General features: G+C 59.8%; 47 protein-coding genes (1 of these 47 running past the window's edge). 23 read left to right on the top strand and 24 right to left on the bottom strand.

Features of this window, described 5'->3' with window-relative positions; translation table 11 throughout:
- Positions 1-609: the beginning of an AAA family ATPase gene (locus AB5Z02_RS15950; RefSeq protein WP_368216440.1), read on the bottom strand. Its footprint begins 2,766 nt before the window's first position; only the first 609 of its 3,375 coding nucleotides appear in the window; it begins with the start codon at positions 607-609; the stop codon falls past the left edge of the window.
- Between the two features lie 214 nt (positions 610-823).
- On the opposite strand from AB5Z02_RS15950, the gene cysZ reads away from it, so the two are divergent.
- Positions 824-1,588 carry a sulfate transporter CysZ gene (gene cysZ, locus AB5Z02_RS15945; protein WP_005338455.1) on the top strand — a complete coding sequence of 255 codons (765 nt, stop codon included), beginning with the start codon at positions 824-826 and terminating at the stop codon, positions 1,586-1,588.
- A gap of 146 nt (positions 1,589-1,734) precedes the next feature.
- Entirely contained in the window at positions 1,735-2,349 is a 615-nt protein-coding gene (locus AB5Z02_RS15940; RefSeq protein WP_005338456.1) for a trimeric intracellular cation channel family protein, read from the top strand.
- Between the two features lie 85 nt (positions 2,350-2,434).
- Here the strand turns inward: AB5Z02_RS15940 and AB5Z02_RS15935 are convergent, their stop codons facing one another.
- The 4 genes from AB5Z02_RS15935 to AB5Z02_RS15920 form a co-directional block, all read right to left on the bottom strand.
- The gene (locus AB5Z02_RS15935; RefSeq protein ID WP_005338457.1) at positions 2,435-2,686 is read right to left on the bottom strand and encodes a hypothetical protein; all 252 of its coding nucleotides are present in this window, start codon (positions 2,684-2,686) and stop codon (positions 2,435-2,437) included.
- Between the two features lie 47 nt (positions 2,687-2,733).
- Entirely contained in the window at positions 2,734-3,279 is a 546-nt protein-coding gene (locus tag AB5Z02_RS15930; protein ID WP_005338458.1) for a DUF882 domain-containing protein, read from the bottom strand.
- A 165-nt stretch (positions 3,280-3,444) separates the two neighbouring features.
- Positions 3,445-4,929, bottom strand: a complete 1,485-nt coding sequence (locus AB5Z02_RS15925; RefSeq protein WP_330124076.1) for a L,D-transpeptidase family protein — start codon at positions 4,927-4,929, stop codon at positions 3,445-3,447.
- A gap of 92 nt (positions 4,930-5,021) precedes the next feature.
- Positions 5,022-5,786, bottom strand: coding sequence for an ABC transporter substrate-binding protein (locus tag AB5Z02_RS15920; protein ID WP_159143240.1), 765 nt, complete (start codon positions 5,784-5,786; stop codon positions 5,022-5,024).
- 316 nt (positions 5,787-6,102) lie between these two features.
- Here AB5Z02_RS15920 and AB5Z02_RS15915 point away from each other — a divergent pair, with 316 nt between their 5' ends.
- The 5 genes from AB5Z02_RS15915 (at position 6,103) to AB5Z02_RS15895 (ending at position 11,597) form a co-directional block, all read left to right on the top strand.
- Positions 6,103-6,648: a hypothetical protein gene (locus AB5Z02_RS15915; protein ID WP_041202288.1), complete on the top strand. Its 546-nt coding sequence runs from the start codon at positions 6,103-6,105 to the stop codon at positions 6,646-6,648.
- A gap of 55 nt (positions 6,649-6,703) precedes the next feature.
- Positions 6,704-7,723, top strand: coding sequence for a glycosyltransferase family 2 protein (locus AB5Z02_RS15910; RefSeq protein ID WP_005338462.1), 1,020 nt, complete (start codon positions 6,704-6,706; stop codon positions 7,721-7,723).
- On the top strand, positions 7,720-8,091 hold the full coding sequence (locus AB5Z02_RS15905) for a GtrA family protein (protein WP_005338463.1): 372 nt from the start codon (positions 7,720-7,722) through the stop codon (positions 8,089-8,091). Before AB5Z02_RS15910 ends, AB5Z02_RS15905 begins: the two co-directional genes overlap by 4 nt.
- Complete coding sequence (locus tag AB5Z02_RS15900; RefSeq protein WP_005338464.1) at positions 8,091-9,257, top strand: hypothetical protein; 1,167 nt, start codon at positions 8,091-8,093, stop codon at positions 9,255-9,257. Before AB5Z02_RS15905 ends, AB5Z02_RS15900 begins: the two co-directional genes overlap by 1 nt.
- 228 nt (positions 9,258-9,485) lie before the next feature.
- Positions 9,486-11,597 (top strand): alpha-amylase, encoded by a 2,112-nt coding sequence (locus AB5Z02_RS15895; RefSeq protein ID WP_368216438.1) that lies wholly within the window; start codon positions 9,486-9,488, stop codon positions 11,595-11,597.
- A 75-nt stretch (positions 11,598-11,672) separates the two neighbouring features.
- On the opposite strand, the gene AB5Z02_RS15890 is transcribed toward AB5Z02_RS15895, so the two are convergent.
- Positions 11,673-12,299 (bottom strand): glutathione S-transferase, encoded by a 627-nt coding sequence (locus AB5Z02_RS15890; RefSeq protein ID WP_368216436.1) that lies wholly within the window; start codon positions 12,297-12,299, stop codon positions 11,673-11,675.
- A 170-nt stretch (positions 12,300-12,469) separates the two neighbouring features.
- On the opposite strand from AB5Z02_RS15890, the gene AB5Z02_RS15885 reads away from it, so the two are divergent.
- From AB5Z02_RS15885 to AB5Z02_RS15870, 4 genes are all read left to right on the top strand, one after another.
- Positions 12,470-13,114: a response regulator transcription factor gene (locus tag AB5Z02_RS15885; protein WP_100654298.1), complete on the top strand. Its 645-nt coding sequence runs from the start codon at positions 12,470-12,472 to the stop codon at positions 13,112-13,114.
- 113 nt (positions 13,115-13,227) lie between these two features.
- Complete coding sequence (locus AB5Z02_RS15880) at positions 13,228-13,824, top strand: TetR/AcrR family transcriptional regulator (protein ID WP_368216434.1); 597 nt, start codon at positions 13,228-13,230, stop codon at positions 13,822-13,824.
- A gap of 82 nt (positions 13,825-13,906) precedes the next feature.
- On the top strand, positions 13,907-14,785 hold the full coding sequence (locus AB5Z02_RS15875; RefSeq protein ID WP_368216432.1) for an alpha/beta hydrolase: 879 nt from the start codon (positions 13,907-13,909) through the stop codon (positions 14,783-14,785).
- 112 nt (positions 14,786-14,897) lie between these two features.
- Positions 14,898-16,043 (top strand): patatin-like phospholipase family protein, encoded by a 1,146-nt coding sequence (locus AB5Z02_RS15870; protein WP_005347843.1) that lies wholly within the window; start codon positions 14,898-14,900, stop codon positions 16,041-16,043.
- A gap of 28 nt (positions 16,044-16,071) precedes the next feature.
- Here AB5Z02_RS15870 and AB5Z02_RS15865 read toward each other — a convergent pair whose 3' ends face one another.
- Positions 16,072-18,024, bottom strand: a complete 1,953-nt coding sequence (locus tag AB5Z02_RS15865; RefSeq protein ID WP_162518402.1) for a monovalent cation:proton antiporter family protein — start codon at positions 18,022-18,024, stop codon at positions 16,072-16,074.
- A 118-nt stretch (positions 18,025-18,142) separates the two neighbouring features.
- Between AB5Z02_RS15865 and AB5Z02_RS15860 the strand changes: the two genes are divergently transcribed.
- Complete coding sequence (locus AB5Z02_RS15860; protein ID WP_368216430.1) at positions 18,143-19,045, top strand: GGDEF domain-containing protein; 903 nt, start codon at positions 18,143-18,145, stop codon at positions 19,043-19,045.
- Between the two features lie 89 nt (positions 19,046-19,134).
- Here the strand turns inward: AB5Z02_RS15860 and tilS are convergent, their stop codons facing one another.
- Positions 19,135-20,493: a tRNA lysidine(34) synthetase TilS gene (tilS, locus tag AB5Z02_RS15855; protein WP_368216429.1), complete on the bottom strand. Its 1,359-nt coding sequence runs from the start codon at positions 20,491-20,493 to the stop codon at positions 19,135-19,137.
- Positions 20,494-20,673: 180 nt separating this feature from the next.
- Here tilS and AB5Z02_RS15850 point away from each other — a divergent pair, with 180 nt between their 5' ends.
- Together AB5Z02_RS15850 and AB5Z02_RS15845 are read left to right on the top strand one after the other, a co-directional pair.
- Positions 20,674-22,707 (top strand): M13 family metallopeptidase, encoded by a 2,034-nt coding sequence (locus tag AB5Z02_RS15850; RefSeq protein WP_368216427.1) that lies wholly within the window; start codon positions 20,674-20,676, stop codon positions 22,705-22,707.
- A gap of 58 nt (positions 22,708-22,765) precedes the next feature.
- Complete coding sequence (locus AB5Z02_RS15845) at positions 22,766-23,203, top strand: PliI family lysozyme inhibitor of I-type lysozyme (protein WP_040066645.1); 438 nt, start codon at positions 22,766-22,768, stop codon at positions 23,201-23,203.
- A 76-nt stretch (positions 23,204-23,279) separates the two neighbouring features.
- Here AB5Z02_RS15845 and pdxY read toward each other — a convergent pair whose 3' ends face one another.
- The 6 genes from pdxY to AB5Z02_RS15815 form a co-directional block, all read right to left on the bottom strand.
- Positions 23,280-24,140, bottom strand: a complete 861-nt coding sequence (gene pdxY / locus AB5Z02_RS15840; protein WP_368216426.1) for a pyridoxal kinase PdxY — start codon at positions 24,138-24,140, stop codon at positions 23,280-23,282.
- A 93-nt stretch (positions 24,141-24,233) separates the two neighbouring features.
- The gene (locus AB5Z02_RS15835; protein WP_368216425.1) at positions 24,234-26,366 is read right to left on the bottom strand and encodes a lysine decarboxylase CadA; all 2,133 of its coding nucleotides are present in this window, start codon (positions 26,364-26,366) and stop codon (positions 24,234-24,236) included.
- Positions 26,367-26,443: 77 nt separating this feature from the next.
- On the bottom strand, positions 26,444-27,778 hold the full coding sequence (cadB, locus tag AB5Z02_RS15830; protein ID WP_042079861.1) for a cadaverine/lysine antiporter: 1,335 nt from the start codon (positions 27,776-27,778) through the stop codon (positions 26,444-26,446).
- Between the two features lie 746 nt (positions 27,779-28,524).
- Positions 28,525-30,072 carry a lysine decarboxylation/transport transcriptional activator CadC gene (cadC, locus tag AB5Z02_RS15825; protein WP_368216424.1) on the bottom strand — a complete coding sequence of 516 codons (1,548 nt, stop codon included), beginning with the start codon at positions 30,070-30,072 and terminating at the stop codon, positions 28,525-28,527.
- 392 nt (positions 30,073-30,464) lie between these two features.
- Positions 30,465-31,745: an L-methionine/branched-chain amino acid transporter gene (yjeH, locus tag AB5Z02_RS15820; protein WP_368216422.1), complete on the bottom strand. Its 1,281-nt coding sequence runs from the start codon at positions 31,743-31,745 to the stop codon at positions 30,465-30,467.
- Positions 31,746-31,846: 101 nt separating this feature from the next.
- Positions 31,847-32,746, bottom strand: a complete 900-nt coding sequence (locus AB5Z02_RS15815) for a LysR family transcriptional regulator (RefSeq protein ID WP_368216421.1) — start codon at positions 32,744-32,746, stop codon at positions 31,847-31,849.
- 155 nt (positions 32,747-32,901) lie between these two features.
- Between AB5Z02_RS15815 and AB5Z02_RS15810 the strand changes: the two genes are divergently transcribed.
- Together AB5Z02_RS15810 and AB5Z02_RS15805 are read left to right on the top strand one after the other, a co-directional pair.
- Positions 32,902-33,924 (top strand): MBL fold metallo-hydrolase, encoded by a 1,023-nt coding sequence (locus tag AB5Z02_RS15810; RefSeq protein ID WP_368216419.1) that lies wholly within the window; start codon positions 32,902-32,904, stop codon positions 33,922-33,924.
- A gap of 91 nt (positions 33,925-34,015) precedes the next feature.
- Positions 34,016-34,735, top strand: a complete 720-nt coding sequence (locus tag AB5Z02_RS15805; protein WP_236301706.1) for an ABC transporter substrate-binding protein — start codon at positions 34,016-34,018, stop codon at positions 34,733-34,735.
- A gap of 91 nt (positions 34,736-34,826) precedes the next feature.
- Here the strand turns inward: AB5Z02_RS15805 and AB5Z02_RS15800 are convergent, their stop codons facing one another.
- Complete coding sequence (locus AB5Z02_RS15800) at positions 34,827-36,119, bottom strand: HAAAP family serine/threonine permease (RefSeq protein ID WP_368216417.1); 1,293 nt, start codon at positions 36,117-36,119, stop codon at positions 34,827-34,829.
- A gap of 498 nt (positions 36,120-36,617) precedes the next feature.
- On the opposite strand from AB5Z02_RS15800, the gene AB5Z02_RS15795 reads away from it, so the two are divergent.
- Entirely contained in the window at positions 36,618-37,556 is a 939-nt protein-coding gene (locus AB5Z02_RS15795; RefSeq protein WP_042055187.1) for a LysR family transcriptional regulator, read from the top strand.
- A gap of 73 nt (positions 37,557-37,629) precedes the next feature.
- The gene (locus AB5Z02_RS15790; protein ID WP_368216416.1) at positions 37,630-39,042 is read left to right on the top strand and encodes an MATE family efflux transporter; all 1,413 of its coding nucleotides are present in this window, start codon (positions 37,630-37,632) and stop codon (positions 39,040-39,042) included.
- Between the two features lie 115 nt (positions 39,043-39,157).
- Here the strand turns inward: AB5Z02_RS15790 and alsS are convergent, their stop codons facing one another.
- Both alsS and budA read right to left on the bottom strand, forming a co-directional pair.
- Entirely contained in the window at positions 39,158-40,828 is a 1,671-nt protein-coding gene (alsS, locus tag AB5Z02_RS15785; RefSeq protein ID WP_005338504.1) for an acetolactate synthase AlsS, read from the bottom strand.
- An 18-nt stretch (positions 40,829-40,846) separates the two neighbouring features.
- On the bottom strand, positions 40,847-41,641 hold the full coding sequence (gene budA / locus AB5Z02_RS15780) for an acetolactate decarboxylase (protein ID WP_368216414.1): 795 nt from the start codon (positions 41,639-41,641) through the stop codon (positions 40,847-40,849).
- A gap of 108 nt (positions 41,642-41,749) precedes the next feature.
- On the opposite strand from budA, the gene AB5Z02_RS15775 reads away from it, so the two are divergent.
- Positions 41,750-42,685, top strand: coding sequence for a LysR family transcriptional regulator (locus AB5Z02_RS15775; RefSeq protein ID WP_368216413.1), 936 nt, complete (start codon positions 41,750-41,752; stop codon positions 42,683-42,685).
- A 42-nt stretch (positions 42,686-42,727) separates the two neighbouring features.
- Here AB5Z02_RS15775 and tyrS read toward each other — a convergent pair whose 3' ends face one another.
- Entirely contained in the window at positions 42,728-43,927 is a 1,200-nt protein-coding gene (tyrS, locus tag AB5Z02_RS15770; protein ID WP_005347884.1) for a tyrosine--tRNA ligase, read from the bottom strand.
- Positions 43,928-44,036: 109 nt separating this feature from the next.
- On the opposite strand from tyrS, the gene AB5Z02_RS15765 reads away from it, so the two are divergent.
- Together AB5Z02_RS15765 and AB5Z02_RS15760 are read left to right on the top strand one after the other, a co-directional pair.
- Positions 44,037-45,362, top strand: coding sequence for a peptidoglycan DD-metalloendopeptidase family protein (locus AB5Z02_RS15765; RefSeq protein ID WP_013724009.1), 1,326 nt, complete (start codon positions 44,037-44,039; stop codon positions 45,360-45,362).
- A 313-nt stretch (positions 45,363-45,675) separates the two neighbouring features.
- Complete coding sequence (locus AB5Z02_RS15760; protein ID WP_368216411.1) at positions 45,676-46,797, top strand: anhydro-N-acetylmuramic acid kinase; 1,122 nt, start codon at positions 45,676-45,678, stop codon at positions 46,795-46,797.
- 22 nt (positions 46,798-46,819) lie between these two features.
- Here the strand turns inward: AB5Z02_RS15760 and AB5Z02_RS15755 are convergent, their stop codons facing one another.
- Complete coding sequence (locus AB5Z02_RS15755) at positions 46,820-47,566, bottom strand: hypothetical protein (RefSeq protein ID WP_368216410.1); 747 nt, start codon at positions 47,564-47,566, stop codon at positions 46,820-46,822.
- 1,289 nt (positions 47,567-48,855) lie between these two features.
- Between AB5Z02_RS15755 and AB5Z02_RS15750 the strand changes: the two genes are divergently transcribed.
- Complete coding sequence (locus tag AB5Z02_RS15750) at positions 48,856-50,121, top strand: RidA family protein (protein ID WP_368216408.1); 1,266 nt, start codon at positions 48,856-48,858, stop codon at positions 50,119-50,121.
- A gap of 72 nt (positions 50,122-50,193) precedes the next feature.
- Here AB5Z02_RS15750 and AB5Z02_RS15745 read toward each other — a convergent pair whose 3' ends face one another.
- The 3 genes from AB5Z02_RS15745 to AB5Z02_RS15735 form a co-directional block, all read right to left on the bottom strand.
- Positions 50,194-50,916 (bottom strand): PA1136 family autoinducer-binding transcriptional regulator, encoded by a 723-nt coding sequence (locus AB5Z02_RS15745; RefSeq protein WP_368216407.1) that lies wholly within the window; start codon positions 50,914-50,916, stop codon positions 50,194-50,196.
- Positions 50,913-51,776, bottom strand: a complete 864-nt coding sequence (gene hchA / locus AB5Z02_RS15740; protein WP_201991773.1) for a glyoxalase III HchA — start codon at positions 51,774-51,776, stop codon at positions 50,913-50,915. The genes AB5Z02_RS15745 and hchA overlap by 4 nt, the downstream gene beginning before the upstream one ends.
- 145 nt (positions 51,777-51,921) lie before the next feature.
- On the bottom strand, positions 51,922-52,794 hold the full coding sequence (locus AB5Z02_RS15735) for a LysR family transcriptional regulator (protein WP_042055160.1): 873 nt from the start codon (positions 52,792-52,794) through the stop codon (positions 51,922-51,924).
- A 135-nt stretch (positions 52,795-52,929) separates the two neighbouring features.
- On the opposite strand from AB5Z02_RS15735, the gene AB5Z02_RS15730 reads away from it, so the two are divergent.
- Positions 52,930-53,949 (top strand): NAD(P)H-quinone oxidoreductase, encoded by a 1,020-nt coding sequence (locus AB5Z02_RS15730; RefSeq protein ID WP_368216405.1) that lies wholly within the window; start codon positions 52,930-52,932, stop codon positions 53,947-53,949.
- A 233-nt stretch (positions 53,950-54,182) separates the two neighbouring features.
- Here AB5Z02_RS15730 and AB5Z02_RS15725 read toward each other — a convergent pair whose 3' ends face one another.
- Positions 54,183-55,304, bottom strand: a complete 1,122-nt coding sequence (locus tag AB5Z02_RS15725; protein ID WP_368216404.1) for a hypothetical protein — start codon at positions 55,302-55,304, stop codon at positions 54,183-54,185.
- 216 nt (positions 55,305-55,520) lie between these two features.
- On the bottom strand, positions 55,521-57,512 hold the full coding sequence (gene tkt / locus AB5Z02_RS15720) for a transketolase (RefSeq protein WP_368216403.1): 1,992 nt from the start codon (positions 57,510-57,512) through the stop codon (positions 55,521-55,523).
- Between the last annotated feature and the right edge of the window lie 159 nt (positions 57,513-57,671).

Raw genomic sequence — 57,671 nt, 5'->3', positions numbered from 1 at the left:
CGAACCCAGCTCGCCGCGAATATCGCCGAGGCGCTCCAGATTCTCCTGAGTGTGGCGAATGCGCTGCTCGGTCTCGCGGCGCCGCTCCTTGTAGCGGGAAACCCCGGCAGCCTCTTCCATAAAGAGCTTGAGATCGGCCGGACGTGACTCCACCAGTCGGCTGACAGTGCCCTGCTCAATGATGGCGTAGCTGCGGGGGCCAAGACCGGTGCCGAGGAAGAGGTCGGTCACATCCTTGCGGCGGCACTTCTGGCCGTTGATCTGATAGTGGTTGGAGCCATCGCGCAGCACTTCGCGGCGCACCGAGATCTCGGTAAAGCGGCCGAACTCGCCGGGCACCCGGTTATGGGGATTGTCGAACACCAGCTCCACCGAGGCGCGCCCGTGCGCACTGCGATTGATGGAGCCGTTGAAGATGACATCGGTCATGTTCTCACCGCGCAGATGGCGGGCGGAGCTCTCCCCCAGCACCCAGCGCACCGCGTCGATGACGTTGGATTTGCCACAACCGTTAGGGCCCACCACGGCGGTCATGTCAGCCGACAGTTCGATGCGGGTCGGCTCGACGAACGACTTGAAGCCGGCGAGTTTGATCAGTTTCAGACGCATGGCGACCTGTATCAGTGGCTAAATAAAGAGGAGGCGGGCAGGTGACTTTACCAAATCCAGACCCGGCTTTGTTTGTAATATGCAGGCATCATCCCCATTCAATGCCCGATTTTCAGTCGCCACGGCACGAAATAAGGAATAGTCGGCGACTTTACCAAATCAAAGGCTTGTTTGTAATATGCTGGCAGTTCTCCCATGCATAGATGGAGCTCACATGAGCCAATCACCCCATATGGTCAAAGATTCAATCAGCGGTGCAGACTATTTCCTGCGCGGGTTTTCCCTCATTCGCCAACCGGGCATCCGCACCTTTGTGCTGATCCCCCTGCTGGTCAACTTCGTGCTGTTTGCCGGGGCCTTCTATGCCCTGCTGCTGCAACTGGACGGCCTGTTCGCATGGCTCCATCAGCAGATCCCCGCCTGGCTCGACTGGCTGGACTATCTGCTGTGGCCCATCGCCCTCATCACCATACTGGTGGTCTTCTCCTTTATCTTCAGCTCGGTTGCCAACTGGGTAGCCGCTCCCTTCAACGGCCTGCTGGCGGAGAAAGTAGAGCAGATCCTCACCGGTCAGCCCGCCAATGACAGCGGTATGCTGGATATCGTCAAGGATGTGCCACGCACCTTCGGCCGCGAATGGACCAAGCTGAAGTATTACCTGCCCAAGGCCATCGGCTGCCTGATCCTGTTTCTGATCCCTGTGGTGGGCCAGACCCTGGCGCCTGTGCTCTGGTTCCTGTTCAGCGCCTGGATGATGGCGATCCAGTATGTGGATTATCCGTTCGACAACCACAAGATCGACTTCATCACCATGCGTGACGCCTTGAAGCAACGCCGTGGCAAGTGCCTCAGCTTCGGCGCTTTGGTGACCCTCTTCTCCGCCATTCCGGTGGTGAACCTCTTCGTGATGCCGGTCGCCATCTGTGGTGCCACCGCCATGTGGGTCGATCACTACCGGCAGGAACAGCTGGGGCGCTAACCCTTGAACATTGATTAGGAAAAGGCACCCGAAACGGTGCCTTTTTCGCATTTAGCATGAATTAAATTAATGCATGCATTCGATAGCTTGTCCCATATGACACGAGTTGGTAGGATTCTGGCCTTTCTCGTTCCCTGGGATATCTCATGTTACATGCACTCTTCTTGGTTGGCCTGGTGGCCGAAGGGATGACCGGCGCGCTGGCCGCGGGTCGGCGACGGATGGACCTGTTTGGTGTGGTGATCATCGCCTCGGCGACGGCCATCGGTGGTGGCACCATTCGTGATGTGCTGCTCGGCCACTATCCGCTGCTCTGGATTGAACATCCGGAATATGTGCTGCTGGTTGCCGCAGCTGCGATGGCGGGTGTGGTCTCCGCCCCCCTGATGCGCTATCTCGGCAAGCTGTTCATGGCCCTTGATGCCCTGGGACTGGTGGTCTTCTCCATCTTCGGTGCGGCCCGGGCGCTGGATATGGGCCACGGCGCCGGTATTGCCTGCATCATGGCGGTAGTGACCGGGGTCTTTGGCGGGGTGCTGCGGGATCTGCTCTGCCAGCGGATTCCACTGGTATTTCGTCGCGAGCTCTATGCAGCCATTTCGCTGATCACCGCAGCGCTTTACTGTCTGGCGCTGGATCAGGGCTTGCCGACCAACTGGGCCGCGTTCGGTTCCATCGGGATCGGCTTTGTACTACGACTGCTGGCGGTTCGCTTCAAGTGGGGTCTGCCTACCTTCAACTACCAGTACGCGACCCACTGAGTACGCCAGCTTCTGGCGAGGCGGGTTGGATTGCGAGCAACAAAAAAGCGCCCGAGCGGCGCTTTTTTCATGGACGTTTTGCGACTCAGTTAATCCCTTCCGAGCTGAAGAAGGTCGCCTTGTCGGCAATAAAACGGATCTTGATGTTCTTCCCTTCCCCGCCCCAGAGGCAGCTGGTAGTGCCCAAGGCATCATCACAGCGCTCCGCCTTGCCCAGAATGGTGCTAGCCTCGGCGTAACTCATCCCCATCTTCAACTGGTCGTAATTTTCACGGTTGAGCTTGCTGCAACCGGTCAACAACAGGGCGATCAGGCCGCCAATCACTATCTTTTTCATCGCAATCTCCTCTCTGGTGGGAAGAGCTTGGCAGCTTGCCATCCCCTTTACCAGCTGCGCACCGGGCCGGTATCAAGGTGAACGAAGTTATCACGAGGATAGTAACCGACCCCACCCACCTTGAGCTGGAGCGCCGCCTTGCGCAGATGGGCCAGCTGTACGCCGGGGATCCGCACATCCACCGCCTGCCCAAGGGTGTGGTAGCTGTGTTTGGCCACACCGCGGCTCTTGTGGCGCTTTTGGCGATTGGTCGCTGGGGCGCGATAGCCGGAGATCAGCTGGATTTCGCTGCGCCGACCCAGCTTGTGCTGCAACAGGAACAGCTGATCAAACAGCTTCTTGTCGATGTTGAACACTTCATTGCGCCGGTAATCGCGGAAGATGTGGTTGAGCTCGGCCAACCCGTCGCTCAGATAGTGGCCATTTTCCCAATAGCTGGCACGCACCCGCTCGCCGGTATTGAGATTGAAAAAACTGAGTTCACGCCCGGTGGTACTGCGGCTGGCCAGTGCAGGGAAGGAGATCAGCGAGCTGCCCAGCAGGCAACCGGCTCCCAACAACAGGCGACGTCGACTTATCTCTTGTTCCAGCATAAGGGGTTCGTCCATCGCAGATTCAAGCGAAAAATAGTTGAATAAGATCACTGATTGAATGTGATACAGGCGCTTGAAACTACCCTCCGGCGGGGGGAGCTGTCAAACCACAATCGCCCATAGAAAAGCCCGGCACAGGCCGGGCTTTTCACTCTGTGGCAGGGATCACAGCAGGCGGCTCTGGAAGCTGACCCGATCAAATCCGTAGATATCGTTGCGCAGTTGCTGGCGACCATTTTCGTCGATCCAGCTGCTCCAGTAGACGGTAAAGACCGGGATCGGCGTGGTGAGCGGCAACCATTTGGTCTGGCTCTCCTTGAGGATATTGGCCACCTTGTCCGGTTGATAGCGGGAATCTGCCAGCAACAGCTCGGCCAGATCGTCCGCATGTTCCACCCGGATGCAGCCCGAACTGAAGGCGCGTGCCCCCTGCTCGAACAGCGCCTTGCGCGGGGTGGAGTGCAGATAGATGGCGTCATTGTTGGGCAGGTAGAACTTGTAGCGCCCCAGGGCATTGTGATCACCCGGCTTTTGCCGCAGGCGATAGGGGAAACCGGCGGCCAGCGCCTGATGCCACCCCTCTTCGGTGAACTGCACCGGATTACCCTCGCTGTCGATCACCTCGAACTGCTCGCGACTCAGATAGGCGGGATCGCGACCCAGCTTGGGCAGGATGTCCTTGCTCAGGATGGAGCGCGGCACATGCCAGGAGGGATTGAGCACGATGGAGCGAATTTCGCTGGCGAGGATGGGCGTGGCGCGCTGCTCCTTGCCGACGATGACCCGGCTGGTAAAGACCTCGTTGCCGGACTCCACCACGCTCAGACGGTAGTCGGGAATATTGACCAGCACGTAGCGGCCACCGGCGAGTTGATCCACCAGATCGCGACGCCACAGGTTACGCAGCAGCAGGCTGGCGCGCACTTGCGGGCCGGTATTGAGCCAGGAGCGGGTCTGACGGCCGATAATGCCGTCCGCGGTGAGACCGTGACGACGTTGAAACTGCTTGATGGCCTTCTCGGTATCACCATCGTAAATCTGATCACCATGGCTCGGGGCGCTGTCGCCCAGCTCGTTGAGCATGGCGCGGATTTGGCCAAGCTCGGCGGAGCTCTCTCCGGCACGCAGGGTCGGCATATCGAGGGTCGGCCACTTGCTGGCCATCGGCATTGCCAGCAGTTTGTGCACTTTAGCCCGCACCGCCTCGTATTCCGCCACCTGAGGGCGCAGGGATTTCACCTGGGTGAGCAGGTCATCATCGCTGGGTTGGGTCACTACAGGGCGGTTCAAATCGAGCTTGAGGGTCTTCATCTGCTCGCGCGAGACCAGATCCATCCCCCGCCAGGCGTGCTGGAAACGACTGAGCTTGGTAAAAATGTCGTCATAGATGGCACCACGCTTGTCTGCAGGGGTGGCCTGCAGGCGCTTCCACAGCGTGAAAAAATCGGGGTGCAGCTGGGCCAGCACAGCCTCTTGCAACTGCTGCTCCAGCTCGACACGGGCCTGTTCGGCCTGACTGCCCTGATACCAGTCGTGTCCGGTTTCACTGGCCGCCACCACGACTTGTGCTTCGGTCGCATGTACCGCGCCAGCGGGCAAACATCCCAGCCACACCAGATTGGCAAGGGCCAGCCAATACTTCATCCCCATGGATACCTCAAAACGGTTTGTTCACTCTGTCAGGCCTGACAAGCAGACCCGATGCTCAGGCCGCTCATGATGCGTGAACGGCCAATACTTTGCTAGCGCCCGGGGGCATAACGCTGCCAGATAATGTCATACGCACCTGTCTCCTTGAACCGCGCCAACGCCTGATTAAATTGTTGCAAGAACTGCGGCGAAAAGCTGCGCTTGCCCAACATAAAGAAGCTCGGCGATTCAGATACCACCATGGGGTGGCTGGTGAACAGACCGCTCATCCCCTCCTTGTTAAGGGCGCTGGGGGTAGCCAGCATGTCACCGAGGAAACCGTCGATCCGCCCGCGGGCCAGCTTCTCAAAATTTTGCTGGTCGCTCACCGCACTCACCTGTTTGGCATAGCGAGCGAGCAGCGACATCACTTCCTCACCATAGAAGTACTCTTTGGTAACGCCGAGGGAGTAACCACTGGCCAGCCAGCTCGCCAGATCCTGTTCGGGATAATGGCTGCCCTTGCGGATCCACAGCAAGGTGCGCCCCGGGTTATAGGAGTCGGAAAACCAGGCATAACGGGCGCGCTCATCATTGATATTCGCCTCCATCGCCATGTCTATCTCACCATGCTCCATTTCGTGCAGTACCCGCTTCCAGGGCAGCTCCACATAGTTGACCTTGCAGTGCATGGAAGTGAGCACAGCCGTCAGTACCTCGGCGGCATAACCGCGCACCTCTTGCGGTGAGTCGGCTTCGTAATAATGGTAGGGGGGCCAGTTATCGTAACCAACCTGAATGGGCTCGGGACACAAGGCCCTGGCCAATGCCATTGGCGCCCATAATCCAAGCAGCAGACAGCAAGAGATCCACTTCATATGTCATCCTTGACGAATAGGTGAGTCATCATAAATCGCCCCCTGCAAAATGGCGATAGAGGCCAGATGACTATCGCATCCGCTAGAAAATGACGCAGCAAAGCGCTTCTATTTACCAATTGCCCTGCCGGAGCGCCACTGGCAACCTGCGCCCCGCCAGACCTGTTTAACCGGGAAACAGCAACGTTTGGAACAGGGGTAAAAAGGGGTTAATATGTGACCAAATATTTTTTTGTGATCCACTATGCTTTTTTTGCAATTGGATTAGCATATGCGCGACATCGGCCTACCCATTCTGTCAGGCATAGAGAGTGATATGACGTACAAAAAGTTCGGTTTTTTGACTGCCATTCTGGCGTTAAGCGGTTTTTATCTTTACACCCTCTATCTGGCTGCTCACCCCAACGTGAGCCTGGCCTACAAACTCTATTATCTGGAAGGCAAAACCCGCTTCTGGGAACACAACTCCAGCATGACCTATCAGCCGGGTAACGAGCTCAATCTGACCAAGCCGAGCCGCTTCCTCTCCAGCGAAGGCTGGGCCAAGAAGCCGAGCGACGAAGGTACCCTGCTCAGCGGTCAGGGCGGTCTCTACTTTGTGCTGCCCAAGCAGGCGGCCAATCCGGATCAGCTTACCGTACAGGCTCGCATCAACAGCCCGGAAGCCGGCGCCCTGTTGAAAGTGGCGCTGGGTCACGACTTCACCACCACGGTGAAACTGGCCAAAGCGGGCATCAACGAAATCCGCCTCAGTCTGCCCGGTGACTCGCTCACGGCAGATCCCAAGCGCCCCAATTTTCTGGCGCTCTCGGCACCTACTCCCATCAATGTGCAGTCGGTACGTTTGACCGTAGCCCAGTGATCCTTGCCCCGAATACCATTTTATAAAAACAACTATCCCAAATAAGGACGTTCTTATGTCGCATCCAGATTTTCGACTCTCTCTGGTCGTTCCCGTTTACAACGAGGAAGAGAGCATCGATGCCTTCATCAACGCGATAGACAACGAACTGGCCCCGCTGAAAGACCAGCTTGAAATTGTATTCGTCAACGATGGCAGCCGTGACCGCACCCGTGAAGTGGTCGAGCAGGCCATCGCGCGTGACCCGCGCGTTACCCTGGTCAATCTGGCACGCAACTTCGGTAAAGAAGCCGCCTTGACCGCCGGTCTGCATCAGGCCAAAGGGGATGCCATCGTGCCGATGGACGTGGATCTGCAAGACCCGCCCGCCCTGATCCTGGAGTTCGTCAAACTGTGGCAGACCGGTGACTATGACACCGTCTACGGCATCCGCGTCGATCGCAGCGCCGATACCCCGATGAAGCGCCTGACTGCCGGTGGCTTCTACCGCTTCTTCAACGCCCTCTCCACCAGCACCAAGCTGCCGGAAAACGCCGGTGACTTCCGCCTGATCGACCGTCGCGTGGTCGAGGCGATCAAGCTGCTGCCGGAGCGCAACCGCTTCATGAAGGGTCTGTTTGCCTGGGCCGGTTTCCGTGCCGTTGGCGTCCCCTACGAGCGCCCGGCCCGTCACGCCGGTGAAACCAAGTTCAACTACTGGAAACTGTGGAACTTCGCGCTCGACGGTCTGCTCAGCTTCTCCAGCTGGCCGCTGCGGGTCTGGAGCTATGTGGGTGTCGGCGTCTCCTTCGTCGCCTTCCTCTACATCCTCAAGATCGTGACCCAGGTGGTTTTCTTCGGCATCGACGTACCCGGTTACGCCTCCCTGATGTCCGTAGTGCTGTTCCTCGGCGGTATCCAGCTGTTGTCGCTCGGCATCATCGGCGAGTACATCGGCCGCATGTTCGTGGAAGTGAAACAGCGCCCGGTCTACCTCATTGAAGGGGTCTATGGCCAGTATGCCAAGCAGGATGCGGCCAAACCGCAGAGCGCTGACAGCAACCCGCAAGAGCAGCAGGAGCAAGCGCCTCAATGATCTCCCGCGAGGAATTCTGGCGGCTGGTACGTTTCGGTTTTGTCGGCGGGGGAGCTACCCTCGTCGACCTTGGCACCTCCATCGCACTGTTTCATACCTGGCCCACCATCTCGGAGCACCTGGTTACCACGCTGGCTTTTGCCATCGCGTTCTGGTTCTCCTTCTTTGGTCACCGCTACATCACCTTCCAGAAGCAGGGAGCCGCCAGCAAGTTTCTGCTGGTCGCCCTCTTCTCGCTGGCGGTGCGTAACCTGATCCTGAGCGGCCTGCTGTTTGCGGGGCTCTCCGGTCTGCTGCCGGTGGTCATCGCCACCCTGACCGTTACCGTCCTCACTTACGTTCTCTCTCGCGTCTGGGTTTTTGCCTGATGAATGATATGACCAATACTGCCCCGCTAACCGGGGCTGCACTCCCCTATCGCCCGTCACTGCGCATCAGCGGTCGTGACTGGCTGATGATCATCGCCGCCTTCATGCTGAGCCGGGTGGCGCTGTATGGCATGGGCTACTTCGGTGTCCAGCTCTATGGCTCCCCCGACATCGGCCCGCTGCAGGCCTATTGTCAGTTCGACTGCGTCTGGTTCCAACGCATCATCGAGAACGGCTACGATCTCTACCCCCGCTGGCTGAGCAAGGGCAATGCGGCCAACTGGGCCTTTATGCCGCTCTATCCGATGGTCTCCGGTGCCATCTCCAACCTGTTCAATGTCGAGAGCCTGATCGGCCTCATCATTGTTACCAATATCTCCTTCTTCGCCAGCCTGCCGCTGATGCTGCTGGTGCTGCGGCAGCTCAAGCTGGGGGATGATACCGCCCGCTTCGGCGTCTGGCTGCTCGCCTTCTCCCCCTTCTCCGCCTACTTCGTCTCCGGTTATACCGAGTCGACCTTTATGGCGCTGATGCTGGGGATGTTCCTGTTCGCCTATCGGGAGCAGTGGCTGATGGTGGCCGTGCTGGGGGTCTGTATCTCCGCCACCCGCAACCTGGGGGTGATGATGGTCTTCCCGGTGCTGATCCTGGCGCTGCAAGCCTACGGCTGGCGGGAATTTTTCCGCTTTACCGAGCGCGCCTTCAAGGTGGTGTTCACCCTCTGGATGATCCCGTTTGGCCTGTTTGCCTACATGGTCTACCTCTATCACCTGACCGGCGATGCTTTCGCCTTCAAGCACATTCAGGTGGCGTGGGGTCGCTACATGGACAGCCCGCTGGACTGGTGGCTGAGCGGTTTCGAGCTGGGCGGCCGCAAGGCTTACCTCTCCATCATGGTGATCTTCGGCTGGTGCCTGAACGGCTACCTGTTCAGCCAGAAACGCTGGGCCGAAGCGACCCTGATGTTCATCTGCTGCACCATCCCGCTGATGACCGGCCTCAACGCCATGCCACGCTACATGTTCGGGCTCTACCCGACCCTGCTGGCCATCATTCTGCTGACCCATCGCTGGCCAGCCATCCGCCCGGCGGTGCTCTGCATCAGCGGCATGGTGGCTTCCTTCATCGCGGTGGCCTTCGTCAACTTCAAGTTTTTCACCGTCTGATGTGACGACAATGCCTGATACACCAAATGCCGGTCACCTGACCGGCATTTTTTATGGCCGCTATTTTTATCGACAGAGCCTCCCATCTCCTCTCCGTCACACTTTCCTCGGCTTGAAAACGTAACCATTCGAACTGAAGTCACAAATCGGCATTTTGCCGATCCAAGGCGCGCTTTGCTGCTCCTAGAATGGGCCCTTGTCCGAACTGCCCTGCTCAAGGAATGGCTTATGCGTCGTGCTCATCACTTATCCCCTCTCTGGCTTGCCCTGCTGGCCGCCCCTCTGTTCATCCAACAGGCGATGGCCGCCCCCGAGGTTCGCCTCTATGTGGATGGTCAACCGGTGGCGACCCCGATCGTGCTGGACAAGGGCACGGTGGAGCTGACCCACACCCTTGCCAAGGGGAGCCACCAGATCCGCATCAGCGACGCAGACAATAGTTGCGGTACCAGCTTTGGCCCGAGCGAGAGCAAGCCGCTCCCCTTCGGCACCGCCCAGCCCATGGACAAATGCAGCAAGGATCAGAGCTTTACCCTTCGGGTGATGCTGGCCGGGGAGTATCAGTTCACCTTCAACCCGGATACCCCCAGCCTCAAGGTGCTGCGGGCGACCAAGAAGAGCGAATTCAAACGCCAGCCACCAGAAGAGCCCTGCATCAGCTGGGATGGCGGCCCGGTCACGATATCCCTGAAAGGGGTTTGGCCCGAGGGTACCCGACTGAGGGATGCCTACTCGAAACAGGAGGCGGTGGTCAAACAGGGCAAACTGACCCTGACCCCGAGCAAAGAGAGCGGCGGCCTGCTGCTGCTCGAGCCGGTCAAGGCAGCCAAGCCAGCACCATTCAGCTGGGATCAGGCGAGCGTCTATTTTCTGCTGACCGATCGCTTCCACAATGGTGACCCCGCCAACGACCACAGCTTCGGCCGCCAGAAGGATGGTCAAGACGAGGTGGCCACCTGGCACGGCGGCGACTTCAAGGGGCTGACCGAGAAGCTCGACTACATCAAGAGCCTCGGCATGAACGCCATCTGGATCACCCCCATGGTGGAGCAGGTTCACGGCTTTATCGGCGGTGGTGAGCAGGGCAACTTCCCCTTCTACGCCTACCACGGCTACTGGGCGCTCGACTTCACCAAGATTGACCCCAACTACGGCGATGAAGAGAGCCTGAAAACCCTGGTGGACGAGGCCCACAAGCGCGGCATGCGGATCATCCTCGACGTGGTGATGAACCACGCCGGTTACGCCACCCTCGCCGACTTGCAGGATTTGGGGCTCACCGAACTGACCCAGTACAGCGGCAAACTGCCGACCGTCTGGAACCAGTGGCGCCCGAGCGGCGGCCTTAACTGGCATGGCTACAACCAGTTCATCGACTATCAATCACCCGCGTGGAACAAGTGGTGGAGTGGTGACTGGGTGCGCGCCGGTCTGCCCGGCTACCCGCAGCCCGGCACCGACGATGTCACCGGCTCGGTGGCGGGGCTGCCGGACTTTCTCACCGAATCGACCAAACCGGTAGGGCTGCCGCCGTTGCTGGCGGCGAAAAAAGATACCCTTGCCAAGGCGCTACCCGACGCTACCGTGAGCGACTACCTGATCGCCTGGCACACCGACTGGGTGCGCCGCTTTGGCATCGACGGCTTCCGCGCCGACACCGTCAAGCATCTGGAGCCCGAGGTGTGGGCCAAGCTCAAACAGGCGGGCACCGCTGCGCTCAAGGAGTGGAAGACTGCGAACCCGGGCAAGGCCCTCGACGATCTGCCCTTCTACATGGTGGGCGAGGTGTGGGATCACGGGGTAGCCAAGGATTTCTGGTATCAGAACGGTTTCGATTCCCTGATCAACTTCGACTATCAGCGCGAGTTCGCACTGTCACAGGCCCAGTGCATGGCCAGCGCCGAGCCCACCTATGCCAGCTACGCCAGCCGTATCAATCAGGATCCCGAGTTCAACGTGTTGAGCTACATCAGCTCCCACGACACCAAGCTGTTCTTTGGCGACTATCAGGATGTGCCGCTACAGCGCCGGGTCGCCAACAGCTTTATGCTGCTGCCGGGCGGCATCCAGCTCTACTATGGCGACGAGTCCGGCCGGGGGCTGGCCAAAGATGGCGGGGTGTTCGATCAGGCGTTGCGCTCGGACATGAACTGGCAGGAGCTGGCCAGCGGTGACAAAGCTGAGCTGGTCAAGCACTGGCAGCAACTGGGCCAGTTCCGCGCCGCCCATCCGGCCATTGCGGCAGGCAGCCACCAGAAACTCTCGGATGCCCCCTACGCCTTCGTGCGGGAGAAGGGGGATGACAAGGTAGTGGTGGTCTTTGCCGGTCGGCAGAAGTAACTCTTGGGCCATATATACCAGCAACAGAGAGGGGAGCCACTGGCTCCCCTCTCTCGTTTATCTATCTGCCAAGGCTCACTGTGACAGGCGCGCCGCCACCGGCCACTGCAACCGCGCCTTGAGCAGGGTCTCCTGCCACAGAGGCCAAGAAAGCAGCGCCTGCTGATAGGCTCCGGCCTGACCGGGCAACAGGATGCCGTAGCTGGCCAGCCGATAGGCCATCACCGCATAGAAGGCATCGACAATGCCCGCCTCGCCAAAGTAGAAGGGGCCCCGCGTCTGCGACCAGATCTCCTGCAAACGGGCCAGCTCACCGACCGCCTCCACCGGGGGATCGATACGGGTTGGCGCCCCAAGAAAGAAGGGGAGCAGAGAACGGATCTGCCGAAATCCCGCGTGCAACTCGGCGCAGAGGCTGCGAGCCAGTGCCCGCTCGGCCAGCGAAACAGGATAGAGCTGGCGGTCGGGACAGAGCTCGTGAACATATTCGGCGATGGCCAGCGAGTCGTGAACCCGCACGCCATCGTGTTCGAGCCAGGGCACCAGACCGGCCGGTGCCAGCCGCTTGAGCCGCGCCAGCGACTTGGCATCCTCCAGATCGAACACCTGCTCCTGCCACGTCAGCCCGCTCATGGCGAGCACTAGTGCCGCCCGCATCGCCCAGGTGGAGCCGGTGCTCACCGCCAATACCAAGGATCCCATCTGTTGCCTCCTGCATGAGTTGCCTGCGACCGGCCGATCTGCCCTGATGGCAAAACATCCGATGGTCGCTTCACATTTGCGCACCGGCGGGTTTGACCCTCTTGGTGAGCGATGCTAGTTTGATTTTTCAAAACAATCAGTTAGCAACAATGTGAGCCATTAACCGAAATATGGACAGCCAATTTACCATCGTCATCGCAGATGACCACCCCCTGTTTCGGGGCGCCCTTTACCAAGCGGTGCACATGGCCATCAACGACGCTCAATTGCTGGAAGCGGACTCCATCGACAGCCTGACCAACCTGCTCGGCGAGCACCCCGAAGTTGACCTGTTGCTGCTCGATCTCAAGATGCCGGGGGCCAATGGCTTCGAGGGGCTGGCCCACCTGCGCGGCCAGTATCCCGACCTGCCCATCGTGGTGGTCTCCGCCTCGGAAGATGCGGCCATCATCCAGCAGGTGTTGCGGCTCGGAGCGCTCGGCTTCATTCCCAAGTCGGTGCCGATGAAGGAGCTGGTCAATGCCCTCAATACGGTGATCGGGGGGGATAACTGGGTGCCGGAAGGCATCTCGCTCCATCCCGAATCGGAAGATGGCCCCGATTTCGCCAGCAAGCTGGCCAGCCTCACCCCCCAGCAGTACAAGGTGCTGATCATGCTGCGCGATGGCAGCCTCAACAAACAGATCGCCTGGGAGCTCAACGTCTCCGAGGCCACCATCAAGGCCCATATCACCGCCATCTTCAGAAAACTTGGGGTCAAGAACCGCACTCAGGCGGTCATCGCCCTGCAACAGCTCGATATCAAGGAGAACTGACCCCCGCGCGCAGTGACACGCGGGAGACGACATAGCCAGCCATGCTGGCTATTTGTTGCTCGACAATTAGCACGATCGTACTTTATGCTGCCAGCGCCAACGAGGAGAGAGTGATGAGCAAGGGGCGCCTGACCCGGGAAAACATTTTGCAGACCGCCTTTGAGCAGGCGAGCCAGCAAGGGCTGGAGAGCCTGACCATAGGCTCGCTGGCCAGCGCCTGCGAGATGTCGAAAAGCGGCCTGTTTGCCCACTTTCAATCCCGCGACAATCTGCAGATCGCCGTGCTGGAGTACGCCGCCGAGGTGTTTCGGCTACGGGTGATCCAGCCGGTACGCCAGCAGGAGCACCAGAGCCAGCACGACAAGCTGATCGCCCTGCTGCGCGCCTGGCAGGCCTGGAACCACTGCTTTGCCGGACGCTGCATGTTTCTCGACGCCTGGACCTCGGCGCAGGATGGCCATGAGCAAGAGAGCCAGGTGCAGCAAGCCGCCCGGCAACTGGTGCGCTTCTGGCTCGACTATCTGGCACGTCAGGTGGTGCAGGGGCAGGCCGCTGGTGAGTGGCGACGGGAGATGGATCCCTGGCGCGCCGTTTATCGCCTCTATGGCCTCTATCTGGCGGATCAGGTGTTCAACGATCTCGAACTGTGTCAGGATCCGGCCCGCCACTTCTGGCCCGAGGTGGACGCTCTGCTGAGCAGCTGGCGCTGATGTTTTGGCATCCGTTCAACACTAATTTTTAAAAACCAACAAAAAAGCACGACCGTTCGCACATAAAAACCACAGGATGACCATGAGCAGCAAGATCTACTTCAACACCCGCCGCTTCAGCCCGAGCAAATGGCTGCTGGGGATCGGCACCCGGTTGCACCACAGACTCGCCCCCACCCATGCCAAGCGCACCGCCAGCAAGTTGCTGCTCACCCCCCAGCGCAACCAGCGGAATGCCCACGAGCCAGCGGGCCTGGTGAAGCAGGCCGTCCATACCAGCGAAGGGGTATTGATGAGCTATCGGCTCGGTCAGGGGCCGCTGTGGCTGCTGATGCACGGCTGGTCCGGCAGCGCCAGCCAGTTCTATCCGCTGATGAGCCAAATCGCCGCGCAGGGTTTCACCGCCATTGCCTACGATCATCCGGCCCACGGCCAGAGCGCAGGCAACACTGGCCACCTGCCCCGCTTCGTACGCGCCTTCGACGAACTGGTGACCAAGCTGGCCAGCGAAGTAGGCCCGCTGCACGGGGTCATCGCCCACAGCATGGGAGGCGCCGTCACCCTCTCCAGCCGTCAGCCGGGTATCGATACCCTGCCGCTGCTGTTGATTTCGCCGGTGCTCGACTATGTGCCCCAGCTCTACGGCATGGTGGCGCGCTCCGGCTACTCCATCCGGTTGTTCGATGCGGTGGTCAAGGAGATTGAGCAGGAGTACCAGCACCCCTTGAGCACGGTCGATCCACTGGGTCGCCTCGCCAGTCGCAGCGGCGCGGCGATAATCGTGCACGACGAGGAGGACAGGTTTGCCCCGCACGGCGATTCCTTGCGGGCCAGTCAGGATGGTCATACCCGGCTGGTGAGCACCCGGGGACTGGGCCACGGTCGCATCCTCGCCAGCGCTCCGGTATTCGCCGCCTTTGATCAGCTGGCACGGCCGGAAAATCCCCAGCGGGCCCTTTGAAAAGCGGCCATGAAAAAAACGGGCGAGCGCCCGTTTTTATATTTGATACAGCGCCTTATAGTTAACTTGTCAGTGGGAACATTCTTGTCAGAACACGATAAGGCGCCAGCATATGGCCAGACCCAATACAGCGTTGTTGCTCACCGGTGGCGGTGCTCGCGCCGCCTATCAGGTCGGCGCCCTCAAGGCGATTGCGGAGCTCTACCCGCGCAATCTCGGCATCCCTTTTCCCATCCTTTGCGGCACCTCGGCGGGGGCTATCAATGTCACCGCGCTCGCCTGCTACGCCTCCTGCTTCCATCTGGGGGTGCGCAAGCTGGAGTGGGTCTGGCGCCGTTTCGAGACTCACCACATCTTCGATTTTCACCCGGGGCGCCTGCTGTGGCGGTTGATGTACGAAGGGTCGGCAGGGCTGATCAATCCCCACACCAACCACGCCTTTCACCTCTTTGACAACGCGCCGCTGCACCGCCTGCTGGATCAGCTCATCGACTATCACCGCATCGATGACAACATCCTCTACGGCAGTCTGGAGGCGCTGGCTATCACGGCATCGGATTACGATGACGGCCTCTCCACCACCTTCTTTCAAGGGCGAGCCGACCACCATCCTTGGGAGCGAGCCAGACGGCGCGGGGTACGCACCGTGCTTACATCGGAGCACCTGCTCGCCTCCTCGGCGCTCCCCTTCGTCTTTCCGGCCACCCGGATCGGCGAGAAGTTCTACGGCGACGGATCCATCCACCAACTGAGCCCGCTCAGCCCCGCCATCCATCTGGGTGCGGAGCGGATCCTGCTGATCACCCTGGATCCGCCAGCCCACTCGGCACCGACCCATCACCACGGCCATCTCACCAGCTCCAATATCGCCAGCCATCTGCTCGATACGGTCTTTACCGACACCCTCAACTCCGATCTGGAGCGGCTATGGCGCATCAACCAGACTCTGGATCTTATCCCTGAGCGGGAGCGCAATCGCCTCAAGCTGAAACGGGTGGAGACCTGCGTGCTAAAACCGAGTCAGGATCTCGACACCATCGCACTGGCCTACCTGCGCAAACTACCGCTAAAGTTGCGCCGCCTGTTGCGGGTGCTGGGCGTGAAGGGGGATGAGACCAGCAGTCTGGCCAGCTTTTTGATGTTCTATCCGGGTTATTGCCAACAGCTGATCAAGCTGGGCTATCAGGACACTCTGAGAGAGCGGGAGAGAGTCGTCGCCTTCCTCGATATCGAAGGGCTACCAAAAGAGCGGGAGTAAAGGGGGCGGCCGATGAGTGCGAGGGGACTCAGCGCCCCTCCAGCAAACGCTGCTCCGCCTGCTCCATCGCCACCACGGTACCAAACAGGATCAGCCGGTCACCGGCCGCCAGCACCAGCTCGGGTCTGGGCTCCAGACTCTGATTCCCGCGCTGCACCTCCTTGATCCGCACCTCATCGAGCGGCAGCTCGCGCACTTCACGGCCTACCGCCCACGCCTGATCGTGCAGCAACAGCGGATGGAGGCGTTCAAGCAGCTGATCCGCCTCCAGATTGCTGGCGCTTTGATCCCCCCAGTAGAAGCCGTGCAGGAAGCGATACTGACTGCTGCGCTCCAGCTCCATCCGGCGGATCACCCGACCGATGGGGATATCGCAATTGAGCAGCAGGTGGGAGACCAGCATCAGGGCCCCCTCCTGGGATTCGGGGATCACCTCGAAGGCCCCCGCCTGCTTGTACTGCTCCAGAAAGCTGTCATCCCGGGTGCGCACCAGCACCTTGAGCTCCCCCGCCAGTTCGCGGATCAGTGCCAGCATCGCCTCCACCCGCTTGCGATCATCAAAGGTGATGATCACCAGCCGTGCCCGCAACAACCCGGCGGCCAGCAGAATATCGCGGCGGCTGGCGTCGCCGAAGGCCACCTGCTCCCCCGCCAGCTTGGCCTCGCTCACCCGCTCGGGGTCGAGGTCTAGGGCCAGAAAGGGGATCTCCTCGATCTTGAGAAAGCGGGCACAGGTCTGCCCCGCCCGGCCAAACCCGGCAATGATGACGTGCTGGTTTTTGCTCAGTCCCGACTGGGCGACTTCGGAGCGGGTCAGCAACGCAGGATCGGTGAGGCTGCGAGCCAGCGAATGGGCCTGGGTCACCAGCCAGGGAGTCATGGCGATGGAGATGATGCCGATGCCGATCAGCAGGGAGACCAGTTGCTGATCCAGCAAGCCGTGGTGCAGTGCCAGTGCCAGCAGCACGAAGCCAAACTCTCCCACCTGACTGAGCATGATGCCGGCGGCCATGCTGTCGCGCTTGCGCTCCCCCATCAGCCGCCCGGCCAGCAGCACCAGAAGAGATTTGCACAGCACCAGCAGCACAACGCAGATCAGTACCTGCCACCAAGCCCGCGCCACCAGCTCCCACTCCATGGCCATGCCGATGGTGATAAAGAAGAGCCCCATCAGCACGTCGCGAAAGGGCTTGATGTCCACCTCCAGCTGATGACGGTAGTGGGACTCCCCCAGCATCATCCCCGCCAGAAACGCCCCCAGCGCCATCGACAGCCCCAGTGAATGGGTCATGTAGGCAGCCAGCAGCGCCACCAGCAGGGCACTCAGCACGAACAACTCGTCGGAGCGGGCTCGCGCCACCTCGTGAAACAGCAGCGGCAGCAACCACTTGCCCACCGCAAGCAGAGTGAAGAGAGCAAACAGCCCCTTGAGGGTGGCCCAGGCGATCTCGGCGGCCAGGGCGCTCCCCTGCACTTCCGGCTGGGCGAGGATAGGGATCATCACCAGCAGGGGCACCACCGCCAGATCCTGAAACAGCAGCACGCTCACCCCCAGCTGGGCGCGGCGGGTATGGAGCTGCTTCTGCTCGCCGAGCTGCTTGATCACCACCGCCGTCGACGACAGAGCAAGCGTCCCCGCCACCACCAGCGACTGGGCCAGACCCAGCCCCCACCACCAGCCGATGGCGAAAAAGAGCAGTGACGTGAGCAGCACCTGCAACATCCCCACCCCCAGCACCAACCGGCGCATCGCCAGCAATTTCGGCAGGGAGAACTCCAGCCCCAGCGAGAACATCAGAAAGACGATCCCGAGCTCGGCAATGGTCTGCATGATCGACTGGCCGGTGATCACCGCCAGCCCGTGGGGGCCGAGCAAGACGCCGGCAATCAGGTAGGCAAGGATGACCGGCAAGCCAAGGCGCCGGAAAGTTGCCACCAGCAGAACGGCGGCGAACAGCAGGATCAACAGGTCGGTGTACAAATTTTCCTCTCCTTTTATCGACTTAAGCTTAGTCAGCCGATCTGGCGGGCAGGAAAGATATATTGGGCATGCCAATTGCAGGGAGGAGACAGTAGTCAGGTGTTACAGGTGGAAGACCATGGAAAATACGTCGTCACTTAATGGCTTTAGCCATGGCATCGAGCAGTGGGTTCGCCAGATGGAGCGGCTCACGCCGTTGCCCAGCGTTGAACGCAACCAGTTGCTCGAGCAGTTGTTGGGGCAGAGCGATCTCGGCGGTCTGCTGACAACTTTTGCCGATCGTGCGGCAAGAATTGTCAGGATCCACGGTCTCTACCTCGATTGTGGCCAGCCCCATGTGCTGATCCAGCACCCGCCGCTGGCCACCCTCAACCTGCACAACTATCCGTTCGAGCTGCGCGGTCAGCATGGCCAGCTGCTCGGCCAGCTTCACTACGAGCTGGAATATCCGCTGAGCGGCAGTCAGCAACGGGTACTGATGCAATACCATCAGCTGCTCTGCCTGCTGCTCCCCCTCTATCTGCGGCTGGAAAAACTGGATCAGCTGGTCCGGCTCGATCACCTGACCGGCCTTGGCAACCGCTCCTACTTTGACGAGGCCATCGGCCGCGCCATCGAGCAGCACAGCCGCGAGCCCCACGGTCTGGTGCTGGTGCTGCTGGATCTCGATCGCTTCAAGCAGATCAATGACACCTGGGGCCATCCGGTGGGGGATCTGGTGCTGAGTCGCTTCGCCCAGTTGCTCAAGGGGTGCATCCGCAGCACGGATCAAGCCTTCCGGCTCGGGGGAGATGAATTTGCCCTGCTGCTGCAACCGGCCGAACCCGAGGCGTGGCGCCCGGTCTGGCTGCGACTGCAGCATATGTTGATGACCAACAAAGAGCTCAGCACCTTCTCGGTCGGATGCAGCCTTGGCGCCGCCAGCTGGCAATCCGGGGTCGATGTGCCGAGCCTCTACGAGGCGGCCGACAGTCACCTCTACGCCCGCAAGAAAGCAGGCAAGGCCAGCCCTAACGAATAATCCCGAACTCTTCTTTGCTCCGGCACATGCGCGCCATGTGACCGGAGCTTCTTTTTTTGGGGCTAATCCCCCCTCACACCGAGATCACCTCAGGCAAGATCCTGCTCGAGCAGGATGGGGGCTGCACCGCTTCCCTGCCAGTGACAGACCAGCCCGGCCCCCTGTGCCATAAAACCGTCGCAGACAAAGAGCCCCACCACCGCCGCCACCTGCTCGCCATAGTAGAGGATGGGAATGCGCCCCCGCTGCCACGAAGGCACGCCATACTCCTGCAGCAGCTTCTTCATCCGCCGACTACCGATTCGCCCCACCGGTTTGAGGGGGATCCCGGGCGCCACCTGAAAACGCACCGAGAGGGGTTCATCCGCTCGGGGGGGGCGCAGCAGCCCCTCGCCGTGCTCCGCCATGCGCACCACCAGCTCGCCCAACCCGTCCGGCAGGGTCAGCGGCTCGCCCACAATCATCGGCAACACCTGATGACAGGGTTGCAAGTCCGGGCTCACCAGATAGAGCCGCTCCTGAAAACGGCGGCAGCTCTGGCGCCCCCAGTTGAGCTGGGGATTGGCATCGCCGCGCGCCAGCGCTACCTCCTGCCAGAGCCGGGCAAGCTGCTCACGGGATGGCATCTCCCCCCCCTGACGGCGGATCCAGTAGCGCAACAGGTTGTTGCGCCGAGTGGGTGAAAGGGCGTGCAGCGGGCCGATATGGAGTGCCTCCCCCTCGCCCGCCAGCTGCCAGTCGCTCTCGGCCAGCTCGTCCAGCAGCGCCTCCTGCTCGGCGCACAGGGCCATGCTGCGCGCCGCGGTCTGGGCCATGGCGGGCCAGCGCGCCTTGATTTGGGGGATAAGCGTCTGGCGCAAAAAGTTGCGGTCATAGCTCACATCCTGATTGCTCTCATCCTCCACCCAGCCAAAGGGGAGGCTCGACGCCGCCTCGGCCAGCTCGGCGCGACTCATATTGAGCAGCGGCCGCAGCAACAGGCCGCCAGCAAAGGGCTGGCTTGGCAAGATCCCCGCCAGGCCACGCAGACCGGCGCCGCGCTTGAGGGCTAGCAGCAGGGTCTCCAGCTGATCGTCCTGATGGTGGGCGGTGAGCAGCCACTCCCCCTCCGTCATGTGCTCCATCAGCTGCTGGTAGCGCGCCGTGCGCGCCTGCGCCTCCAGACTCTCGCCATTGCCACGGGCCAGAGTCACTCGCTCGACCAGCAGTTCCACCGCCAATTGCTGACACACGGCTTCACAATGAGCGACCCACTCATCGGCATGGGGACTGAGGCCGTGGTGCACGTGCAGGGCGCGAAGCGGCAGGCTGTGCTCGCGGGCATACTGCGCCGCCAGTACCAACAGCAGGGTGGAGTCGAGGCCGCCACTGAAGGCCACCAGCAGACCAGTGGAACCTTCCGGCGCTGGCATAGTCAGACAAAAGCGAGAATAAAGATGAGAAATCATAGGCTTCCCCAAAACGGACCGGCCGATCTTAGCAGAGTCGGGCTTATCAAGCTGCAACCCTGCTGCTAGAGTGAGGCTCGCCCGCCCTCTCCACCAAGCTGGCCGCAAGGCGGTCGCACAACCGGTTGGAGCAAGGAAGATGGGCAGGGAAGCAAACAACCCGAATTGGAATCAAACAAGATGAACAATAAGAAAAGCTTACTGGCCGGCCTGATTGGACTGGCACTGCTGGCTGGCTGCAGTCAGGCACCGCAAGACTCCCCCAAACACTCCGGGCTGGCGCTGGCCAATATGGACACCCAGGTCAAACCCGGCGATGACTTCTTCCGCTACGTCAATGGCAAGTGGCTCGCCACCGCCAAGATCCCTGACGATCGCCCCGCCGATGGCGCCTTCTACATGCTGCGGGACAAATCCCTCGCCGATGTGCGGGTGCTGGTCGAGGGGCTGGCCAAGCAGGAGGCCGCCACCGGCACGCCGACCCAGCAGATCCGCGATCTCTACGCCAGCTATCTGGATCAGGCAGGCCGTGACGCCAGGGGGCTCACCCCGCTGGCACCGGCGCTGGCCGATATCGATCGGATCGGTGATCAGGCCGCGCTGGCCCGTGCCTTTGCCCAGTCGGGCCGCATGGGCGGCGGCGCGCCGTTCGGCATCTGGATCGACGCCGATGCCAAGTCCCCCGACCGCTATGCGGTTTACCTCTATCAAGGTGGACTGGGGCTGCCGGATCGGGACTACTACCTCAAGCAGGATCCCGAGAGTCAGGCCCTGCGCCAGAAGTACCAGCAGCATATCGCCGCCATGCTGAGCCGCCTCGGGGAATCTGACCCGAGCGGCAAGGCCAAGCGGATTCTGGCCCTCGAAACCCGGCTCGCCACCATCCAGTGGGACAACGTCGCCCTGCGGGATCGGGAGAAGAACTACAACAAGCGCCCCGCCAGTGAACTGGCACGGCTCGCCCCTCATCTCGACTGGCAGGCTTATCTCAATGCCGCGGGCATTGCTGGCCAGCCGGAGCTCATCATCGGCCAGCCGACCTATCTGAGCGCGCTGGATCAGGTGATGGCCCAGACCCCCATCGCCGATTGGCAGGCCTACCTCAAGTGGCAACTGCTGACCGACTACGCCCCCTATCTCGACAGCGAGACCGACCGCGCCAACTTCGCCTTCTACGGCACCACATTGAGCGGCACGCCCAAGCAGCGCGCCAGCTGGGAGCGGGCGCTGGGGGTTCTGAACGATCATCTGGGTGAAGCGGTCGGCCAGCTCTATGTGGCCCGCTACTTCCCGCCAGCGGCCAAGGAGCGGATGGAGCAGCTGGTGGAGAACCTGCGCACCGCCTACGGCCAGAGCATCAAGGAGCTCGACTGGATGTCGCCCGAGACCAAGGCACAGGCACTCGAGAAGCTGGCCAAGTTCCGCCCCAAGATCGGCTACCCCGACAAGTGGAAGGATTACAGCGCCATCACCATCAAACCGGATGATCTGGTCGGCAACCTGCAACGCTCGCAAGCCTTTGAATACGCAGACAGTCTGGCGCGCCTCGGCAAGCCGGTCGACCGGGACGAGTGGCACATGTCGCCGCAAACGGTGAACGCCTACTACAACCCGAGCAACAACGAGATCGTCTTCCCGGCGGCCATTTTGCAGCCCCCCTTCTTCGACATGACGGCGGATGATGCGGTCAACTACGGCGCCATCGGCGGGGTCATTGGTCACGAGATGGGCCACGGTTTTGATGATCAGGGGGCCAAATCCGACGGCGACGGCATGATGCGCGACTGGTGGACGCCGCAAGATCTCAAGGAGTTCCGCTTCCGCACCAGCCGGCTGGTGGCCCAGTACAACCGCTTCGAGCCCATCAACGGTCAGTTCGTCAACGGCCAGTTCACCCTGGGGGAGAACATCGGCGATCTCGGTGGTCTCACCATCGCCCACAAGGCCTATGAGCTGTCACTGGATGGCAAGGAGGCGCCGGTGCTGGATGGCTTCACCGGCGAACAGCGCTTCTTCCTCGGCTGGGCGCAGGTGTGGAAGGGGATGTATCGCCCCGAGCTGATGCAGATGCTGCTGCGCTCCGACCCCCACTCGCCGCCCGAGTACCGGGTCAACGGCGTGGTGCCGAACATTCCCGCCTTCTATGAGGCATTCAACATCCAGCCGGGGGACAAGCTCTATCTGCCGCCCCAGAAGCGGGTGAAGATCTGGTAGCAACATCACGGCGGGCTCCCCGGGAGCCCGCACTCAAGAGACAGCAAGAGGTTGCAAGATGAACAGAGCATTGATGATGGCAGGGCTGCTGACCCTGCCGCTGGCGGCACAAGCCGAAGAGGGATTTAGCAAGCAGCTGACCCTCCCCTCCGGGCAGGTGATCCGGGTAGCGCAGGGGGCCGGTGAGCCCGCCTCCATCGGCAGCTATGACGTGCGGCTCTATTCGGGTCAGAACGCCCAATTTCCACTGGATGAGTTTCAGGATGGCAAGGTGATGGCCCGCAACGGCTTTATCCGGGAGCTGAAACTGGTCGATTTGAATGGCGACAAACAGCCCGAGCTGGTGGTCATCATCGAGAGCGCCGGCAGCGGCAGCTATCAGGATGCCGATGCCTACACCGTCAGCCCGCAAGGGGAGCTGGAGATCTTCAATCAGGTCAAGGAGCTGGAGCCCAAAGAGGATGTGGTCAAGGCGCTCAAAAGCCCGCAAGACTAAGCCATCTCCCCGAATCTGAAATATAAAAAGCCCTGATGAACAGGGCTTTGTTGTTTCTGCTGTTGACGTAAATAGCCTAGAGGCGGGTCGCCCGAATGGAGACCTGCGGCAGCGCCATCTCGTGCTGGGCCGCCACCAGTTGCAGCTCGTAAGCCCCCGCCAGCCAGGTCTGGGCCAGTACCGCATCCACGCTGGCGTTGGTAAGTTCGAACGCCGCTACCGGGGTACAACCCGCCAGCAGATTGGCCAGCATGGTGGCGCTCAGCAGATCCCCCACCCCGATGGGGTGGCGGGCAAAAGGGTAGAGAGGGCGGGATAGGTGAAAATCCCCCTCCTCGCACACCAGCAGCATCTCGAAGCGGTCCATGGCAAAGCCGGCCTTGCCCAGATGCTTGACCATCACCAGCTTGACCCCTTGCGCGCGCAGCTGCTGGCACGCCTCGATGGCCTCCGGCACATTGCGGATATCGCGGCCGGTGAGCTGTTCCAGCTCCAGCAGATTGGGGGCCAGCATATCGGCGCAGGCCAGTGCCCGGCTTTTCAGAAAATCGGCGACGCCGGGTGCCACTATGCACCCCTTGTCGGGGTGACCCATCACGGGGTCACAAAAATAGAGGGCGGCCGGATTGAGCGCCTTGAGCCGGGCCACCGCCGCCAGGATCTCCTCCCCCTGTTCGGCCGAGCCGAGGTAGCCGCTCAAGATCGCATCGCACTCGGCCAGCACGCCGATCTCCGCCAGGCCGTTTACCAGCTGACGGATATGGCCGCCGGGCATCACCATCCCCTGCCAGCCTTCGCTGTATTGGGTGTGGTTGGAGAACTGCACCGTGTTCATCGGCCACACCTCGATCCCGAGGCGACGCATGGGAAAAACGGCGGCGCTGTTGCCGGCACAGCCAAAGACTACGTGGGATTGAATGGAGAGCACTCGCTTCATGGTTGGCGACTCACGCAATAAGAACAGGAATTCCGGAGGGAAAAACGGGCCTTGCGGCCCGTTGTTGTCACTTTCGACTGTTGTCACTGTCGATTAACGCAGCACCTTGACGGTGTAGCTGCCATCGGCCTGACGATAGAGGCCGTGGATGTCGGTCTCGAAGCCCGGGTAGTGGGCGCCGATCTCGCACAGCATCTCGAGGAACTCGAGCACTGGCAGAGAATCCTGGGTCACCATCTCGCCCGGCAGAACCAGCGGTACTCCCGGCGGGTACGGCAGGATCATGTTGGCGCTGATGCGGTCCACCATGTCACGCAGCGGCACTTCCACCACGTTGCCGGCCAGCTCCTGCTGCCATGCAGCGTGCGGAGTCATCTTCATCTCCGGCAGTACGTCGAACGCCTTGAACATCAGCTCCGGCAGACGGTACTTGCTGGTCAGCTCGTGAATGCTCTGGGCCAGCTCCTGGATACGCATCCCTTCGTAGAAGCTCGGGTCTTCACGATAGAGGCTCGGCAGGATGCTCTTGATGGTCAGGTTCAAATCGTAACCACGCTTGAACTCGGTCAGGGCGCGCAGCAGCTGCATCGCCTTGGACTGATCGATACCGATGGAGAAGAGGAACAGCATGTTGTAGGGGCCGGTCTTCTCGACCACGATGCCGCGCTCGTCCAGGAACTTGGAGACCAGAGAGGCAGGGATGCCCTTCTCCAGCAGCTGGCCGTCACGACCCATACCCGGAGTCAGCAGAGTGACCTTGATCGGATCCAGGTACATGTGGTTGTCATCGATGTCCTTGAAGCCGTGCCAGTCATCTTTCGGATCCAGCTTCCAGCACTCGACGGTGTCGATGTTGTCCGGCTGCCATACGTCGAAGAACCAGCCTTCGCTCTGATCACGCAGACGCTTGATCTCTTTGCGGAAGGAGATGGCGCGATCGATGGAGTCCTTGATCAGACGCTTGCCGGTGTTGCCACGCATCATGGCAGCAGAGATCTCGGTAGAGGCCACGATGCCGTACTGCGGCGAGGTGGAGGTGTGCATCATGAAGGCTTCGTTGAAGGTCTCTTCCTCCACGTCACCCTTGATGTGGATCATCGAGGCCTGGGAGAAGGCCGCCAGCAGCTTGTGGGTGGACTGGGTTTCATAGAACACCTTGCCCGGCATCGCTTCGCCGCTCATGCCGCACTTGCCTTCATAGATCGGGCTGAAGTTGGTGTAAGGCACCCAGGCACTGTCGAAGTGGATGTAAGGAGTATCCAGCGCTTCCTTAATGAAGGCGGTGTTGTAGAGCAGGCCATCATAGGTGGAGTTGGTGACGACGGCGTAACGGGGAGCCTGGGCACCCGGTGTCGCGGCAACCTTGGCTGCGATGGTGTCGCGGCTGAATTCGCTCTGCGGGATACCACCCAGAATGCCGTAGGCGTTGCGGGTCGGACGGAAGTAGATCGGCGTCACGTCGTTCATCATCATCAGGTGAGTGAGCGACTTGTGGCAGTTGCGGTCAACCAGCACTGTGCTGCCAGCCGGCGCGGAGTACATGCCGACGATCTTGTTGGCAGTGGAGGTGCCGTTGGTAACGATATAGGAGCGATCGGCGTTGAAGGTACGGGCGATGTACTCTTCGGCTTCCTTGTGCGGACCTGAGTGATCCAGCAGGGAGCCCAGCTCCGGCATGGAGATGGAGACGTCGGCCTTGAACGCGTTCGGGCCGTAGAAGTCATAGAAGATGCTGCCGGCCGGGCTCATCTGGAAGGCGGTACCGCCCATGTGACCCGGAGTACAGAAGGTGTATTTACCCTCTTCCACGTACTTGAACAGCGCCTTGGTGAACGGCGGCAGGATGGCGTCCTGATACTCCTGAGTGGCCTGACCCATCTTGAGGGCGATGTCGTCAGCCATGCCAAGACGGTACTCGAAGAAGTGGACGTTCAGACGCAGGTCGGTCAGGTGAATGTCCAGGGTGGACTGGTCGTTGGCGAAGGCGAAGATCGGCAGCTTCTCGTTGCGATCGTGGATCTCCTTGCACAGGCCCAGAGAGTATTTGTCCCAGTCGAAGATGGCGCCGCAAACGCGGGGGTTCTTCTCAATCAGTTTCAGCAGGTCGGCTACGTCGACCGGATAAACAACCTCGAAACCCTTGCGCTCGAGGGAGGCTTGCAGCTGGCGAATGGGTTCTTCTTTAAAGAAAACGCCGAGGTGGTTGAGGATGGCAATGATATTCATCGTAATGCTCCACACGTAAAGGGGCGCTCTCCATCAGGGATGGTGAGTGAAGAGCGCTCGGAAGATAAAAGGGGGAATTAGTTGCTGGGCTGTTCGCTCAGCAGGGCATCGTGCTGACGCAGACCCTGTTTTTTGGCGTAGAACATCAGGATGATGAGCGACACCACGAAGGTAGCGGTAAGGTTGGAACCCTTGGCACCCATCAGGGCCACCAGACAGAAGACACAGGCCACACCGGAGAAGATCATGGCGCCGATGCTGCGGGAGGTCATGCCTTCGAAGCGGATCAGGTTAATGCTGGAGTAGAAGTAGGGCAGCATGGTCAGCAGCACCGCATCTGTGGTCAGCACGTTGAAGAGATCGGCAGCATGAGCGGACTGGGAGGTGAAGGCGGTCAGGCCAATCATCAGGGCAGTCATCTTCAGGGAGCCCAGGATCAGACCCTTCTTGGCTACGCCGTTCTTGTCCACTTCACCGTAGATTTTCGGGAAGTTGCCGTCGTTGGCGGCACGCTTGCCCGCCTCGCCCACCAGCATCATCCAGGAACCGAGCGAGGTGAAGCAGGCCAGGGCGGTGAAGGCAGAAACAAACGGCGCAGACCAGCTACCGAAGATGGCGGAAGAGGCCATGGCAAACGGGGCGCCGGAGGCTGCCACTTCACCGGCCGGGAACATGCCGCTGATCACCTGGGTAGAGAGGATGTAGATAACACCCGCGATACCGGTACCCAGCATGGTAGCGAGCGGTACGGTGCGCTTGGGGTTCTTCACCATGCCGGAAGAGACGGCGGCAGATTCAACACCGACGAAGGACCAGAGGCAGATCAGCACGGCACTGATGACCGCATGCAGGTCGCTGCCGCTGGTGGTGTTCCAGTTCTGGCTGTAGACGGTGGCATCAAAATGACCCCAACCCATCACCGCAGTACCGACCACCGGCAGCAGGATCAGCACAAGACCCAGGGTACAGAGTCGGCTCACCCAACTACCGCCAAGCAGGTTGACGAATGTGAAGATCCAGACGGCAGCGATGGTGGCTGCGGCGGCCGGGATCGGGCTGTTGAGAATGGGGAAGAAGACCGAGAGGTAGGAGACACCGGTAATGGCGATGGCCAGGTTACCGATCCAGTTGGCGTGGTAATAAAGCACACCGGTCTGGAAACCGAACACCGGAGAGATCTCGCCAGCGTAAGCAATGGGGCCACCCTCTTGCGGGTTCTTGGTAGCAAGGCGGGCGAAGACAAAGGCGAGGCCCATGGCGCCTACCAGACAGATTGCCCAGCTAAAGACAGAGATGGAGCCGATGGTGGCCAGTGCCGAAGGCAGCAGCGCAATACCACTCCCCATCATGTTGCCGGCCACCACACCTGTACAGGCGATAAGGCCAATCTTCTTGCTCGTATCTAGGGACATAAGATCTCCGGTTCTATAAAAGGTCGGGTCGTCACATACACATTTGGCGGAACGCCCCGCCAAAGAATGGGCACAGACTAGGCCTCTCATCCCCGGAAAACATAAAGACCAGCTAACGGATAAAAATATGAGGCAACTTTTTTCGCCGCCTCGTCACTTTTGATAAAAACCATTTAAAAACAGTCAATTGACATCAGCCCACACCACTACCCTGATAAAACCTTGATATCCTTCCGCCCCATTTTTGCCCCTTGATAACCCCCTTATCTCGCCGTCTTGATATTTTTGGCCAGATAAACCCGGGATAAAGCAGCTCCCATTGCGCCCCCCTGCCCTTGCGGCCATTTGGAAGCCCTGCTGATCATCACCCTGAGTGGCCGCTCACCTCCTGCTTTCCCCTTCGCTCGGCTCATCACAATCCAAACTCAGAGGTAAAGCGCAACGGCGATAACCGGTAAGCAATGAGAAATGGGTCGAGACAGCCAGCTTATCCCGCCGCCAACAATGAGCAGATGTCACAAGCTGAGCGCGGCGCAAAGCCGAACAAACGCGAGTGCCGCGAATGCCGCGAGCAAGACAAAGGTAAAGGGGGATAGCGGGGGGATAAATCGGGCCACACCAGAGCAACCATCCCCGGTGGCAAACATGCAGGATTGAAACAAGCAGAAACCGCACAGGCCGCCCGAAGGCAGCCTGTGGATAGTGCCAACAACAGGGCTGGCCGATAGAAGCGTAGAGCAGTAGCGTTAGAAGAGCTTCACCTTGCTCTGACCCAACGCATTGAACAGAGCCGGAGTAAGGCTCTCCATATTGCTGTAGAAACCGAGCTGCTGGCAGAGCAGATAGGTCTGCTCGGTCGCCTCCATCAGGAAGGCCTGACTGTAGGCATCACCCGCCGCCTCGGGACGACCGTCCAGCTCCGCCAGCTTGCCCTGCAGTATGTAGTAGAGCACCGAGCGGCCGCGACTCGCCGCCTTCTCCAGCAGATAGTTGGCCTGCTGTTGCTGGCCGTTGAGGATCGCCTGCAGGGTCAACGCCTCCCACACCCGAGCAGGGAGAGCGCCGCTGTTTTGCACCACGCGGGCGAGATGGGTGCCAATCTCCTGCAGCCGCTCGCTCTCGGATTTGCCCGCAAGGGTGGCCAGCGCCTCGCCTGCCAGATAGCGCTCCGCCAGCAGCAGCGGCTGATCCGGATGGACAATCAGCGCCTGCTCCAGCAGATCGATACCCCGCTTGAGGGCGACCGGATCCCGGCTGTTGATGTAGTACTGCGCCTCCATCATCGCCATCAGGGAGGCATCATCGGTCGGCCAGCCCATCCCCGGCTCGGCATCGGGTTGGTCGAGGGCGCGCAGCAGATCCTGGCTGCTGGCCTGCAACACGCCGTGCACACTGTGGCGACTGAGCTGGTACTGATGGCTGAACAGCACCCGGTTGGTATTGATATTGCGATACTCCAGATCGAGATAGGTGCCGCGCGGCTGGCGGGTGACCCGCACACTCAGCTCCTTGCCGGGCATGATGCCCCCCATCAGAGTGGTGGCACCGTACTGCACCCGCAGCGGCGTAGCCACGGCCACTTCCCCCATCAGGGCGCGGGTAATGCCATCGGCGAGGCGAACGTTCTCGTTGTTGTCATCCATACCGGAGTGGAAGCGGAACACCAGCAGATTGGGATCCAGCATGGCGTGTACCTGGGGGCTGGTGTGCTGGTAGCTGAGCATGCTGACAATGGCGATCAGCACGATGGCAACGAAGATATCGAAACTCACCATCTTCCAGCGGCTGCGAGCATCCTTGGCATGGGTGGAGATGGCGCGGGTCAGGGGACCGGCGGGAAAAGGGGCGACATTGGGCTGTGCATCATCATCCTGCTCAGCCGCGGGCGGGCTCAGATCGGAGAGCGTCGGGTTGTCTGAGAGAGTGGTATTGACCGCGGGCTGCTCGTCCGCCATCACCACGGATACCACCTGCAGCGGCCGAACCGGTGCCACCAGCTTGTAGCCGCGCTTGGGTACGGTGACGATATAGTCGGTCGCATCGGTGCGACCATCTTTGAGGATCTTGCGCAGTTCGAAGATGGACTGGGTCACCACCTGATCGGTCACCTCGGCGCCATCCCACACCTCGTTGATCAGGGCATCGCGGCCAAACACGGTGCCGGCATTGTGGGCCAGAAACCGCAACAGATTGACCAGTCTGGGTTCGAGGTAGACCTCGCGGTCGGGCCGACACAACATGTTGTCGTCAACGCTCAGGGTCCAGTCGTGGATCTCAAAAACCGATTCGCTCATGATTCACTCGCTGCAGATGGTGACAATGCACGATGAGAGAGACGCAAAACCCGGGCTGACTGAACGGAACAAGGCGCTATCACCACAGGTGACAGATAAAAAGAGAACCGAAGCAATCACATCTCTGAGAGTCAGTCTGGCCAGGCCATCCTGTTTGCGTCTGAAGGGCATCCTTGCGAGCATTCCGACCACCGGGATCGGAAGGGATCACTTTAAGCAAAACGGGAGCTGGATCCCACTTTTTTTGGCTATAAATCGCCGCTGAGTTGATCCGACACCGCACTTTTCGGCAAATAGCGTGCCAACCAGTATTCATATGAACATCCCATATGCCGTAATCAAAAAGCCCTGAACATCAGGGCTTTCTCATTTCTTCGACCATCGGGGAGACGTTACTTCGCTACCGGAAGTGCATCCTGCTGACGACTGCGGCGCAGATGACGCCGCCACAACGAGAAGCCGCCGTAGCCAAGACTCAGCACCACCGCATAGAGCACCTGAGTGGCGAGCGCCACCAGCACCAGAGCGCAGAGCAGCACGCTTATCCCCGCCAGCCCCTTGCCCACCCCGCCAAGCAGGCGCCAGCCCGCCGCCATGCAGAGCAGATAGACCAGCACGAAATTGCCGTTGGCGTAGCGGATCAGCTCATCGAGCGGCAGTCGCAGCCAGATGATGAGGGTGATGCAGAGCATACAGATGGCGAGCACCAGACCGAGCGCCCGCAGCGGCGCGCCGCGCGCGGTGAGCACAGCCAGCGAGGGGGGCAACTTGCCTTCCCGCGCCATGCTCCAGATCAGCCGTGCAAAGCCCTGAATGTAGATGTTGATGCTGGCAAAACAGGATAGGTAGCCGAGCACCGCCACCAGCCACTTGGCGGTGGGGCCGAACAGCAGGGCCAGCAGGGAGGGGATGGCGGTGGCGTTTTTCGCCTCATCGCCGTAGAGGCCGTATTTGAGCACCACCAGCGAGTGGATCCAGTAGATGAGCCCCGCCAACAATACCCCGCCGAGCAGGGCGATGGGGTAGTCCCGCTCCGGTCGCTTGAACTCCTCCCCCATGTGGGCGAAGGCTTCCAGCCCGACGAAACACCAGAACATCACCGCCAGCGCGGTGGCCATGGCGGGCCACTCGTCCGCGCTCGGCAAGGGCCGCGCTGCGTCACGCCAGCTCACCTCCCCCTTGAACCAGATAAGCAGGGTGAGCCCCAGAATGGCCAGCGCGATCAGCAGTTGCAGGTTGCCGGAGGAGCGCGCCCCGCGCAGCCCCAGCAGAAAGACCCCGAGCAGGGTGAGCAGCTGGATGGCCCAGAGGGTCCACTCCCCCATCTCGAACAGGGCGTGCCAGAAACCGGCGGCAATCATCAGGGCGGCGGGTAGCCCCACCGGCAACACCGCCAGAAACAGGAAAGCGGAGAAGCGCTCGGCACCGTTGCCAAAGGCGAGGCCAATCAGGTGCGGCGCCCCGCCCGCATGGGGATAGCGACGGCCGAGGCGAGCGAAGGTAAAGGCGATGGGCAGCACCAGCGCAATCAGCAGCAACCAGGCCCAGAGCGAGGCCCCACCCGCCAGCGAGGCGGCGGTCGCCGGTACCACGAAGATCCCGGTGCCGAGCAGCGAGGTGGCGAGCAGCCCCATCCCCTGCCAGAGCCCGAGATCCTTTTTCAACCCAGACATATCCTTTTGTCCTGACTAAAAAAACATCCCGCCATGTTAGGCCTGCCCCGCCCATTTGTTAAGTACGATGGTTAAGCGCGGTGGCGAAAATATGCAGCCTTTTATTCAGGCTCGGGCTCAACTTGCAGGGATTCGGCCAGAAAATCCCCCAGCAGGGTGATCTTGAGCACCTGCCGCCGCGCCGCCGGATAGATGAAGTAGAGGGTCTTGGCCGGGCTCTGATAGCGACCAAGCAGCGGCAGCAAACGCCCCGCAGCGATATGGTCACGCACCTGTTCAGCGGGCTGCAAGGTGATGCCGGCCCCCGACAGCGCCGCCGTCAGCAGCGCCGGCCAGTGGTTGATGCGCAGGCGCGAGACGACCCGCACCTCCTCGCTCTGGCCATCGCCCCCGACAAACTGCCAGCGCTCGTGCTCGCCCCAGTTGCCGTGCAGACACTGGTGGCGGGCGAGATCGGCCGGATGACGGGGTACCCCGTGACGATTGAGGTAGTCGGGCGCCGCGCAGAGGCGGTAGTGCTGGGTCAGCAGCGGGCGGGCAATCAGCGCCTCATCCTGCGGGCGCAGGGTACGGATAGCGGCGTCAAACCCCTCCTCCACCAGATCGACCCAGCGCGGGGTAAGCTGCAGATCCACCTCCAGCTTGGGGTAGCGGTCGAGAAAAGCGGGCAACAGCGGCACCAGCCGGTGGTGGCCAAAACTGAGGGGGGCGGCGATGCGCAGCCGTCCGGCCGGCTCGGCCAGCAGGTTCTGGGTGAGTGACTCGGTCAGTGCCAGCTCCTCCAGCACCCGCTGGCAGCGAGCGAGAAAGAGCTGGCCCAGCTCGGTCAGGGTCTGCTGGCGGGTGGTCTTGTGAAACAGCTTGCCCCCCAGCCACTGCTCCAGCCCCAGCACATGCTTGCCCACCATCTGGGCGCTGATCCCCTCTTCGCTCGCCACCGCGCTGTAGGAGCCGAGATCCACCACCCGGGTGAAGATACGCATGCTGGTCAATCGGTCCACAACCCCTCCTTTTTGCCCGTTTCAAGGCCGTTTGGCCCGCGACCAGGGCCCTGATTCACAACCAAAAGTTTAGTAAGAAATGGATTTTAGCCAATTTATTCAACTTTTAGTTACCAATACAGTGATGCCGTCCCTTCCCCACAGGATAAATTCCCATGAAAAGCACCTATCTGGCCGCCCTGCTGGTCGGTCTGCTGGCTACCGGTGTCAGTCAGGCCGCCGAGAACAGCTTTATCAGCAACCACGATCAAGCCCCTGCCTCAGCAACTCAAGCCCGGCACGATATCTTTCGGGTCAGCCTGCTCGGCACCGGCACTCCGGTGCCCCAGATCAGCCGGGGCGGCTACAGCACTCTGGTCGAGGCGGGCAACCAGAAGCTGGTGTTCGATTTTGGCCGCAACTCCGCCACTCGCCTGTGGCAGCTGCATATCCCCATCGGCCGGGTCAACGCCTTCTTCCTCACCCACTTTCACTCAGACCACACCAACGGGCTGGCGGATCTCTGGCTGACCGGCTGGCTGCAACCGGCCTATGGCCAACGCCACGCTCCGATGGAACTCTACGGCCCCAAAGGCACCACAGCTCTCGCCCGTGGCTTGCAGCAGGCCTACGCCACCGATATCGCCACCCGGGTCAAGGATGAGGGAACGCCGCTGGATGGGGTGGAGATCAACAGCCACGAGGTCACCGCCGGGGTGGTCTACAACCATGACGGGGTCAAGGTAACCGCCTTTGACAACGACCACGGGGTCAACATCAAGCCGTCATTCGGCTATCGCATCGACTATCACGGCCACAGCGTGGTGCTCTCCGGCGATACCCGCTACAGCCCCGAAGTGGTGAAGCAGGCCAAAGGGGCGGATCTGCTGGTGCACTGCGTCTCCATGACCTCTGCCGAGCAGATGAAGGCCAACCCCGGCTACAAGGCGATCGCCGGTCACCTCGCCTCCCCCGAGCAGGCGGCCCGGGTAATGAACGAAGCCAAACCGGCGCTGACCGTGTTCAGCCATATCGGCCTCAACGGCAAGATCAGGGTCAAAGATCTGGCGCAGGATCTGCGTGCCCGCTACACGGGCCCCTTCGTCATCGGCAACGACCTGATGCAGATTGATCTGCCCACCACGGCCTCCGGCAAGGGCTATGCCCTCTGGCAGTCGGAGAATATCGACAATAAATAGCTGGCACGGATGCCGGTCAGCCATGGCTGGCATCCGCAATCGACACCGGGGGCTATCTTTAAGGGGTGTTTGACCACAAGGAGTTATCTCTATGAGCCTGAAATGGAAGCACCTCGCCCTGGCCACTCTTCCCCTGCTCGGCATGTCGGCCGCTCAGGCGGCGGTGTTGACCAGCCTTGAATGGCCCCCTTACACCAGCGCCAGCCTGCCTGAACAGGGCAAGAGCAGTCGGGTGGTGACCGCAGCCTTTGCCCTGGCTGGCGACCCGCTGACCATCAAGTTCTATCCCTGGCAACGGGCCGTGGACGAGGCGACCAACAACCCCGAGGTGCTGGGTTATTTCCCCGAGTATCTCGACCCCAAGAGCAGTTGCCTCTTCTCCGACCCCATAGGTAACGGCCCCCTCGGCTTTGCCCAGCGAGCCGATCAGCCGGTCACCTGGCAGAGCCTTGATGACCTCAAGGGCAAGAAAATTGGTGTCGTCACCGGCTATGTGAATACCACCGAGTTCGACGAAAAAGTGGCCAGCAAGGCGCTCTCGGCTGACGCCACCAGCTCGGACAGCCAGAACCTGCTCAAGCTCGGCAACGGTCGGCTCGATCTGGCGGTCATCGACCAGAATGTGATGACCTATCTGCTGGAAAGCGATCCCCAACTCAAGGACGTTGCCGCCAACCTCGGCTTCAACGGCAAGATCCTCGAGGACAAGTCCCTCCACGTCTGCTTTACCAACTCCGCCAAGGGGAAAGAGGCGCGGGACAAATTCAACAAGGCGCTGGCCAGCGACGAGGTGAAGAAGCTGATGAAGTAGCGATACCGCATCCACTCGCCGCCCCAAACAGCCATAAAAAAAGCCGCCTCTTGCGAGGCGGCTTCTTCATTCAACTTGGTAACCGGAGTTATCAGGCAATCAGCTTGTAGATGATACCGGACATGGCGATCAGGCCGATGATGGTCACGAAGCCGTTGCTGATGTTGCCAGCGTATTTGCGCATAGCCGGAACCTTGGTGATGGCGTACATCGGCATCAGGAACAGCAGCATTGCGATGATCGGGCCGCCCAGGTCTTCAATCATGCCGAGGATGCTCGGGTTGATGGTGGCGATGGCCCAGGTGGTCAGGATCATGAACACGGCAGTGACTTTGTTCAGCTGCTTGGTGTCAACGTTCTTGCCCTTCTCGCGCAGCGCCTTGGCCATCAGGCCGTTCATGCCTTCTTGCGCACCCAGGTAGTGACCCAGGAAGGATTTGCTGATGGCAACCATGGCGATCAGCGGAGCCACAGTACCGATAACCGGGTTATCGAAGTGGTTGGCCAGGTAGGACAGGATGGAGATGTTCTGTTCTTTGGCAGCAGCCAGGTCAGCCGGGGAGAGGCTCAGTACGCAGCTGAATACGAAGAACATAACGGTCATCACCATCATGACGTGGGCGCCCAGCAAGATGTTGCTGCACTTCTTCTCGGCACCTTCACCGTAACGACCTTTGTTGTCCACCGCGAAGGAGGAGATGATCGGGGAGTGGTTGAAGGAGAACACCATTACCGGGATAGCCAGCCACAGGGTCTTGATGAAGTCACCGTTGAAGGCGTCGGACAGGGCCGGAGCTTCAGAGATGATGGCACCGTTCCAGTGCGGGATCAGGTAGAACGCCAGACCCATCAGGGTGAGCACGAACGGGAATACCAGCACGCTCATCGCTTTGACGATAACCTGGCCGCCCAGACGAACAACCGCCATCAGACCGAGGATCAGAGCCAGTGACAGAACGGCACGGGGAGGTGCAGACATACCCAGCTGGTGAACAATCACGCTCTCGACGGTGTTGGTGATGGCGACTGAATACATCAGCACGATCGGGTAGATGGCAAAGAAGTAGAGCAGGGTGATGAATTTGCCTGCGGTCTTACCGAAGTGCTCTTCTACTACTTCAGTGATGTCGCCATCACGGGTAGAGCCGGACAGCACGAAGCGGGTCAGACCACGGTGAGCAAAGAAAGTCAGCGGCAGCGCCAGGATCAACATGGCAACCAGCGGCCACAGGCCACCTACACCGGCGTTGATTGGCAGGAAGAGCACACCGGCACCGATCGCGGTACCGTACAGACCCAGCATCCAGACCACATCGGCCTTGTTGACGCCGCGGGAGGTGTTGCTGGCTAAACGACCATCAGCTGCAATATTCATGTCAGACATACGTTGTTCCTGTCATCTAGGAAAATGGGATTCTTGTTTGGTCGGGCCTTGGCCCGGTTCCATCTCCCTGGAACGCCTGCTGTCCGTCCTTGATATTAACCTCTCGCCCCCCGGCAACCTGGCCATCACTCCTTGTGACAACAGGATTGCAACAAACAACAGTGCGAGATTTTGACCCTGAGGGTCGGCGCCCGTCTCACTTAACAACCGATTAACGTGCGCCACTCTTGATGGGCTGACTTTAATTAAATGCCCTTATTAATCACAGCGTTTTTTTGAATTAATCAACCAAAGTTTGATTTTGGTCGCCTTTCGGACGACCAATATCACACTCAAAGCGCCTTATTGTGAGTTTTTTTTAACAATTAAACTTAGTTTCACTGGAATCAATGGCCTGCGAGCAGCTACATATTTGCAACAAGCCATCCATTTAGCGCGGATTGTGTGCAGCACGGCCTTGGCGTACCCTTGTGACTCACGCCTTTTTGTTGATTGATGATGACCATTACCCGTACCGATCTCGCCGAACTGGCAGTGTTTGCCGCCGTCGCCCGTCACCGCAGTTTCAGCAAGGCCGCCCTCGAACTCGGGGTCTCCGCCTCTGCCCTCAGCCACAGCCTGAAGGGGTTGGAAGCAAGGCTGGGGGTGCGGCTGCTCAACCGCAGTACCCGCGCCGTGGTGCCGACCGAAGCGGGCCAGCGGCTGCTCAAGCAGCTGCTCCCCACCCTCAATACTCTTGAAGAAGCGCTTTGCGAGCTGGCCCGCAACAGCGATGAACCGGTGGGGCGACTCAAGCTCTGCGCCCCCCGCGGCGCCATCGACAGCCTGCTGGCACCTGTGCTGATCGACTATCTGGCCCGTTATCCGCGGATGCAGGTGGAGGTAGTGGAGCAGGAGCTGATGCCCCGGCTGATTGAAGATGGCTACGATGCCGCGCTCTTTTATGGCGATCTGCTGCCCAAGGAGATGATCGGCATCCCCCTCGGCCCGCCTCAGCGTTATCTGGTGGTGGGCTCCCCGGCCTATCTGGCGGAGCACGGTACGCCGGAACACCCGAGCGAGCTGAGCCGCCACGCCTGCATCGGCTATCGCCTCACTCCGCACCATCACTATCGCTGGGCCTTTGCCGCCGATGGCACCATGCTGGAGATCGAAGTAACCGGGCCGCTCACCACCAGCACCCCGGCCCTCTATCTGGGCGCCGCCGAGGCGGGGCTGGGGCTCGCCTACTGTCTGGAAGAGGAGGTGAGCCAAAAGGTCGCGGAGGGGAAACTGCTCACCGTGCTGGAGCCCTGGTGCCCCACCTTTGCCGGCTTCTACCTCTTCTATCCCAGTCGGCATCAACTGGGCAGCGGCCTGCGCATCCTGATTGACATGCTCAAGGCCCACTACCAAAACCCTGGATTAGTGAGTAATACTCAGCAATTCATCAAGTGAAACCCTGATTATCACCAAATAAGTATTAATCTAGACTAGCTGTTCGATAATCGAACTCCCCGAGAGAACAGATATGTCTGCCTATTTAACACTGCGGCAACGGGCCATGACCCGTCGCTTCTGGGCTTACGCCCTCCCCTCCATTCTTGCCATGCTGGTCTCGGGGGCCTACTACCTCATCGACGGCATCTTCGTCGGCCACTATGTCGGCGCCGCTGGCCTCGCCGGGATCAACCTGGTCTATCCGGTCATCATGGTGCTGATTGGTCTGGCCGCCATGATCAGCATGGGGGCGGCCACCGCCATCTCCTTCCAGCAAGGGGCGAAAAACGACAAGCTGGCCCGTCAGGCACTGGTCAACGCCCTCTGGCTGCTGGCCGGTCTCGGGGTAGTTGCGCCGGTGCTGCTCTATTACACCCACACCGATATCCTGCTGGGACTGGGGATTGAACAGGGCACCGAGACCTGGAAACAGGCGAGTGACTACCTCACCTGGATTGGCGGCGGTACCCTGCTGCTGGCCAGCAATCTGGCGGTTCCCTATCTGCTGCGCAACGATGGCCGCCCGAAACTGGCCATGGTGCTGGTGAGCAGCGGCGCCGTGCTCAATATCATCCTCAACTACATCATGGTGGGTCGGCTGGGGCTGGGATTGATCGGGACCGCGCAAGCCACCCTGATGGCAGAGGGTGCGGTGAGCCTGATCGGCCTTGGCTACTTCTTTACCCCCTGGGCGCGGCTGCGCCTCAGCTGGCGGGATCTGGTACCCAACCTTCCCGCCATGCCGCACCTGCTCTTTACCGGTCTGCCGAGCCTGATTGCCCAGTTCAACCTCGGGCTGCTCTTGATGCTGCACAATAGCCAGCTGATGGTGTATGGCAATGTGAAGGATCTGGCGGGCTTTACCGTAGCCGGTTACACAGAGGCGGTCTTTATCGTCATCCTGCAGGGGCTGGCGTTCGGCATTCAGCCGCTCATCAGCAAGGCAGCGGGGGCCAAGCGCCATCGCAACCTCAAGTACCTGATGGAGATGGGGCTCAAGTTCACCTTTATCTACGGCATGCTGGTGTGGCTCACCATCCAGCTGCTGCCGGGACAGGTCGCCATGCTCTATACCGGTGATCAAGATCCCGAACTGCTAGCAGCCGCCATCAGCAGCCTGACCCTCAACCTCGGCGCCATTCCGCTGGAGGGGATCATCATGTTCGGCATCGTGCTGCTGCAATCCATGGCGCGTACCCGTCAGGCGCTGGTCATCTCCATCGCCAAAACCGTGTTGCTGCTGCCGCTCATCTTCCTGCTGCCGCAACTGTGGGGTCGTGATGGCGTGCTGATGGCCCAGCCCGCGACCGTGCTGCTGCTCACCCTGCCGCTCTGCTGGCTGCTGTGGCGCGAGTGGCTGCGCCTGAAGATGGCCTGCGCGCCAAAAGCCAAACAGCGCCCACAACCGGCCCGCGCACGCGCCGCCGTCCAGCTGGCCCGTTAAGGCCACCCATCCCGCAAAACAATAAAAAACCGGCATCCATTGATGCCGGTTTTTGCTATATGGGTGGGTCTGCCTGCCCTTACACAAGGATTCAGGCCAGCACTGTTGCCCCTACTTATGCCAATACTTCTGGCCTGAGCTGGGCCATCAGCCCCGGGTTGTCGGAGTAATCCACCGGAATCGCCACCACAGCGGGCCCCTCCACCGCCAGCGCGGCACGCAGGGTGGCGCGCAGCTCGTCGGCCGAACGCACCGCAAACCCGGCCGCCCCGAACGATTCGGCATAGCGTTTGAAGTCGATGGGACCAAAAGAGACGCCGGAGGTGCGGCAATATTTCTGCTGCTCCTGCATCGCCACCATGTTGTAGCCGTTATCGACCCAGATGATGTGAACGATATTGCTCTTGAGCCGCACCGCCGTCTCCAGCTCCATGCTCGACTGCATGAAGCTGCCATCCCCCGATACCGAGATCACCTTCTCCCCCGGCCGCACCAGCGCCGCACCGATGGCCCACGGCAGTGCCACCCCCATGGTCTGCTGACCATTGGAGATCAGCACCTGACGGGCGCGGAAGCTGTAGAGGTAGCGGGCAATCCAGATATGGAAGCTGCCCATGTCGACGCAGAGGGTCATGTCGTCGCGCACCAGATCCTGCAGCTCGCGCACGATACGCAAGGGGTGAACCGGATTGCCGTGCAGATCGTCGGCCCGCATCGCCAGTCGCAACCGCTGCTGGCGTACCCCTTGCAGCAGCCGATCCACCTCGGGGGGACGGATTTTCGGATTGCCCATGATGCGGGTCAGCTGCAACAGGTTGGCGCGGATCGACCCCACCAGCTCGGCGGTCGGGCAGTAGCTGCTGTCGATATCGGCAGGTAGCACGTCGATATGGAGGATGCGCCGCTCCCGATCGCCATTCCACAGCACGGGGTCGTACTCGATGGGGCTGTAGCCGATGCAGATCACCAGATCGGCCCCTGCCAGCAGCTGATCCCCCGGCTGGTTGTTGAAGAGCCCGACCCGTCCGGCAAAGTCATCGAAGTGGCAGCTGTCCACCACCCCGGCAGCCTGATAGGTACCGGTCACCGGCAGCCGCGCCTTGTCGAGGAAGGCGCGCACTGCCTCGGCATTTTCCGGCCGGCTCGCCATCAGGCCGAGCAGCACCACCGGATTCTGGGCGTTGCGCAGCAGGGTCAATGCCTGCTCCATATTCTGCTCATCGGCGCAGCCCGGCTCCGGCACCTCGCGGGGCACCAGCACATTGCCCTGCACCGGCTTGTTGATGATATCCATCGGCAGGCTGACAAAGGCCGCCCCCGGCCGCCCCAGCTCGGCTGCGCGAAAGGCGTTAGCCATCACTTCCGAGATTGCCGCCCCGCTGTTGACCTGGGCACTGAACTTGGTGACCGGACGGCAGAGGTTGACCGTATCCATGCTCTGGTGGGTGAGCTTGAGACCATCGGCACGGCGCACCGCACCGCCCAGCGCCACCATGGGGTCCCCCTCCGAGGTGGCCGTCGCCAACCCGGTAATGAGGTTGGAGCAGCCGGGGCCCGAGGTGACCAGCGCCACCCCCGCCTTGCCGGTGAGGCGTCCCACGGCGGCAGCCATAAAGGCGGCGTTAGCCTCGTGGCGTACCACTATGGTCTCGATGGGGGAGTCCTCCAGCGCATCGAACACCCGGTCAATCTTGGCTCCCGGGATCCCGAACACCTGCTTGACCCCTTGCGCCTCCAGATGACGAACCACCAGCTCGGCACCGCACTTCCACTGTCTGTTTTCCATGTTATTGCTCCTTGTCTATCAGCCTTCGGCGGCTTGAATGGCGCGATCGAGATCGGCGGGGTTGAGGTCGGCCTGCCGGAAAGCGGGATCCGATGGCAGGGCCAGATTGAGGTGACGCACCACAGAAAGTCGCAGGGTGCCGTGGGCCATGGTGTAGTCGAGCAGATGGCCACCCCCCTTGCGATCGGCGGTGATCATGTGCTCGTGAAAGCCCGCTACATTAACTCCCTGCACGAACGGCGGGCAGCGAAAGCCCACCAGGGTTCCCGCCACCGAGGCAAAGCGGAACAGCGGCTGCTGTTCGATAGCTTCCAGCATGGGACGATAAGGGGGCTCCTGACGCGGCACGGTTCGTACCTTGGCCGTTTCAAACTGGCCGTCGAGGCGCAGGGCGACGAAGACGTTGTCGGATCCCACCAGCCGATCCACCCACTGGTGGATCTCGTCACGGCTGAGGGGATGGTCGAAGCGACGCTCCAGACAAGGGCGAAAATGGGTCATCACCGCAAAGGGGGTCTTCTGATCGGCTCGGGCGGGACGGGCCGAGCCATCGGAGCGCAACTGGTGGATCTGGCGCTCGAAGGCGATCAGCTCGCCATCGAGGTGGTTGAAGGTGCCGAGGCCAAAGTCGCCGTGGCGCAGCAGCTCGCTCATGGTGGTCTCCCCTTCGTAGACCCCCGCCAGCAGGGCGCTCATCAGGGAACTCTGGTAGATCTCGCCACCATCATGCTGCCTGCGCCAGCGGGAAAACTGCTGGCTTACTTCGAGGGCACAGCTGCACCCGGCACTGTCAGATGTTGCAATATGTTCCATTCGGGTTTCACCTCCACCGTGAATCCTGTTAGCGTTCGGATCCAATGGTGACTTGGTTCACATTTCAACACCAATACGCTGATCCCATGACTTTGAGACTCAATCGATATGGAACTTCGTACGCTCCGCTACTTCATGGCCGTTGTTGAAAAGCAGAATTTCACCCGCGCAGCCGAATCACTCAACATGGCCCAGCCGCCGCTGAGCCAGCAGATCCGCAAGCTGGAAGAGACCCTGGGCACCCCGCTACTGCGCCGTTTGACCCGCAGTGTCGAACTGACCGAGGCGGGCGAGAGCCTCTATCGGGATGCGGCGCAGATCCTGGCGCTGGCCGATGCGGCAAAACAGAAGGTAAAGCGGATTGCCCGGGGCGAGCAGGGGGCGCTGCGGATCGGCTTTGCCGGTTCCACCGTGCTCCACCCCGCGGTGCTGACCCTGCTGCACGACTACCGGGAGCGCTACCCCGAGGTAGCCCTCAGCCCGCAGGAGGGCACCATGCCGGCACTGGTGGAGGCGCTACGCAACGATCGGCTGGATGCCGCCATCTTGCGGCTCCCCTGCCGCGGTAGCGAGGGCTTTGCCCATCACCTTATCGAGCAGGAGCCGCTGCTGATCGCCCTGCCGACCAGCCATCCCAAGGCCAAGCCGGGCCCCTTGCCACTGGCCAGCCTGAAGGACGAGAGTTTTATTCTGTTTCCCCACGCCATCGGGCCCGGGCTCTATGACGGCATCGTGGGCCTCTGTCGGGAGGCGGGGTTCGAGCCGATACTGGGACCCGAATGTCCGCAGGTGATCTCCACCGTCGGCATGGTGCAGGCGGGCTTTGGCGTGACTCTGGTGCCCAGCTCGGTGGCGGCGCTGCGCCCGCTCGGGGTCAGTTATCACCCCATTGAGGGCAACGGCATGATGACCAGCATCAGTCTGGCGACACGGCCTCACCCAAGCAGTGCCGTGCTGCGGCACTTTATCGCCCAGATCCGTGCCGCCCAGATACGACAAGGCCTCCCGAAGGAGGCCCTGTTAAACAAGCTTGAACCGGCCTGATGACCAGCTTGCCTGATGCGACTGCTTATTTGACGGTACTGCTTATTTGACAGTCACCCGGGCAAACTTGCGCTTGCCGACCTGATAGACGGCGGTACCGGCACCAATCAGTGCCTTGCCATCTTCCAGCTTCTCGCCATCCACCTTGACCGCACCCTGCTTGATCATCCGCAGCGCTTCAGAGGTGGTGGCCACCAGATCGGCCTCTTTCAGCAGGTTGGCAATGGCCAGACCTTCGCCTTCCAGAGCCAGCTCGATTTCCGGCATCTCGTCCGGGATGGCGTTCTTGGAGAAGCGCTGGGTGAAATCTTCGTGGGCCGCTTCGGCCGCCGCTTCATCGTGATAACGGGCGATGATCTCTTTGGCCAGCCAGATCTTCACGTCGCGCGGGTTGAGAGTACCGGCAGCGATGCCCGCCTTAAACTCTTCGATTTCGGCCAGCGGACGGAAGGAGAGCAGCTCGTAGTAGTTCCACATCAGATCGTCGGTGATGGACATGATCTTGCCGAACATCTCGCCCGGAGCGTCGTGAACGCCGATGTAGTTGCCTGCGGACTTGGACATCTTCTTGACGCCATCCAGACCCACCAACAGCGGCATCATCAGCACGCACTGGGTCGCCATGCCGGCATCTTTTTGCAGCTCGCGGCCCATCAGCAGGTTGAACTTCTGGTCGGTACCGCCGAGCTCAACGTCCGCCTTCAGCGCGACCGAGTCATAGCCTTGCAGCAGCGGATAGAGGAATTCGTGAATCGCGATGGATTGGCCGCCGGTGTAGCGCTTTTTGAAATCGTCGCGCTCCATCATGCGGGCCACGGTCTGCTTGGCCGCCAGCTTGATCATGCCGGTCGCACCCAGCTCGCTCAGCCAGGTCGAGTTGTACTCGATGCGGGTCTTGGCCGGGTCGAGGATCTTGAACGCCTGCTCCGCATAGGTGAGGGCGTTGTGCTTGATGGCCTCTTCGGAGAGCGGCGGACGGGTGGCGTTCTTGCCGGAGGGATCACCCACCATGGCAGTGAAGTCACCGATCAGCAGGATCACTTCATGGCCCAGATCCTGGAAGGTCTTCAGCTTGTTGAGGATCACGGTATGACCCAGGTGAATGTCGGGGGCGGTCGGGTCCATGCCCAACTTGATGCGCAGCGGGCGCCCTTCCTTCAACTTGGCGACAAGTTCTTCTTCAACCAGAATTTCTTCCGCTCCGCGCTTGATCTCGGCTAGCGCCACCTCGAGCTGGGACATTTTTTGACTCTCCATCACGATTCCACAGGGCCAAACATATTACTGGAATGGCGGGCCAATTGGAAAGGCTGTAAAATCCGTCCATTCTGCCCGACTTCATCTGCTTCTCATGGTTATTTGGCACGCCTTCAACGCACTCCCCCACTGGCACCGCAAGATGGTGCTGATCTTGAGCATCATGATCATGATGCTGGCTGCCTGGCCAAGCGAACAGGCGGTGGCAACACGGGTCGATGAAAACGGCAACGAGATTGCCCTGCGGGAACCGGCCAACGACAACGCGCTGAACGATGAGCTGCCGGCCGAGGCCGCCCAGCCCGTTACCCCGCCCAAGCCGCGCTATATCACCAAGCAGGTGAAGGTACGCCGTGGCGACAACATGGGAGTCATCTTCCAGCGCATTGGCCTGAGCACCACGGATCTGCACCTGATCGATCAGCTCGAGGGCAGCGATCCCCTGCGGATGCTGCAACCTGGGCAGGAACTCACCTTCAAGCTCACCGAGAACGGCGAGCTGCACAGCCTCTATTACCCCCACAGTCTGGAGCAGGCGCTCAAGGTGAGCCGCAAGGAGGAGACCTTTGTCGCCCGCAACGTCAAGATCGCCCTCGACACCCGCGAACAGGTGAGTAAGGGCGAGATCCGCTCCAGCTTCTGGGGCGCCGCGGTGGATGCGGGGATGACCGAAGATCAGATCATGGACTTGGCCGCCATCTTCGGCTGGGACATCGACTTTGCCCAGGACTTGCAGCCGGGGGACAGCTTCCGGGTGGTCTATGAAGACAAGTTCCGCGACGACGAGCGGGTCGCCTCCGGCGATATTCTGGCGGCGGAGTTCGTCAACCAGGGCACCGCCTACCGCGCCGTGCTCAATGAAGATGGCAACTACTACACCCCGGAAGGGAAGGCGATGCGCAAGAGCTTCCTGCGGGCGCCGGTCAACTTCAAATACATCAGCTCCAACTTCAACCCGCGCCGCCTCCATCCGGTGACCGGCAAGATCCGCCCCCATAACGGCATCGACTATGTGGCGCCGGTGGGCACCCCCATCATGGCGGCGGGCTCCGGCAGCGTTGTGGCCGCCGGTTACAACCAGTTCAACGGCAACTACGTCTTTATCAAGCATGCCGGCAACTATGTGACCAAGTACCTGCACCTCTCCAAGCGCACCGTCAACAAGGGACAGCGGGTGAAGCAGGGGCAGACCATCGGTACTCTGGGTGGCACCGGCCGCGTCACCGGCCCGCACCTGCACTACGAATTCGTGGTGGGCGGCATTCACAAGAACCCGCGCACCCTCACCCTGCCACAGGCAGAGACCCTGAGCGGACGCGAGCTGGCCAACTTCAAAAAGCTGGCGATGCCGCAACTGGCCAAGCTCGACAACCCCGAGCTGCAGCTGGCCCAGAACAAGCGGGATAGTCGCGGCAACTAAGCCATCAGGGCTGGCAGGGTGAAGGCCCTGCCAGCCCATTTTATTGAGCTCGCGCCAGGTGACCAGATTGAAATGAGTCCACCTTCGGACATAAGATGAGATGGATCACCGGGAGCGGCATGTGGCACGGAAGCAAGGGCTTATCTATCCTGTCTCTCTCACTCTTTTTCCGGTCCGCATTGAGGATGCAACATGGTTGAGCGTTATATCGGTCTGATGTCAAAGACCACGCCATGTGGCATGGGATGAAAGCCGTTCCCCTCTTCACCCTCTCTGCACACCGCATTTTCGAACAGCAATGTAAGGAGACACCATGGCTGAGCGCTATATCGGTCTGATGTCGGGAACCAGCATGGACGGCATTGATGCCGTGCTGGTGATGATCGCCGGGGATGAACTGCGGGTCGAAGCGGCGCTTTGTCACCCCTGGCCGCAAGAGACCGCCCGCACGCTGCATGCTCTCTGCACCCCGGGCGACAACGAAATCGACCGCATGGGGGGGGCCGATAATCTGGTGGCGCGAGAGTTTGCCGCCGCCACCCACGCGCTGCTGACCAAGGCGAAGCTTGAGCCCAAAGATATTCGCGCCATCGGCAGCCACGGCCAGACCATCCGCCACCGTCCCCAGCTCGGCTTTACCCTGCAGATCGGCAATGCCGCCCTGCTGGCCGCCCTGACTGGCATCGACGTTATCGCCGATTTTCGCACCATGGATATGGCCCTCGGCGGTCAGGGGGCGCCGCTGGTGCCCGCCTTCCATCAAGCACTGTTTGCCAAACCCGGCGCCCTGCGAGTGGTACTGAACCTCGGCGGCATCGCCAATATCTCGGTGCTGCCGGGCAATCCGGGCGGGGTATATGGTTTTGATACCGGCCCGGCCAACACTCTGCTCGATGGCTGGTATCGCCGCCATCAGCCCCACGGCGGCAGCTATGACGCCGGTGGCAAATGGGCCGCCAGTGGCAAGCCCATCCCGGCCCTGCTGGAAAAACTGCTGGCTCACCCCTATTTCGCAGCCCCCGCCCCCAAGAGCACCGGACGGGAGATGTTTACCCTCGATTGGCTCAATGGGGAGCTGGCAGGCACTTCATACGCCCCCGTGGATGTGCAGCGCACCCTGCAGGCGCTCACCTGCCACAGCATCGCCCGCCAACTGCCCGCCCGGCCCGAATCAGTCGGTGCCAGCCAGCCGAAAGCCGAGCTGTTTGTCTGCGGCGGCGGCGCCCATAACGCCCCCTTGCTGAAGGAGCTGGCCAGCCTGCTGCCTGCATGGCGCATCGCCAGCACAGCCGAGCTGGGCCTTGCCCCCGACTGGGTGGAAGGCGCTGCCTTTGCCTGGCTGGCCATGTGCTTTGTTCACCGCAAGCCGGGTAACCTGCCCGCCGTCACCGGCGCCAGCCGTCCGGCTGTGCTGGGGGCGCTTTATCCCGCCTGAGTGATGACAAGGGGGCTGCGGATCAGTGTGCCCCCTTGAACAGACGCACAACCTGTTGCCGGATCGGTGCAAACAGCGGGGGCTTTGGCGGCTCCAGATTGATATGGCGCCGCCCGGCACGGGTTTCACAACGAAGCAGATTCTGGATGTAGTGATGGTGGGTGCGATGGATCAGCTGTGAAGCCTGATACGCCCACTGTCTGGGCACGCCCCACAGGGTGCTGGCAATCGCCCCGACGATACAGAAGAAAGCGGGCTCCTTAATTCCCATCCGGCTGGCATTCTCCAGCGCCTCCTTGAGCGAGTTGGAGTGGGCAATACAGGTCATGATATTGACCATGAAGGCGTCGTAATCATCCTCCCCACCCTTGCCAACGCGCGCCGTCAGGGTCGCCGAGGGCTGATAACCAAACTGATGGCCGATATTTTCCAACACCGTATTCCGCTGGCGGATCACCTTGCCATAAAACATCAGCATCACCATGCAGTCGATCGCCTTGCACAGCGCCTCGTAGTGGGGATGGCTCTTCTTGGGACGCGGCGCCGTGGCGAGGGCCAGCTCTTCAGAGATGGCCAGCAGGCCCACAGGTACGGCGGTGCTGACAAACGAGAGATCAATCGACAGCTCCAGCCCCTCCTCCCCTTCCATGCGGGCCACAATGACATGTTCACCAAACAGCCGACGCTGGCGCTCGATAAAGGCGCCAAAGACCAGATCACGAAACTGCTTTTGCGGATAAGGGGTATCGAGCAGGCTCTCGATGGTCATGATGGCGGCAGATACCCGGCCGCGCAGTCGGTAATCGGCAGGAATGGGAAAACTCTTTCCCAGGCGAGGAGGTAACCGCTGCCCAGATGTTTGACAATACATATCGCCCAGAACGAAACCCAGCATAAATCCTCCACAGTCAGGTAATGATGATCGCGATGCGATCTCGCTTGCCAATCCTGGGCAATGGCCTGCCGGTGCATCGATGCTCTCCGTCAGGGCTCCTTGATTACCTTATTAATCATACGATTAATAGCGAGTGAAAAAAGCGACCTGACTCGCAATCACGCCACTAATTAACAGTTTCATCAAGAAACCATAAAAAGCGGTCGATAAATCCATTTTTTGACACATTTCCCTTTAAAAACAGCATATTGAAATTTATGCCTGCGAAATCATCTGAACTGTTCCCGAGCCCTGAAAACCATCCCAATCATCACAACCAGCCACAGATAAGAGGGAGCTCGGACAAAGCCACAGAAAAGTGGAAAAAGCGACGACGCGGGGCAACCCCACCCATCGGGGGATGCAACCGGCGTGAAGAGACTCGTATTGCCACCACCGCCCCTCATCCAACGCCACCTCTCATCCAGCACCACAGCTCCTGCAAACCGTCACGCCAATGCCATGCTCCCCACTCCTGTGCAGCAGGAGCAGATCCGCCGTGCAAATTCATGGCATAGAATTTTATGGCGCTAATAACAGATCCAGGCTGCCAGCAAGGCGTCATCGAGTATGCCGGAATAATCGTTAACAGAGAGGAATGCAAAAGCCGTGAATTATATTCCAGAGGTATCTTTAATAAGGTGGATATGCATATTAACGGGAGTTTTCATAGCCCCTTAAAAGAGCTGAAAACAGATATCCATGCACCATAATATGCATTATTTGCACATCAGCGCATAATATTAACCCTTTATTCACACGCCAATATCCCGAAGAGGGGAAGAGCAAACCCAGTCAGGGCAAGGCTGTTCGCCGGTTCGGCACCATTTGCGCACGAATTGGCTACGATTTCGGGTGAATTGAATAGCAATATGATTAAATTTGCGCCCATTGAGCCATCTCATAGAAATGCAATCAGCGGTTTGCAACCCCTGATAGCCACTCATAGAATCGCAGCGTCTGAAATATCTACCCTGTCCTCTTCTCCCTTATTTCTCTCAGTAATTGAGTGGATCACAAATAATAACCGGGGATGCCGCCGCTGGCGCAGTGGCCGTGGCGTACAACAAGATGGGGTAAACCTGTACCTGAATGAACAACAAATATTAAAAAGAGGCATATCTATGAGTGGCACCATCATCAAGTCGGCAAGAAATACCCCCCATGCACCCCAGGATCTGGGCCCCTGCACCCAAACGGTGGCGTTTTCTCATTACAACAATATCTCGGCCCAGCTGCCGGTCGATCCCGCCACCGGCAAGATGGTGAGTGGCGATGTCACCGCGCAGGCCAGACAGTGCCTGAGCAACCTCAAGGCGATCATCGAGAGCATCGGCCATGTGATGGACGATATGGTCAAAGCGACCATCTTCCTGAAAGAGATGGCGGATCTGGAGGCGGTCAACGCCGTCTATCGCGAATTCTTCCCGGGCTATCTGCCGACCCGCACCACCCTCGCCGTCGCCGCCCTGCCGCTGGGCGCGCTGGTGCAGATCGATGCCATCATCTCCAACGGCGAAGGTACCTTCCCACAAGATCCTTGCCCGCTGGTGAAGCTCGCCCGCAACAGTGACAAGGCGCCGCACAATCCGTTCTCCACCCATACCGTGGCCTTCTCCCACTACAACAATATCGGCGCCCAACTGCCGGTGGATGCGGCCTCTGGCCAGCTGGTTGCCGGTGGCATCAAGGAGCAGGCGGGTCAGAGCCTGCGCAATATCAAGGCGGTGCTGGAGAGCATCGACGTGCCGTTTGACGATATCGTCAAGGTTACCGTCTATCTGACCGATCTGGCCGATCTGGAGGCCGTCAACGAGGTCTACACCACCTTCTTCCCCGACTCCGCCATCGCCCGCGCCGTCGCCTATCTGCCCGCCCGCTCTGTGGTCAGTGCCGCTGCCCTGCCCATGGGGGCACGGGTGCAAATGGATGCGGTCATCTCCCACGGTGACGGCACCCCGCCACAACTGGTGGAAGACCGTCACAATCTGGTGATCCGTGCCCGCAATACCGACAAGGCACCGCGCAGCCCCTTGCACACCCAGACCGTCGCCTTCTCCCACTACAACCATCTCTCTGCCCAACTGCCGATTGACCCCGCAACCGGCAAGATCCTGGCTGGCTGCATCAAGGAGCAGACCGCCCAGTGCCTGAGCAATATCAAGGCGATTGTGGAGAGCATCGGCCATGTGATGGACGATATCGTCAAGGTCAATATCCAGCTCGCCAATATCGCGGATCTGGATGCGGTCAACGCCGTCTACACCAAATACTTCCCGGGTTATCTGCCTGCCCGCACCGTGATTGGCGTGAGCGAGCTGCCCGCTGGCGTCCTGGTGCAAATTGATGCGGTAATGTCCAATGCGGAAAGCACCCCGCCGCAGGTGTAATGTTGCGGGAAATAAAAAAGAGACCGGCTGATGGCCGGTCTCTTTTTACATGCCAGACAAAGGGATGGCCCCTCAGCCCTCGATATCGCGGTTCCTGATCGCCACTCTGACCGCCTCTGCCGTGGTGGCTACACCGAGTCGACGACGGGCACTGCGCAGATGGTTCTCGACCGTGCGCACCGAGAGTTTCAGGGTGGTGGCGATATCGGCATGGCGCCAACCCCGGGAGACCCACTCCAGCACTTCGCGCTCGCGCCCAGTGAGGCCACGCTCGTGGCCCTCTACAGGCATCTCCATCAGCCGACGAGCTGCATGAAAAGCCGCAGCCGCGATCAGCGCAAGGCCAACCCGAGCGGGAGCGCTGGCATCGATCTGATCGCCGCCAAAGCTCATCGCCCCTTCCAACCCCAGCGGCCCATAGACGGGCACCTGCAAGCCATGTCGGCCCGGCCCCTCAGGCTGGCGAACGATACGGTACTGCTCGCCAACGGCACCAACCGTTTTGCTCCAGAAGAAGGGCTGGTCTCGCTCCCTGATATGCATCGCCATCGGGCACTCGCGCATATAGGAATGCAGGTCGACCGCCTCGCCGCTCTCCAGCCACTCCCCCTCCAGCCAGTAGAGATGCTCGACCACCCCCTCCTCGCTGGCACTGATGGAGAAGAGCGCAAAGCGGTGATACCCCAGCGGGGTGGCAAAGGCGCGCACCAGCTGCTGGATCTCCTCCAGCCGCTGACACCCTTCCAGCGCCACCGCGACCTGCAACGCATTCGCTGGCGATGACGACAACCTCATCGCTTGGCAACCGCCTCCAGCAAGGTGGTAGCGGCCAGCTTGCCGAGGTTATTGCCCGCCAGCGGGCTGTCACCGGTCAGCAGATTGCGATCCCGGCACACCTCTCCCGAGATGCCGTTGTTGACGATCTCGAAGCCAATCTCTTTGAGCTTCTCGCCAAACTTCCAGGTAAGGTGGCCAGGCATATAGCCAATTGCCGGGGTCTGGGCATCCAACTCATCGGGGAAGGCGCAGATCTTGTAGCCCGCGAAGGTCTCTGGATTGGCCACCGCCAGCAGCGCAGCAGGCCCGTGACAGAGGGAGATGATGAAGCGATCGTTGGCCATCGCCCACTCCAGCAGCGCTTTCACCTCGGCACTCTGCGGCAGCCCCATCAGGGCGCCGTGGCCACCGGGAATAAAGACGCCGATATAGTCCGAGTCGGCGGCCAGCGCCTCTTTCAGCAGATCGGCCAGCTTGGCCGGTTGGCGGAACTGCGACTGATATTTGGCAAAGAGCCCCAGCACCTCTTCATCTTCGCCGGGCATGGCCCACCACTCGAACTTGACCGGATTGCCGGAAAGGGTAGCCACATCAAAGGCAAAGCCCGCCTTGTCGAGGTGATACATGGGCAGCAGGGTTTCGACCGGATGGTTACCGGTAGAAAACAGGGTGCCGTTGTCGGTGGGCAGATAGCGCTCATCGGCCCCGATCAGCAGGATCTTCCAGCGCCCCTCCCGATAGGGAGCGGGATAGTCAGCCCCGGCAAGGTCAGATTTGCGCGAGGTGAACTGGCTCAGGGAGTAGGGCGACGGAAAGAAGGCATTCTGCTCTGCCGGATCCGGGGTCGGTTGTTTATCGTCAACAAGCATATCGGTCATGGGTCAAGCTCCAGTAGTGGTGGACTCGGTCTCACAGTATTGACTGTCAGAGACCAAGTAAATGAGGGTTTTCCCTCAACCGCTATGACTATGGCAAGAGGTGTGACCACGCTGCGACAAAACCTGAACAGAATCCCCGCCAGACTTAGGCCATCGCGGCAAATGCCCTGACGATGGCATCCATGACCGCCCTGACCCGCGCGGCATGCTGCACATCCTGATGGGTCACCAGCCACACATCGTAGGATTGCTGTAACTGCCGCTCGGGCCAGACCCGCACCAACCCGGCTTGCTCGGCAAGCGGAACCGCTACCTCGCCAAGTCCCAGCCCCATCAACAGGGCCTGACGCAGCATCAGGCTGGTATTGACCCCCGCGGCGACCGTGGCCCCCTCGGCCGCCTCTTCGAGCATCATTGGCGAGCGAGCACTCTGCCAGTGGGGCTCATACACCACCAGCGAATGGCCCGCAAAACCGGTGCCCGCTTCGGGAATGCCATGGCGAGCCAGATAGTCGGCGGAGGCATACAACCCGACCGGCCAGGAGGCCAGCTTGCGAATAATCAGGTCGGGATTGTCCGGCTTCACCGTCCGGATCGCGATATCCGCTTCCCGCAAGGACAGATTGACCACCTGGGTCGAGGTATTGAGGATGACCCTGATATCGGGATAACGCTGATGCAGCTCGGTCAGGGCCGGTATCAGAAAATCCATCCCCAGGGTGTCTGTAGTCGCCACGCTGACCTCCCCGACCAGACGGTTGTCGACCCCTTGCGCCGCCCGTACGAAATCAATGGCCGCCAGCTCCATCTGCTGAGCGCTGGCCAGCACTATCTCTCCGACATGAGTCAGCACATACCCTTTGGATGTGCGGAGAAACAGCGTGGCCGCCAGACGATGCTCCAGTGCAGCAATCCGTCTGCCAATGGTTGCCTGATCGACCCCGACCACACGGGCGGCGCCCCTCAGGCTACCTTCACGATGCAACGCCAGAAAAATTTTCGCATCATCCCAGTTCATCACGACTCCCGGTTGAAATGCATTTTTGCATTACAGGTGAGGAATAATACTGCGTTTATTCATCAGCAATCTCCACTATCTTGGTGCTCATCCCACTCGGGGAACCTCATATCACCTCGTTACAAGGAGCCGCTGATGCCTAACGCCTATTCCATTCCCGCCACCATGAGCGCGGTAGAAATTACCCAACCCGGTGGCCCCGATGTCTTGCAACTGACCACCCGCGCCACACCAGAGCCCAAGCCCGATGAGGTCTTGATCCGGCACTATGCGATCGGCATCAATGGGCCGGATGTGATGCAGCGCAAAGGGCTCTACCCGCCTCCGGCAGGAGCATCGGATATTCCCGGGCTGGAGGTCGCCGGGGTCGTGGTCGCCAAGGGGGAGCAGGTGACTCATCTCAAGATTGGCGACAAGGTCGCCGCGCTGATTTCGGGTGGCGGCTATGCCGAGTACAGCGTCGCCCACCAGAGCAATGTCCTGCCCCTGCCGCCCGGATTGAGCTTTGTCGAAGCCGCGGCACTGCCGGAAACCTTTATGACGGTCTGGTCAAATATGTTTGAACGGGGCCAGTTCAAAAAAGGGGACATTATCTTGATCCATGGCGGCGCCTCCGGTATCGGCACGACCGCCACCATGCTGGCCAAGGCATTTGGCGCCGCAAAAATCATCACCACGGTCGGCTCACCCGAGCAGCAGGCCGCCAGCATCAAGCTGGGCGCGGATGTGGCCGTGCTCTACAAGGAGGAAGATTTTGTCGAGGCCGTGCATGCCGCCACCGATGGCCATGGCGCCGACATCATTCTCGATATCATTGGCGGGGAGTATGTCGCGCGCAACTATGCGGCGGCCGCCATCAATGGCCGCATAGTCCAGATCGGCATTATTGCGGGCGCCGCCCCCAATCTGGATCTGTTTCCCATGCTGCAAAAGCGGCTGACCCATATCGGCTCCACCCTGCGCTCGCGTACTCCGCAGGCAAAAGCCGAGCTGATTGCCCAGCTGCAAACTCATGTCTGGCCATTTATCGAACGTGGCGAGGTCAAACCCCAGGTTTACCAGACCTTCCCGCTGCATGAGGCGGCGGCCGCTCACCATTTGCTGGATTCAGGCCGCCATATCGGCAAGCTGGTGTTAACCATGGCGCCGTTGTAGTCAGATTGATAAAGCCCATAGTGAAGCAGGCCGAGGTGGATGCGGTGATGTCCAACGCGGAAAGTACCCCGCCGCAGATGTAAGGCATGCTCTGAATAATAAAAAAGAGACCGGATGATGGCTGGTCTCTTTTTACATGTTTATGATTTTCATTTTTAAATAAATGCAGAGGGGCGAGATCTTTATTAATTACAATCACATCACACCGCACATCACCAACCCAAGAACAATAGTTAACTCCCAAAGATAACTGTAATGCCAGCACCGACTGCACCACCAAAAACAGAAGCTAAGAAGATAATTACCAACTCCATTGACTTACTACTTTTACTTTCAAAATAACTTATTATTTCAGCCGTTTCTGCAATAGGATAAGATGGCCAGTTATTTATTAAATCATCAACAAAATGCATTAGATAATTACTATATTTTCCACTTTTATATATTGATGAGTAGTGTTGCTGACATGTATTTTTAAATTGAATTTCTTGACCTTTATAAAGACCAATATCTCGATATAAGCCACTTAATAGTTTCGGCTTATATGACATTCGATCCTTCAATGTCTTTTTATATCCATCATCTTCCAGCCTCATTATATCATGCAACTTATCTTGTATAACACACCAATCCAAAAACCGCTTACGATTCATCGCCTCCAGTTCATAATAAAAACCAACCTCACTAGACAACTCAAAAACAAACTCATCAAAAGCAATGTCTTCAGACTCAAACACATTCTTAGAATAAGAGAAACTTAAATCATCATAACCAGGAACCTTCGTGTGATTTAATTCAAACACTTTGAATTCATCAATATTTTCTTGCGATGACTCACTAAAGAAAAAATCAGCATGAAATGGTGATGGGCCAATGTAATCAAGTTGCAAAATAGAACTAACTAAACCGATCTCCTTTTTTAAATACTCCCTAACTACTTGTATTGCTGTTGATGGAGATGAACTTCTGCCTGCGCCAATGCTTTCAACGATAGTAAAAGGTCCATGCCAGTCATGTATGAATAAAATTTTGAAATTATCTGAGTCAGTATCTATATTATCTCGTTCTTTACCAATAAGCTCACCTTGAACTCTTTTTGGCAAATAAAGATTAAATGAGAGTTTATATAATGGAATAAGAGGGTGACATGGCTCACCATTCTTCATTTTGGTGGATTCACATGTCTGAATCTTTTCATTTCCTACGTCATAATCAAAAAATATTTCAACGTCACTTACGGTGGATAGCTTTTCTAAAGAATTTTTAACCTCATCAATATACTCTTGAACTGTAATTTCTCTAGTCATTCCCTCTTTAAAAGAAAAGTTTAGGCAACCCACACCAAATGCTTTCATTCCACCCCCCTAAAGCTAAATTCACCTTTCCACCTGATGTTTAAATTTCACTAGAACAGACAAGGAACACTATGATACTCAAAATAAATTATCAGTAACTAAAAAATACCAAAAATTCATTTAAAAATATCCATTGTTGCAAAAACGCCCCCCATCTTGCGATGGAGGGCGTTTTATTTTCCGGCTATTGGGCCAGAGTGGCCCAATGGTCAGCTATTACAGGGACTCAGCGGTCGCAACCACGTTTTCCACGGTAAAGCCGAATTCCTTGAACAGCAGCTCGGCCGGTGCGGACTCACCGAAGGTGGTCATACCAATGATCTTGCCGCCAAAGCCCACGTACTTGTACCAGTAGTCGGCGATGCCGGCTTCGATGGCCACACGCTTGGTGACGGAGGACGGCAGGACAGACTCTTTGTACTCGGCAGACTGGGCATCGAACACGTCGGTAGACGGCAGAGAGACCACGCGCACGGCACGGCCCTTGGCAGTCAGCTGCTCATAGGCGGCAACGGCCAGTTCCACTTCGGAACCGGTGGCGATCAGGATCAGCTCCGGAGTACCGGCGCAATCCTTCAGCACGTAACCACCCTTGGCGGTGTCGGCCAGCTGCTGGGCAGTACGGTCCATCTGGGCCAGGTTCTGACGAGAGAAGATCAGAGAGGTCGGGCCGTCGGTACGCTCGATGGCGTGTTTCCAGGCGATGGCAGATTCAACCTGGTCACACGGACGCCAGGTGCTCATGTTCGGAGTCAGACGCAGGGAGGCGATCTGCTCAACCGGCTGGTGAGTCGGGCCATCTTCACCCAGACCGATGGAGTCGTGGGTGTAAACGAAGATAGCGCGCTGCTTCATCAGGGCGGCCATGCGCAGGGCGTTGCGAGCGTACTCCATAAACATCAGGAAGGTCGCGCCGTAGGGGATGAAACCACCGTGCAGGGCGATACCGTTCATGATGGCGGACATGCCGAACTCACGGACACCGTAGTGGATGTAGTTGCCGGAGGCATCGTCGTTGGTCAGGGACTTGGAGCCGGACCACATGGTCAGGTTGGACGGAGCCAGGTCAGCGGAGCCGCCCATGAATTCCGGCAGCAGCTTGCCGAACGCTTCCAGAGAGTTCTGGGACGCTTTACGGGTTGCGATCTTGGCCGGGTTGGCTTGCAGGGTTTCGATGATCTTGGCGGATTCAGCAGCCCAGTTGGCCGGCAGTTCGCCAGCGGTGCGGCGCTTGAATTCGACAGCCAGCGTCGGGTGAGCGGCTTCATAGGCGGCGAACTTGGCAGCCCAGTCAGCTTCCAGTGCAGCGCCCTTCTCCTGAGCGTTCCACTCGGCAGCGATATCGGCCGGGATAACGAACGGCGCGTGGTCCCACTTCAGGAAGGCGCGAGCAGCGGCGATCTCGTCGTTGCCCAGCGGTGAGCCGTGGCAGTCGTGAGAACCGGATTTGTTCGGGGAGCCGTAACCGATGATGGTGCGGCAGCAGATCAGGGTCGGCTTGCCGGTCTCGGCCTTGGCGGCTTCGATGGCGGCATTGATGGCTTCCGGGCTGTGACCGTCAACAGCCGGGATAACGTGCCAGCCGTAGGCTTCGAAACGCTTGACGGTGTCGTCGGTGAACCAGCCTTCTACGTGACCGTCGATGGAGATACCGTTGTCATCCCAGAACGCGATCAGTTTGCCCAGTTGCAGGGTACCTGCCAGGGAGCACGCTTCGTGGGAGATACCTTCCATCAGGCAGCCGTCGCCCATAAAGGCGTAGGTGTAGTGGTCAACGATGTCGTGGCCCGGCTGGTTGAACTGCTCAGCCATGGCTTTTTCGGCGATCGCCATACCAACGGCGTTGGTGATGCCCTGACCCAGCGGGCCAGTGGTGGTTTCAACGCCCGGTGCATAGCCGTACTCCGGGTGACCCGGGGTGCGAGAGTGCAGTTGGCGGAAGTTTTTCAGATCGTCGATGGAGAGGTCATAACCGGAGAGGTGCAGCAGGGAGTACAGCAGCATGGAGCCGTGGCCGTTGGAGAGAATGAAACGGTCGCGGTCGGCCCACTTGGGGTTGTTCGGGTTATGTCTGAGGTGGCTACGCCACAGCACTTCGGCGATATCCGCCATTCCCATGGGGGCGCCCGGGTGACCGGAGTTGGCTTTTTGAACGGCATCCATACTCAATGCACGAATGGCATTGGCAAGCTCTTTACGAGAAGGCATCTGAATCTCCTGCGATTGCTTCATTTGATGGCCAAGATTAAGGCGCGTTATTGTCCCAGCAGGGCGCGCGGCGTGCAAATATTATCTGGATGAATAAAGTGGCTTTGGGAGGACAATCGCTTTTCTTGCCCTCTATTGACCAATGCAGCCAGAGAAAAA

It is taken from the genome of Aeromonas sp. R2-3 (genome assembly GCF_040908375.1).
In the GTDB taxonomy this organism is placed as follows: domain Bacteria; phylum Pseudomonadota; class Gammaproteobacteria; order Enterobacterales; family Aeromonadaceae; genus Aeromonas; species Aeromonas veronii.
Note: the sequence above shows the minus strand (reverse complement) of the source record. Positions and strands in the feature narration are given on the sequence as shown.

Coding starts and splice junctions, on each gene's coding strand:
- AB5Z02_RS15860 (WP_368216430.1), top strand. CDS start 18,143: ATGGAAAATACGTCGTCACTTAATGGCTTTAGCCATGGCATCGAGCAG.
- hchA (WP_201991773.1), bottom strand. CDS start 51,776: ATGACCGATATGCTTGTTGACGATAAACAACCGACCCCGGATCCGGCA.
- AB5Z02_RS15730 (WP_368216405.1), top strand. CDS start 52,930: ATGCCTAACGCCTATTCCATTCCCGCCACCATGAGCGCGGTAGAAATT.
- AB5Z02_RS15925 (WP_330124076.1), bottom strand. CDS start 4,929: ATGGGGATGAAGTATTGGCTGGCCCTTGCCAATCTGGTGTGGCTGGGA.
- AB5Z02_RS15875 (WP_368216432.1), top strand. CDS start 13,907: ATGAGCAGCAAGATCTACTTCAACACCCGCCGCTTCAGCCCGAGCAAA.
- alsS (WP_005338504.1), bottom strand. CDS start 40,828: ATGGAAAACAGACAGTGGAAGTGCGGTGCCGAGCTGGTGGTTCGTCAT.
- AB5Z02_RS15895 (WP_368216438.1), top strand. CDS start 9,486: ATGCGTCGTGCTCATCACTTATCCCCTCTCTGGCTTGCCCTGCTGGCC.
- AB5Z02_RS15930 (WP_005338458.1), bottom strand. CDS start 3,279: ATGCTGGAACAAGAGATAAGTCGACGTCGCCTGTTGTTGGGAGCCGGT.
- AB5Z02_RS15755 (WP_368216410.1), bottom strand. CDS start 47,566: ATGACCATCGAGAGCCTGCTCGATACCCCTTATCCGCAAAAGCAGTTT.
- AB5Z02_RS15765 (WP_013724009.1), top strand. CDS start 44,037: ATGGTTATTTGGCACGCCTTCAACGCACTCCCCCACTGGCACCGCAAG.
- AB5Z02_RS15885 (WP_100654298.1), top strand. CDS start 12,470: ATGGACAGCCAATTTACCATCGTCATCGCAGATGACCACCCCCTGTTT.
- AB5Z02_RS15795 (WP_042055187.1), top strand. CDS start 36,618: ATGACCATTACCCGTACCGATCTCGCCGAACTGGCAGTGTTTGCCGCC.
- AB5Z02_RS15845 (WP_040066645.1), top strand. CDS start 22,766: ATGAACAGAGCATTGATGATGGCAGGGCTGCTGACCCTGCCGCTGGCG.
- AB5Z02_RS15775 (WP_368216413.1), top strand. CDS start 41,750: ATGGAACTTCGTACGCTCCGCTACTTCATGGCCGTTGTTGAAAAGCAG.
- cadB (WP_042079861.1), bottom strand. CDS start 27,778: ATGTCCCTAGATACGAGCAAGAAGATTGGCCTTATCGCCTGTACAGGT.
- tyrS (WP_005347884.1), bottom strand. CDS start 43,927: ATGTCCCAGCTCGAGGTGGCGCTAGCCGAGATCAAGCGCGGAGCGGAA.
- AB5Z02_RS15870 (WP_005347843.1), top strand. CDS start 14,898: ATGGCCAGACCCAATACAGCGTTGTTGCTCACCGGTGGCGGTGCTCGC.
- cysZ (WP_005338455.1), top strand. CDS start 824: ATGAGCCAATCACCCCATATGGTCAAAGATTCAATCAGCGGTGCAGAC.
- AB5Z02_RS15890 (WP_368216436.1), bottom strand. CDS start 12,299: ATGGGATCCTTGGTATTGGCGGTGAGCACCGGCTCCACCTGGGCGATG.
- cadC (WP_368216424.1), bottom strand. CDS start 30,072: ATGAGCGAATCGGTTTTTGAGATCCACGACTGGACCCTGAGCGTTGAC.
- AB5Z02_RS15745 (WP_368216407.1), bottom strand. CDS start 50,916: ATGAGGTTGTCGTCATCGCCAGCGAATGCGTTGCAGGTCGCGGTGGCG.
- yjeH (WP_368216422.1), bottom strand. CDS start 31,745: ATGTCTGGGTTGAAAAAGGATCTCGGGCTCTGGCAGGGGATGGGGCTG.
- AB5Z02_RS15935 (WP_005338457.1), bottom strand. CDS start 2,686: ATGAAAAAGATAGTGATTGGCGGCCTGATCGCCCTGTTGTTGACCGGT.
- AB5Z02_RS15880 (WP_368216434.1), top strand. CDS start 13,228: ATGAGCAAGGGGCGCCTGACCCGGGAAAACATTTTGCAGACCGCCTTT.
- AB5Z02_RS15915 (WP_041202288.1), top strand. CDS start 6,103: ATGACGTACAAAAAGTTCGGTTTTTTGACTGCCATTCTGGCGTTAAGC.
- budA (WP_368216414.1), bottom strand. CDS start 41,641: ATGGAACATATTGCAACATCTGACAGTGCCGGGTGCAGCTGTGCCCTC.
- AB5Z02_RS15910 (WP_005338462.1), top strand. CDS start 6,704: ATGTCGCATCCAGATTTTCGACTCTCTCTGGTCGTTCCCGTTTACAAC.
- AB5Z02_RS15905 (WP_005338463.1), top strand. CDS start 7,720: ATGATCTCCCGCGAGGAATTCTGGCGGCTGGTACGTTTCGGTTTTGTC.
- tilS (WP_368216429.1), bottom strand. CDS start 20,493: ATGATTTCTCATCTTTATTCTCGCTTTTGTCTGACTATGCCAGCGCCG.
- AB5Z02_RS15750 (WP_368216408.1), top strand. CDS start 48,856: ATGAGTGGCACCATCATCAAGTCGGCAAGAAATACCCCCCATGCACCC.
- AB5Z02_RS15900 (WP_005338464.1), top strand. CDS start 8,091: ATGAATGATATGACCAATACTGCCCCGCTAACCGGGGCTGCACTCCCC.
- pdxY (WP_368216426.1), bottom strand. CDS start 24,140: ATGAAGCGAGTGCTCTCCATTCAATCCCACGTAGTCTTTGGCTGTGCC.
- AB5Z02_RS15800 (WP_368216417.1), bottom strand. CDS start 36,119: ATGTCTGACATGAATATTGCAGCTGATGGTCGTTTAGCCAGCAACACC.
- AB5Z02_RS15805 (WP_236301706.1), top strand. CDS start 34,016: ATGAGCCTGAAATGGAAGCACCTCGCCCTGGCCACTCTTCCCCTGCTC.
- AB5Z02_RS15790 (WP_368216416.1), top strand. CDS start 37,630: ATGTCTGCCTATTTAACACTGCGGCAACGGGCCATGACCCGTCGCTTC.
- AB5Z02_RS15920 (WP_159143240.1), bottom strand. CDS start 5,786: ATGAAGTGGATCTCTTGCTGTCTGCTGCTTGGATTATGGGCGCCAATG.
- AB5Z02_RS15940 (WP_005338456.1), top strand. CDS start 1,735: ATGTTACATGCACTCTTCTTGGTTGGCCTGGTGGCCGAAGGGATGACC.
- AB5Z02_RS15835 (WP_368216425.1), bottom strand. CDS start 26,366: ATGAATATCATTGCCATCCTCAACCACCTCGGCGTTTTCTTTAAAGAA.
- tkt (WP_368216403.1), bottom strand. CDS start 57,512: ATGCCTTCTCGTAAAGAGCTTGCCAATGCCATTCGTGCATTGAGTATG.
- AB5Z02_RS15810 (WP_368216419.1), top strand. CDS start 32,902: ATGAAAAGCACCTATCTGGCCGCCCTGCTGGTCGGTCTGCTGGCTACC.
- AB5Z02_RS15725 (WP_368216404.1), bottom strand. CDS start 55,304: ATGAAAGCATTTGGTGTGGGTTGCCTAAACTTTTCTTTTAAAGAGGGA.
- AB5Z02_RS15735 (WP_042055160.1), bottom strand. CDS start 52,794: ATGAACTGGGATGATGCGAAAATTTTTCTGGCGTTGCATCGTGAAGGT.
- AB5Z02_RS15760 (WP_368216411.1), top strand. CDS start 45,676: ATGGCTGAGCGCTATATCGGTCTGATGTCGGGAACCAGCATGGACGGC.
- AB5Z02_RS15850 (WP_368216427.1), top strand. CDS start 20,674: ATGAACAATAAGAAAAGCTTACTGGCCGGCCTGATTGGACTGGCACTG.